This window comes from Pseudomonas sp. P20 (genome assembly GCF_016463925.1).
Taxonomy (GTDB): domain Bacteria; phylum Pseudomonadota; class Gammaproteobacteria; order Pseudomonadales; family Pseudomonadaceae; genus Pseudomonas; species Pseudomonas aeruginosa.
Genome location: NZ_JAEMVM010000002.1, coordinates 614,148 through 670,031 on the forward strand (window position 1 = coordinate 614,148; position 55,884 = coordinate 670,031).

Annotated in this window: 55 protein-coding genes and 2 pseudogenes (2 of these 57 running past the window's edge); 21 read left to right on the forward strand and 36 right to left on the reverse strand. The window is 66.0% G+C overall.

Features of this window, described 5'->3' with window-relative positions; all coding sequences use genetic code 11:
• The 10 genes from JHD77_RS03790 to JHD77_RS03835 all read left to right on the forward strand — a co-directional run.
• A protein-coding gene (locus JHD77_RS03790; protein ID WP_003097731.1) for a GspE/PulE family protein crosses the window boundary here: on the forward strand, positions 1-321 show its end. Its footprint begins 1,407 nt before the window's first position; 321 of the gene's 1,728 nt are visible here — the last part of the coding sequence; its start codon lies off the left edge, out of view; the stop codon is at positions 319-321.
• 4 nt (positions 322-325) lie between these two features.
• Positions 326-1,513, forward strand: a complete 1,188-nt coding sequence (locus JHD77_RS03795) for a type II secretion system F family protein (protein WP_003097729.1) — start codon at positions 326-328, stop codon at positions 1,511-1,513.
• Between the two features lie 53 nt (positions 1,514-1,566).
• Positions 1,567-2,001 (forward strand): type II secretion system major pseudopilin GspG, encoded by a 435-nt coding sequence (gene gspG, locus JHD77_RS03800; protein WP_003110089.1) that lies wholly within the window; start codon positions 1,567-1,569, stop codon positions 1,999-2,001.
• A complete protein-coding gene (locus tag JHD77_RS03805) occupies positions 1,970-2,380 on the forward strand; it encodes a prepilin-type N-terminal cleavage/methylation domain-containing protein (protein ID WP_003097723.1) in 411 nt (136 codons plus the stop codon). The genes gspG and JHD77_RS03805 overlap by 32 nt, the downstream gene beginning before the upstream one ends.
• A complete protein-coding gene (locus JHD77_RS03810; protein ID WP_003097721.1) occupies positions 2,380-2,805 on the forward strand; it encodes a PulJ/GspJ family protein in 426 nt (141 codons plus the stop codon). The genes JHD77_RS03805 and JHD77_RS03810 overlap by 1 nt, the downstream gene beginning before the upstream one ends.
• Positions 2,802-3,392 (forward strand): PulJ/GspJ family protein, encoded by a 591-nt coding sequence (locus JHD77_RS03815; RefSeq protein WP_003097720.1) that lies wholly within the window; start codon positions 2,802-2,804, stop codon positions 3,390-3,392. Before JHD77_RS03810 ends, JHD77_RS03815 begins: the two co-directional genes overlap by 4 nt.
• Entirely contained in the window at positions 3,382-4,461 is a 1,080-nt protein-coding gene (locus JHD77_RS03820; RefSeq protein ID WP_003097718.1) for a general secretion pathway protein GspK, read from the forward strand. The genes JHD77_RS03815 and JHD77_RS03820 overlap by 11 nt, the downstream gene beginning before the upstream one ends.
• 646 nt (positions 4,462-5,107) lie before the next feature.
• Complete coding sequence (locus JHD77_RS03825; protein WP_003162130.1) at positions 5,108-5,491, forward strand: hypothetical protein; 384 nt, start codon at positions 5,108-5,110, stop codon at positions 5,489-5,491.
• The gene (locus tag JHD77_RS03830; RefSeq protein ID WP_003097715.1) at positions 5,491-6,075 is read left to right on the forward strand and encodes a GspMb/PilO family protein; all 585 of its coding nucleotides are present in this window, start codon (positions 5,491-5,493) and stop codon (positions 6,073-6,075) included. The genes JHD77_RS03825 and JHD77_RS03830 overlap by 1 nt, the downstream gene beginning before the upstream one ends.
• Positions 6,076-6,338: 263 nt before the next feature.
• A complete protein-coding gene (locus JHD77_RS03835; RefSeq protein ID WP_003097713.1) occupies positions 6,339-6,635 on the forward strand; it encodes a VF_A0006 family four-cysteine protein in 297 nt (98 codons plus the stop codon).
• Positions 6,636-6,710: 75 nt separating this feature from the next.
• On the opposite strand, the gene mvaU is transcribed toward JHD77_RS03835, so the two are convergent.
• From mvaU to norR, 3 genes are all read right to left on the reverse strand, one after another.
• Entirely contained in the window at positions 6,711-7,064 is a 354-nt protein-coding gene (gene mvaU, locus JHD77_RS03840) for a histone-like nucleoid-structuring protein MvaU (RefSeq protein ID WP_003090506.1), read from the reverse strand.
• 307 nt (positions 7,065-7,371) lie between these two features.
• Positions 7,372-7,728, reverse strand: coding sequence for a 6-carboxytetrahydropterin synthase QueD (gene queD / locus JHD77_RS03845; RefSeq protein WP_003090505.1), 357 nt, complete (start codon positions 7,726-7,728; stop codon positions 7,372-7,374).
• A 100-nt stretch (positions 7,729-7,828) separates the two neighbouring features.
• Complete coding sequence (gene norR / locus JHD77_RS03850; protein ID WP_003090504.1) at positions 7,829-9,382, reverse strand: nitric oxide reductase transcriptional regulator NorR; 1,554 nt, start codon at positions 9,380-9,382, stop codon at positions 7,829-7,831.
• A 154-nt stretch (positions 9,383-9,536) separates the two neighbouring features.
• On the opposite strand from norR, the gene hmpA reads away from it, so the two are divergent.
• Genes hmpA through JHD77_RS03865 form a run of 3 tightly spaced genes read left to right on the forward strand, consistent with a single transcriptional unit; the run spans position 9,537 to position 12,210 of the window.
• Complete coding sequence (gene hmpA / locus JHD77_RS03855) at positions 9,537-10,718, forward strand: NO-inducible flavohemoprotein (RefSeq protein ID WP_003097711.1); 1,182 nt, start codon at positions 9,537-9,539, stop codon at positions 10,716-10,718.
• A 54-nt stretch (positions 10,719-10,772) separates the two neighbouring features.
• Positions 10,773-11,030, forward strand: a complete 258-nt coding sequence (ppyR, locus tag JHD77_RS03860) for a psl/pyoverdine operon transcriptional regulator PpyR (RefSeq protein WP_003090502.1) — start codon at positions 10,773-10,775, stop codon at positions 11,028-11,030.
• On the forward strand, positions 11,017-12,210 hold the full coding sequence (locus JHD77_RS03865; protein WP_003122598.1) for an NnrS family protein: 1,194 nt from the start codon (positions 11,017-11,019) through the stop codon (positions 12,208-12,210). Before ppyR ends, JHD77_RS03865 begins: the two co-directional genes overlap by 14 nt.
• Here the strand turns inward: JHD77_RS03865 and JHD77_RS03870 are convergent, their stop codons facing one another.
• Genes JHD77_RS03870 through JHD77_RS03880 form a run of 3 tightly spaced genes read right to left on the reverse strand, consistent with a single transcriptional unit; the run spans position 12,211 to position 14,463 of the window.
• Positions 12,211-12,477, reverse strand: a complete 267-nt coding sequence (locus JHD77_RS03870) for a DUF5329 domain-containing protein (protein ID WP_003115326.1) — start codon at positions 12,475-12,477, stop codon at positions 12,211-12,213.
• Positions 12,461-13,354, reverse strand: a complete 894-nt coding sequence (locus JHD77_RS03875; RefSeq protein ID WP_003115327.1) for a hypothetical protein — start codon at positions 13,352-13,354, stop codon at positions 12,461-12,463. Before JHD77_RS03875 ends, JHD77_RS03870 begins: the two co-directional genes overlap by 17 nt.
• Before the next feature lie 26 nt (positions 13,355-13,380).
• Positions 13,381-14,463 (reverse strand): hypothetical protein, encoded by a 1,083-nt coding sequence (locus JHD77_RS03880; RefSeq protein WP_003113385.1) that lies wholly within the window; start codon positions 14,461-14,463, stop codon positions 13,381-13,383.
• Between the two features lie 214 nt (positions 14,464-14,677).
• Here JHD77_RS03880 and JHD77_RS03885 point away from each other — a divergent pair, with 214 nt between their 5' ends.
• From JHD77_RS03885 to JHD77_RS03905, 5 genes are all read left to right on the forward strand, one after another.
• Positions 14,678-14,986, forward strand: coding sequence for a PepSY domain-containing protein (locus JHD77_RS03885; RefSeq protein ID WP_003090497.1), 309 nt, complete (start codon positions 14,678-14,680; stop codon positions 14,984-14,986).
• A complete protein-coding gene (locus tag JHD77_RS03890; RefSeq protein ID WP_003097704.1) occupies positions 14,986-15,300 on the forward strand; it encodes a PepSY domain-containing protein in 315 nt (104 codons plus the stop codon). The genes JHD77_RS03885 and JHD77_RS03890 overlap by 1 nt, the downstream gene beginning before the upstream one ends.
• Positions 15,300-15,971 carry a two-component system response regulator CarR gene (gene carR, locus JHD77_RS03895; RefSeq protein WP_003090494.1) on the forward strand — a complete coding sequence of 224 codons (672 nt, stop codon included), beginning with the start codon at positions 15,300-15,302 and terminating at the stop codon, positions 15,969-15,971. Before JHD77_RS03890 ends, carR begins: the two co-directional genes overlap by 1 nt.
• Entirely contained in the window at positions 15,968-17,305 is a 1,338-nt protein-coding gene (gene carS / locus JHD77_RS03900) for a two-component system sensor histidine kinase CarS (protein ID WP_191519433.1), read from the forward strand. Before carR ends, carS begins: the two co-directional genes overlap by 4 nt.
• 90 nt (positions 17,306-17,395) lie before the next feature.
• A complete protein-coding gene (locus JHD77_RS03905; RefSeq protein ID WP_003116713.1) occupies positions 17,396-17,704 on the forward strand; it encodes a hypothetical protein in 309 nt (102 codons plus the stop codon).
• Positions 17,705-17,708: 4 nt separating this feature from the next.
• Here JHD77_RS03905 and JHD77_RS33065 read toward each other — a convergent pair.
• Positions 17,709-18,245 (reverse strand): annotated as a pseudogene (locus tag JHD77_RS33065) (methyl-accepting chemotaxis protein); the annotation flags it as partial.
• Between the two features lie 321 nt (positions 18,246-18,566).
• Positions 18,567-19,853, reverse strand: a pseudogene (locus JHD77_RS33070) (PDC sensor domain-containing protein); the annotation flags it as partial.
• Positions 19,854-20,111: 258 nt separating this feature from the next.
• Between JHD77_RS33070 and JHD77_RS03915 the strand changes: the two are divergent.
• The 3 genes from JHD77_RS03915 (at position 20,112) to JHD77_RS03925 (ending at position 24,454) form a co-directional block, all read left to right on the forward strand.
• Positions 20,112-21,437 carry a Na+/H+ antiporter family protein gene (locus tag JHD77_RS03915; RefSeq protein WP_023084177.1) on the forward strand — a complete coding sequence of 442 codons (1,326 nt, stop codon included), beginning with the start codon at positions 20,112-20,114 and terminating at the stop codon, positions 21,435-21,437.
• Positions 21,438-21,550: 113 nt separating this feature from the next.
• Positions 21,551-23,236: a methyl-accepting chemotaxis protein gene (locus JHD77_RS03920; RefSeq protein ID WP_010895628.1), complete on the forward strand. Its 1,686-nt coding sequence runs from the start codon at positions 21,551-21,553 to the stop codon at positions 23,234-23,236.
• 159 nt (positions 23,237-23,395) lie between these two features.
• A complete protein-coding gene (locus JHD77_RS03925; RefSeq protein WP_003113380.1) occupies positions 23,396-24,454 on the forward strand; it encodes an AI-2E family transporter in 1,059 nt (352 codons plus the stop codon).
• 47 nt (positions 24,455-24,501) lie between these two features.
• On the opposite strand, the gene JHD77_RS03930 is transcribed toward JHD77_RS03925, so the two are convergent.
• The 28 genes from JHD77_RS03930 to JHD77_RS04065 all read right to left on the reverse strand — a co-directional run.
• Positions 24,502-25,905 (reverse strand): RtcB family protein, encoded by a 1,404-nt coding sequence (locus tag JHD77_RS03930; RefSeq protein WP_003116715.1) that lies wholly within the window; start codon positions 25,903-25,905, stop codon positions 24,502-24,504.
• Positions 25,906-26,024: 119 nt separating this feature from the next.
• Positions 26,025-26,834 (reverse strand): class I SAM-dependent methyltransferase, encoded by an 810-nt coding sequence (locus JHD77_RS03935; protein WP_024928924.1) that lies wholly within the window; start codon positions 26,832-26,834, stop codon positions 26,025-26,027.
• 114 nt (positions 26,835-26,948) lie between these two features.
• Positions 26,949-28,409, reverse strand: a complete 1,461-nt coding sequence (gene nuoN, locus JHD77_RS03940; protein ID WP_003090482.1) for an NADH-quinone oxidoreductase subunit NuoN — start codon at positions 28,407-28,409, stop codon at positions 26,949-26,951.
• Between the two features lie 7 nt (positions 28,410-28,416).
• Positions 28,417-29,946 (reverse strand): NADH-quinone oxidoreductase subunit M, encoded by a 1,530-nt coding sequence (gene nuoM, locus JHD77_RS03945; protein WP_003097684.1) that lies wholly within the window; start codon positions 29,944-29,946, stop codon positions 28,417-28,419.
• 27 nt (positions 29,947-29,973) lie between these two features.
• Positions 29,974-31,821, reverse strand: coding sequence for an NADH-quinone oxidoreductase subunit L (nuoL, locus tag JHD77_RS03950; protein ID WP_003097681.1), 1,848 nt, complete (start codon positions 31,819-31,821; stop codon positions 29,974-29,976).
• Positions 31,818-32,126, reverse strand: coding sequence for an NADH-quinone oxidoreductase subunit NuoK (gene nuoK / locus JHD77_RS03955; protein ID WP_003090475.1), 309 nt, complete (start codon positions 32,124-32,126; stop codon positions 31,818-31,820). Before nuoK ends, nuoL begins: the two co-directional genes overlap by 4 nt.
• 45 nt (positions 32,127-32,171) lie before the next feature.
• Positions 32,172-32,672, reverse strand: coding sequence for an NADH-quinone oxidoreductase subunit J (gene nuoJ / locus JHD77_RS03960; protein WP_003090473.1), 501 nt, complete (start codon positions 32,670-32,672; stop codon positions 32,172-32,174).
• Positions 32,673-32,683: 11 nt separating this feature from the next.
• On the reverse strand, positions 32,684-33,232 hold the full coding sequence (nuoI, locus tag JHD77_RS03965) for an NADH-quinone oxidoreductase subunit NuoI (RefSeq protein WP_003090467.1): 549 nt from the start codon (positions 33,230-33,232) through the stop codon (positions 32,684-32,686).
• An 11-nt stretch (positions 33,233-33,243) separates the two neighbouring features.
• Positions 33,244-34,239 carry an NADH-quinone oxidoreductase subunit NuoH gene (gene nuoH, locus JHD77_RS03970; RefSeq protein ID WP_003090465.1) on the reverse strand — a complete coding sequence of 332 codons (996 nt, stop codon included), beginning with the start codon at positions 34,237-34,239 and terminating at the stop codon, positions 33,244-33,246.
• Complete coding sequence (nuoG, locus tag JHD77_RS03975; RefSeq protein ID WP_003122603.1) at positions 34,236-36,953, reverse strand: NADH-quinone oxidoreductase subunit NuoG; 2,718 nt, start codon at positions 36,951-36,953, stop codon at positions 34,236-34,238. Before nuoG ends, nuoH begins: the two co-directional genes overlap by 4 nt.
• Positions 36,954-37,084: 131 nt before the next feature.
• Entirely contained in the window at positions 37,085-38,431 is a 1,347-nt protein-coding gene (gene nuoF / locus JHD77_RS03980) for an NADH-quinone oxidoreductase subunit NuoF (protein ID WP_003097674.1), read from the reverse strand.
• Entirely contained in the window at positions 38,428-38,928 is a 501-nt protein-coding gene (nuoE, locus tag JHD77_RS03985) for an NADH-quinone oxidoreductase subunit NuoE (protein ID WP_003090460.1), read from the reverse strand. Before nuoE ends, nuoF begins: the two co-directional genes overlap by 4 nt.
• 1 nt (position 38,929) lies before the next feature.
• Positions 38,930-40,711 carry an NADH-quinone oxidoreductase subunit C/D gene (gene nuoC / locus JHD77_RS03990; RefSeq protein ID WP_003090458.1) on the reverse strand — a complete coding sequence of 594 codons (1,782 nt, stop codon included), beginning with the start codon at positions 40,709-40,711 and terminating at the stop codon, positions 38,930-38,932.
• A gap of 80 nt (positions 40,712-40,791) precedes the next feature.
• Entirely contained in the window at positions 40,792-41,469 is a 678-nt protein-coding gene (locus JHD77_RS03995) for a NuoB/complex I 20 kDa subunit family protein (protein WP_003090455.1), read from the reverse strand.
• 10 nt (positions 41,470-41,479) lie between these two features.
• A complete protein-coding gene (locus JHD77_RS04000) occupies positions 41,480-41,893 on the reverse strand; it encodes an NADH-quinone oxidoreductase subunit A (RefSeq protein WP_003090452.1) in 414 nt (137 codons plus the stop codon).
• Positions 41,894-42,492: 599 nt separating this feature from the next.
• Positions 42,493-43,047, reverse strand: coding sequence for a DUF4442 domain-containing protein (locus tag JHD77_RS04005; RefSeq protein ID WP_003143818.1), 555 nt, complete (start codon positions 43,045-43,047; stop codon positions 42,493-42,495).
• A gap of 78 nt (positions 43,048-43,125) precedes the next feature.
• Positions 43,126-45,144 (reverse strand): PhoX family protein, encoded by a 2,019-nt coding sequence (locus JHD77_RS04010; protein ID WP_031755628.1) that lies wholly within the window; start codon positions 45,142-45,144, stop codon positions 43,126-43,128.
• A gap of 178 nt (positions 45,145-45,322) precedes the next feature.
• Entirely contained in the window at positions 45,323-46,918 is a 1,596-nt protein-coding gene (locus JHD77_RS04015) for an isocitrate lyase (RefSeq protein ID WP_003090447.1), read from the reverse strand.
• A gap of 594 nt (positions 46,919-47,512) precedes the next feature.
• Complete coding sequence (locus tag JHD77_RS04020) at positions 47,513-48,334, reverse strand: secretin N-terminal domain-containing protein (RefSeq protein ID WP_003097665.1); 822 nt, start codon at positions 48,332-48,334, stop codon at positions 47,513-47,515.
• Positions 48,331-48,951, reverse strand: a complete 621-nt coding sequence (locus JHD77_RS04025) for a DUF7931 domain-containing protein (RefSeq protein WP_003097664.1) — start codon at positions 48,949-48,951, stop codon at positions 48,331-48,333. The genes JHD77_RS04020 and JHD77_RS04025 overlap by 4 nt, the downstream gene beginning before the upstream one ends.
• 6 nt (positions 48,952-48,957) lie before the next feature.
• Positions 48,958-49,383, reverse strand: a complete 426-nt coding sequence (locus JHD77_RS04030) for a GNAT family N-acetyltransferase (RefSeq protein WP_003090444.1) — start codon at positions 49,381-49,383, stop codon at positions 48,958-48,960.
• Positions 49,376-50,545, reverse strand: a complete 1,170-nt coding sequence (locus tag JHD77_RS04035) for a ribosomal protein uL16 3-hydroxylase (RefSeq protein WP_003090443.1) — start codon at positions 50,543-50,545, stop codon at positions 49,376-49,378. The genes JHD77_RS04030 and JHD77_RS04035 overlap by 8 nt, the downstream gene beginning before the upstream one ends.
• Before the next feature lie 59 nt (positions 50,546-50,604).
• A complete protein-coding gene (gene purB / locus JHD77_RS04040) occupies positions 50,605-51,975 on the reverse strand; it encodes an adenylosuccinate lyase (protein ID WP_003097660.1) in 1,371 nt (456 codons plus the stop codon).
• A gap of 75 nt (positions 51,976-52,050) precedes the next feature.
• A complete protein-coding gene (locus tag JHD77_RS04045; protein ID WP_003097658.1) occupies positions 52,051-52,941 on the reverse strand; it encodes a DMT family transporter in 891 nt (296 codons plus the stop codon).
• A 2-nt stretch (positions 52,942-52,943) separates the two neighbouring features.
• A complete protein-coding gene (gene hflD / locus JHD77_RS04050; RefSeq protein WP_003090440.1) occupies positions 52,944-53,564 on the reverse strand; it encodes a high frequency lysogenization protein HflD in 621 nt (206 codons plus the stop codon).
• Complete coding sequence (gene mnmA, locus JHD77_RS04055) at positions 53,561-54,688, reverse strand: tRNA 2-thiouridine(34) synthase MnmA (RefSeq protein WP_034077757.1); 1,128 nt, start codon at positions 54,686-54,688, stop codon at positions 53,561-53,563. Before mnmA ends, hflD begins: the two co-directional genes overlap by 4 nt.
• Before the next feature lie 43 nt (positions 54,689-54,731).
• The gene (locus JHD77_RS04060; RefSeq protein ID WP_003090438.1) at positions 54,732-55,202 is read right to left on the reverse strand and encodes an NUDIX hydrolase; all 471 of its coding nucleotides are present in this window, start codon (positions 55,200-55,202) and stop codon (positions 54,732-54,734) included.
• A gap of 86 nt (positions 55,203-55,288) precedes the next feature.
• Positions 55,289-55,884 carry the end of an NADP-dependent isocitrate dehydrogenase gene (locus JHD77_RS04065; protein ID WP_003116719.1) on the reverse strand. The gene runs 1,630 nt beyond the window's last position, so 596 of the gene's 2,226 nt are visible here — the last part of the coding sequence; its start codon lies beyond the right edge, outside the window; its stop codon occupies positions 55,289-55,291.

A 55,884-nucleotide genomic window follows, 5' to 3' on the forward strand; every position in this document is an offset into this window, starting at 1 on the left:
GAGCCAACCCTTGCTGCGGCCGATCTGGCAGCGACCGAGGCGGCCACCGCGCGGCTGTTCCCGGGGCAGGCAGCGCAATGGCGCGTGGCGCGAGGCTGCGGCCGCTGCGAAGGTACCGGCTACAGCGGCCGTGTGGGCATCTACGAACTCGTCGATCTGTCTTCCGAGATGCGCGACCTGATCGTGCAGAGAGCTTCCCTCGAACAGATGCATCGGCTTGCCGCCAGCCAGGGACAGCGCAATCTGCGTGAAGATGGCTTGATCAAGGCCTGGTTGGGTATGACCAGTCTTGACGAGGTGCATCGCGTGACCAGCGGCTAAGCCCATGAATTTCATCTACCAGGCCGTCGATCGCAAGGGCAGGCGCGTTCGTGGCGAACTCTGCCTCCCCACGCGCCAGGATGCGCTGCGGCAGTTGCAGCGCCAGGGGCTCACCCCGCTCAGCCTGGAGGTGAAACGCCGCAACCTGGGCTCGCGACGTCGGCTCAAGGCCGAGGAATTGAACATGGCCATCCACGAGCTGGCCACCATGCTCGCGGCGGGAGTGAGCATGGCCGACGCGGTGGAGGCTCAGGAGCGAGGCGCGCGCCACCCGAAGTTGATTACCGCCCTGCAGGCGATGGCCAATGGCCTGCGCCAGGGGCAATCCTTTCCCGTGGTGCTGGAGAGCGCCGGCCTCGACTTGCCGCGCTATGTATATCAACTGGTGGCGGCCGGCGAGATGACCGGAAACCTCGCAGGAGCCTTGAGGGACTGTGCCACGCAGATGGAATACGAACGGCGAACCCGCGCCGAGTTGCAAGGGGCGCTGATCTACCCTGCGATTCTGGTGCTCAGCGGGGTGCTCGCCGTGGCGACCCTGTTCGTCTTCGTCGTTCCGAAATTCGCCAATCTCCTGAACGAGACTGCCCAGCTCCCGTGGCTTGCCTGGGCAGTGCTGAGCATCGGGGTATGGAGCAACGAGAGTTCCGGCTTGCTGGCGTTCGCCGTCCTGCTGCTTGCTGGCGGCATCGCCGTGGCGCTGCGCAATCCGGCGCTCCGCGCCCATGCGCTCGACCAGTTGGTGCGCCTGCCCGTAGTCGGGGAATGGTTGATGCAGGCGGAAATAGCGCAATGGTCGAAGGTGCTTGGAACCCTGCTGGGAAATCGTGTGCCGCTGGTGGAGGCCCTGCTGCTTTCCGCCGCTGGCGTCCGCATTGCCCGGCAGCGCCGGACCCTGGAGCGAGTCACCCAGGATGTGCGGGCCGGCATCGCCTTGTCGGCAGCGTTGGAGGAGCGCCAGGCGGTCACGTCCATCGGTTCGAGCCTGGTGCGGGTTGGAGAGGCCTCCGGGCAGCTCGCGGAGATGCTGCAGAGCCTGGCGACGCTCTATGGAGAGGCCGGGCAGGCGCGAATGAAAAAGGCCCTGGTACTGATCGAGCCTTTGGCGATCCTGCTGATCGGCTCTGTGTTCGGCCTGATCATTACCGGCGTGGTACTGGCGATTACCAGCGCCAACGACATGGTGCTTTGAATGCCGGGTATCGATGCCGCGGCTGGTTGGATGAGACGTGAAGTGGAAACCGTATGAACAGAGCTGCACAACAGGGCTTCACCCTGCTCGAGATGATTGTGGTGTTGGTGATTATCGGCATGCTGATGGGGCTCGTCGGGCCGCGACTGTTCAATCAGGCCGACAAGGCGAAGGCGCAGACGGCGGATACCCAGGTGAAGATGCTCAAGGGCGCGTTGCTCACCATGCGCCTGGACATCGGCCGGCTGCCGACCGAAGAAGAAGGCCTGGCGCTACTCAACACGCCGCCTTCCGATGAACGTCTCGGGGCCTTCTGGCACGGGCCCTACCTCGAGGGCGGCGTACCGCTGGACCCCTGGAACCGGCCTTACCTGTACAGCGACAGGCCGAGTGCCGAACAACCCTTCACTCTCTACAGCCAGGGCGCGGATGGGCAGCCCGGTGGGAAAGGCCTGGATGCCGATGTCGGTTACGCGCCCAAACGTTGACCAGGCCGCGTTCACCTTGCTCGAACTGCTGGTGGTGCTGGTGATCGTCGGGGCCATTGCTGCGGTGGCGTTGCCCGGCCTGGTGAGGATGCAGGAGACCTGGGCGCGCAGGACCGCGCTGGACGATCTGTTCAATCAATTGCAGACCTTGGGCTATCGCGTGCGCAGCGATGGGCGGGAGCTGCTCATTGGTGAGAGCGGGGCGGTTCCCGAGCAGTTGCTGCGACTGCCCGATGGCTGGACGGTTACTGCTCGGCCGCCGATACGTTACATGGCAAACGGAGTTTGCCTGGGCGGAAAGTTGCAGGTCCATCATGGGCGCGCGACACATACGCTGCTGCTTCAGCCCCCCCTCTGCGCGCCCGGGACGATCCGCTGATGCCGGCGCGGCAGGAAGGCTTCACGCTCCTGGAGGCGGTGGTTGCGCTGACGCTCCTGGCAGTGGTCGGCGGTGCGCTTTTCGCCTGGCTCAACAGTGCCTTTCGGAGCATGCAGCGGGTCGAGGCGGCCGAGCTGCGCATCGAGACGGCTTGGGTGGCGATGGCCTATCTGGAGCGCATGAACCCTGCGCTCGAACCCGCAGGCAGGGTCCGGCTGGGGCATTACCGGCTGGAGTGGCGAAGTTCGCCGCTGTCCGCGTCGAAAGCGGCGGTGGGCCGCCATAGCGGCAGTCCGGGCATCTACGACGTGACCTTGTTCAGGGTCGTCGCCAGCATCCGGGCCGGCGATGGAACGCCGCAGACGCTGCAACTGGAGCTTCCCGGATACGTGGTCATCCCAGCGCGACTGGGTGATGGACCATGATCCGCTCGCGACGAAAACAGGGTGCATTCACCCTGCTCGAGATGATCGTGGTGCTGCTGGTCGTTTCCTTCATCGGCACGTTGCTCATGCAAGGGTTGAGCTATGCCAGCAAGGCCAACCAGTCCTTGCACCAGAGCCTGGGGCGCGGACAGGTCCGGGCGCTGACCTTCGATTGGTTCCGTGATGCGGTGGAGAACCTGGTCGCTCCCGAGGCTGGCGAGGTCCGCTGGCGTCTGCGAGGGGACGAGCTCAGTTTCGAGGCCATGTCTGCCGCGGCCCTGGATCGCCGTGCGGGCATCCCGACGCCCTTGGCCTTCCGGCTTGAGCGGCGGGCAGGAGAGGACCGGACCGAGTTGATCTATGTGCGAAGGCTGGAGGACAGTCGCTGGCCCCTCCTGCATCTGCGCGGCGAAGCTCGCTTCCGCTATCTGGACGGTCACGGCCAGTGGCACCGGGACTGGCCGCCGAGCGCGCAACTGGCCGATACCCTTCCCGAGGCGATGGCACTGGCGGCTCCCGAGGAGCGTCTGTTTGTCCTTGTCGCGGTCGCACTGCCCAGAGCGAGGCCCGCCGAACATGATTTCTGATGGCGCACGCCGACATGCGGCGTCTGCCCGCTCGTCTGGCTTCGTTCTGGTCGGAGTGGTCTGGTTCCTGGCCATCATGACCCTGCTGGCCAGTGCCGCTGTACTCTGGGTCGGGCGCTCGCTGGATGCCACGGAAAACCGGCGCAAGGTGCTGCTTCGTGAGCTGGAGGAGCATGCCTTGCTGGCGCGGGTCCAATGGCTGGTGGCTACCCAGCGCTATACCGTCGCGGGCCTGAGCGTACCGGGAAATGCTGGCGCCGCGCCGAGCAAGGTGGACATGGACACTTCGATCCTGCCCATTGGCGGGGAGCTGCCTCTGGATGGCCGGGAGTTCTGCATGGCCAATGGCTGGTGCGTTGCGCTGCTCGATCGCTCTGCGCGCCTCAGTCTTTCCGGCATCGATCCGCGGGTACTGTCCAGGCTGCTGGCGGGGTTGGGGGTTCCCGCCGAGCAGGTGCAGGTCATGGTCGCCCAATGGTTCAGCTATCTCTATCCCGGCGCCGCTCCACGACTGGGTAGTGCCGCGCAAGCCAGCGACAGGTCCTCTCCGGGCCAGGCCCGGCGCCGTCCGTTGCGCTCGGTGATGGAAGTCTTCCGGCTGGAGGCCTGGCGCCCCTGGGAAGCGCATTTGCTCGACGCCGGTTGGCGCGATCTGGTTGCGGCGGACGAGGCGGCGCTGAACATCAACACTGCGGATGCCCGAATCCTGTCTCTTGCCTGGGGACTACCGGAGGACGCTGTCGGCCGACTGCTGCAAGCCCGCTGGCAGCGTCCGTTCACCCGGATGTCGGACCTGCATGACATCCTCGGGGGTCATGCGAGGCTGGTTCCCGAGGATGGATGGGCGCGCCTGGCCAGTCCGGTCCTGTCGATTCGGCTCTACCCGCCAGGAGCCGAGCAGGGGACGGAATACGAGGTCCGCTTCAACTCAGAGCACCGCCTGCTGCCACCCTGGCAGCTTCTCTCGAAGAGGTCCGTGAAGATAAATGATCGCTACTCGAATCCTCCGCTGCATCCCGATATCGCCCCCGGGGTTCTTGCCGCCCCGCTTGTGGCAAGGCCGTGGTAAGGATGGCCGGGCGCAGCTTGAGTGGGTACGTAGAGGTACAGGGTTGGCGCGGCGCGCCCCAGCGCAGTGGATCGTGGATCGGGCGTGGTGTGTCTATCGCTGTCTCGATCTCAATCATGTGCCGCGCTCTGACCGGTATCAGGCACTGGCGTTGAAGCTTGCCGCCCTGGCGCCTTTTCGCCGCGCGGGCCATTACGTAGCCTGGCGGGGTGGCCATGCTCTGGTCTGGTTCTGGGATGAGGAGGTCCGGGAGGCCGTTGCCGAAGACTGCGTCGACCAACCTCGGCGTTATCGCTGTATCCCCGAATCCCTGCTGCAGGCTCCCCCTCGGTCGATCGCGGAAGGCGAGACGGTTCGGCTGCTTCGGGTTCGCTCCGGGCTGGATCTCCAGGTCTGGAGAGATGACTGCCTTGTCCTGAGCCATTTCTTTCCCAGCCCACCCCAGCCAGAACAATGGGTTCGGTTGCTCCGGGGGCTGGCGGGAATACGCATCCCGGAGAGCCTGGTTGCCGAGCCTGGAGAGTCACTGGGCCGTCCCTGGGCCGTTCCGGCGGCGGAAGCAACGCTGCTGCGATGGGAGCGTTGGTTGCCGCATGGGCTCATAGCCACCCTGTTGCTGGGATGCGGATTCAATCTGGGGGAAGGTTTGTCCTGGTGGTGGGCCGAGCGTGCGCTGCGAACGCAGTACGACCAGCTGAGCGGCCAGGTCTCGCCGATCCTCAGCGCACGCAACCAGGCCTTGCAGACCAATCGGATGGCCACGGAGCTGGGGCGCGCTTTGCAGCATCGCTCGCAGGTGGCGCTGCTGGGACAGGTAGCGGAACTGTTGCCGAAGGACAGTCGGTTGCTCGCCTGGCGCTATCGAGGCTCCGAGCTGGAGTTGCGGATTGGCACCGACAGTGTCGACCCGCGTCTCTATGTGCGGCGTTTCATGGAGTCTGGGAGTTTCGAAGATGTCAGGGTGGAACCTTCGCAGAGCGAGGGGCTATCGCTGAGCCTGGTCCTGCGTACGCCGGGGGAGGGTGCCTGATGTCGGACTTCCAGCGATCACTGCAGTTCCAGGGGCGGAACCTGCAACGACAATGGCAGGAAAAACCACTCTTGCGCATGGCCATCTGGAGCCTGTGCCTGCTGCTGGTTGTGCATCTGGTCATGCTCAGCATGGATTGGAGGGAGGAACGAGGGGAGGAATATCGTCGTCTGGCCGGGGAATGGCTCAAGCTCCAGGACGTTTCCCGGCAGACCGCCTGGCCGGAGCGGGCGATGCAGGCGGAGCAGGTCCTGAACCTTCAGCGAGAGCGCTTCTGGCAGGCGCCGAATGCGTCGCAGGCGAGGGCCGATGTGCAGGCCTGGCTGACCGAGCGGGTTCGCCTGGCGGGCGTCCCTGACGCGGAAGTGAGCGTACTGCTTCCTCGCGGCTTCGAGAAGCAAGGGACGATCGCGCGTATCGAGGCCCAGGTTCGCGGGCAGTTGCAGCCAGCCTCGTTCAGTCGGTTGTTGCAGGATATAGAAGCGGAGCAGCGACAAGTATCGGTGGAGTTTCTGGAACTGAACAATATGTTGTCGCCCATGCTCAATCTACAATTGTCGTTCCTGTTCGTAGCGGCCTATTGAAGCGGATGCGGATCGGGCAGCACCCGTTTGCCGGAAGAGTTCGGCGGAGGGCGGTGCCCTTCGATGGAGCGAGTTGCCGCCAGGCGGCCGGGAAACCGAATCCGCTCGGGACGCCTGCGATTCGGCTCCCCGGCCCGCCATTGTCGCATTCGCGCAGCGAAGAACGGCCAGTCTGGTCCGGCCTGTAAACAAGTGCAAAATTTTACTTCATGGTCGGCTTGGCACTCCGAGCCGGCTCGTCCATGCTGGAGCACAACTTTCCCATGGATACCATTGCCATGAAGTTCCTGCTGCCCCTGCTGCTGTTATTCCCGCTTTCCGCTCTCGCCGACGACAAGGACTACGACCAATGCATACTCGACTACCAACGCACGGCGAAGAGCGGGGTGGCGGTTCACTTCATCACCCAGGCCTGCGACAAGTTGTATAACGACGGCTCCTTCCTGCTGTCGCGGGAAAAGGCTTATTACGAGTGTCTGCTGGAGAACCTGCCGGGGGTGGAGAACAACCTGGCGGCGCAGAAGATCAGGAGCGCTTGCGAATCGAAGTCGCAGAATTGATCTGGCGAGGAGGGGAGCGAAAGTAGCCAGTGGGGTTTCCGACGGCATCGGCAGGATGCCGTCGGGAAAACCGGCTTAGCGTTGCAGCCAGGATTCGACGGTTTCGGAACCGTACTGTTCTTTCCAGGCTTTCAGAACCTTATGGTTGCCGCCCTTGGTTTCGACGACTTCACCGTTGTTCGGGTTCTTGTAGACCTTCAGGGCGCGGGCACGGCGCTGCGGAGCGGCGCTGACGGTGACCGGAGCCTTGGGGTCGAGGATGGCGATGATGTTGTGCAGGGTCATGCCGTACTTGTCCATCAACGCCTGCAACTTGTCCTTGAATTCCAGTTCCTGCTTCAGGCTGCTGTCGCTTTTCAGCTTTTCCAGCAGGGCCAGTTGCTCCTGAAGTTTGCGCTCTGCCTCGCGGAACTCGGCAAGTTTGGACATTCGTTTCACTCCCGTTCTAAAAATATGGTGCTGGGTTTTGGTGCATTTATAGTGGCTTTACGGACTTTCCTTGTCCGCGGCAAAGGATAAGTCTTTATCTACGGGAAGAACAATATAGTTGCACGGTTTTATTGACTAACGGACTGTAGGGACAGCTTGCCGGATGTTTCCCGGAAGAATATGAAACCTTTATGTCCGTGGGGATAATGCTTCGTACAACCCATGGGAGAGAGACGGCAGAACGGGCCCGTTGTGTGGAAGCCCGTTTTAGAGCAGATGGCGAAGCGCCAGGGGAGAGTCGGGCGAATCAATCGCCCCGATATTCGCAACCGCTGGTGCAAGTTTCGTGGACGCGGACCTTGGAGAGTTCCGGCAACAGCGGCTTGAGTTGTTGCCAGATCCAGCGGCAGAGGTTTTCGCTGGTGGGGTTTTCCAGGCCTGGAATATCGTTCAGATAATTGTGGTCGAGTTGCTCGTAGATCGGCTTGAAGATCGCCTTGATTTCCGCGAAGTCGCGGATCCAGCCGGTATGCGGATCGACCTCGCCTTCGATGTGGATGGCGACACGGAACGAGTGGCCGTGCAGGCGCCCGCATTTGTGGCCTTCGGGGACGTGGGGCAGGCGATGGGCGGATTCGAAGGTGAATTCTTTGAAGAGTTCCACTGTAGTGCGCTCTGGATCGGGGTTATCGGACAACCGGAATGGGGGCGCCATGGTAGCAGGTTTGCGCGCCGGACCCGGTCTGCTCCGACCGGGCGGTCGTTTACCTGAGTTGCAGGCGGCGCGCCAGGCGCGCCAGGTTGGCGCGATCCAGGCCCAGCTCGCGTGCAGCCGAGGCCCAGCTTCCCTGGTGGCGGGCCAGGCAGTCCTGGATCAGGTGGCGTTGGTAGGCGTCGGTGGCCGCGCGCAACGAGTGACCGGTCGTTGGCGCGGCGGGCGCGGGCTCGACCACGCTGCGAGGTGGCGCGGGGGTTTCCGCGGGCAGGTCGAGATCCTGCCGATGCAGGGTGACGATCCGCGACCGCTCCGGATTGTGGCCGAGGGCCTTGAGCGAGGCGCGGCCGACCAGGTGCTCGAGTTCGCGCACGTTGCCCGGCCAGCGATAGTCGAGGAGCGCGGCCTGGGCCTCGTGGTCCAGGCGCAGGCTGCGCAGTCCCAGGCGCGGTCGGTTTTCCTCGAGGAAGTAGCCGGCCAGCAGGAGGATATCGCGGCCGCGCTCGCGCAGCGGCGGCACGCGCAAGGGATAGACGCTGAGGCGATGGTAGAGATCGGCGCGGAAGCGCCCGGCACGCACTTCCTCGGCCAGGTCGCGGTTGGTGGCTGCGATCAGGCGTACGTCGACGCGGTGCTCGCGATCGGAGCCGACCCGCTGCAACTGCCCGCTCTGCAGCACGCGGAGCAGCTTGGCCTGCACCGCCAGCGGCAACTCGCCGACCTCGTCGAGGAACAGGCTGCCGCCGTCGGCCAGTTCGAACTTGCCGCGCCGTTCGTTGACCGCGCCGGAGAAGGCGCCGCGCACATGGCCGAACAATTCGCTTTCCACCAGGGTCTCGGGCAGCGCGGCGCAGTTGAGACTGATCATCGGCTTGCCGCTGCGCATGGAATGCCGGTGGATGGATTGCGCCACCAGTTCCTTGCCGACCCCGGTCTCGCCGGTGATCAGTACGCTCAGGTCGCTGTTGGCGACCAGGCGGATTTCTTCCAGCAGCGCCTTGTGCGCGGCGCTCTGGCCGATCATTTCCCGTGGCCGCTCGCCAGCGGCTTCGAGATAGGCCTCGGCGCGCTGGTGCTCGTCCTCGGCGCGGCGGGTCAGGTCGCGCATCCGCTCGCTGGCCTTGACCGTGGCGGCGGCGAGGCTGGCGAAGGCCTCCAGGGTATCCAGGTCGGCGCTGGCGAAGCGCGACGGATCGAGGGTATCCAGGGTCAGCAAGCCCCAGGGCTGGTCGTCGAGGTACAGCGGACAGCCCAGGCAATCATGGATTTCCAGGTGGCCGTGGAGGCCTTCCACCAGACCGTCGTAGGGATCGGGCAGGCCGCAGTCGGCGGGGAAGCGGGTCGGCCCGCGGCGCTCCAGGAGGGCCTCGAGGCGCGGATGTTCGCCGACCCGGAAGCGCCGGCCGAGGGTGTCCGGGCTGAGGCCGTCCACCGCCAGCGGGATCAGGTATTCGCCGTCCAGGCGCAGCAGCGCGGTGGCGTCGCAGGGCAGCAGGTCGCGCAGGGCCTGGAGCAGGCGGCGGTAGCGTTCGTCTTCCGGCAGGTCGCGGGACAGGTCGGCAACCAGCGGGATCAGGGTGGCAAGCAAGGGATTGGTGGTCATTTCGACCTCTTTGCAGTCCTAATGACTCTGAATGGTTGCAGTCATTATGACCTATGCCGGTCTGCAAGGCCCGTGAATTCTGGTAGTTTGCCTTGGCACGCTTCCTGAAATGCTTCGAGGTGAAACAAAACCTTGCATGCGTCAGGAGTCATCTATGTTGTCCAATGCCCAACGTGCCCTCATCAAAGCCACCGTACCGCTGCTGGAGACCGGCGGTGAAGCGCTGATCACCCATTTCTACCGCACCATGCTCGGCGAGTACCCCGAGGTTCGCCCGCTGTTCAACCAGGCCCACCAGGCCAGCGGCGACCAGCCGCGGGCGCTGGCCAATGGCGTGCTGATGTACGCCAGGCACATCGACCAGTTGCAGGAACTCGGCCCGCTGGTGGCCAAGGTGGTGAACAAGCATGTCTCCCTGCAGGTGCTGCCCGAACACTATCCGATCGTCGGCACTTGCCTGTTGCGGGCGATCCGCGAGGTCCTCGGCGAACAGATCGCCACCGACGAAGTCCTCGAAGCCTGGGGCGCGGCCTACCAGCAACTGGCCGACCTGCTGATCGAGGCCGAGGAGTCAGTGTATGCCGCCAGCGCCCAGGCCGAGGGCGGCTGGCGCGGCGTGCGGCGCTTCCGCGTGGCACGCAAGCAGGCGGAGAGCGAGGAAATCACCTCGTTCTACCTGGAGCCGGTGGACGGCCAGCCGCTGCTGGCGTTCCAGCCGGGACAGTACATCGGCCTGCGGCTGGACATCGACGGCGAGGAAGTGCGCCGCAACTATTCGCTTTCCGCTGCCAGCAACGGCCGCGAATACCGCATCAGCGTCAAGCGCGAGGCGGGTGGACGGGTCTCCAATTACCTGCATGACCGGGTCGCCGAGGGCGACGAGCTGGATCTGTTTCCGCCGGCTGGCGATTTCGTCCTGCGTGACAGCGACAAGCCGCTGGTGCTGATCACCGCCGGCGTCGGCATCACCCCGGCCCTGGCCATGTTGCAGGAAGCGCTGCCGCAGGCGCGGCCGATCCGCTTCATCCATTGCGCCCGGCATGGCGGCGTGCATGCCTTCCGCGACTGGATCGAAGACGTGTCGGCGCAGCACGAGCAGGTCGAGCACTTCTTCTGCTACAGCGAACCGCGCGCCGGCGACAGTGCCGACGCCGAGGGATTGCTGAGCCGCGAGAAACTGGCCGACTGGTTGCCGCAGGAGCGCGACCTGGACGCCTACTTCCTCGGACCCCGGCCTTTCATGGCGCAGGTCAAGCGCCACCTGGCCGACCTCGGCGTACCCTCGCAGCAATGCCACTACGAGTTCTTCGGTCCGGCCGCCGCGCTGGACGCCTGAAGCGACGGGCCGGCGCGAGGTGCGTCGGCCCTTTTTCGGAAAAAGGAGATCGAGATGAACGCTCTGTTCGATTGTCCACGGCGGGTGCTGCGGATCGGTCACGGGCTGCTGGCGGCCGGCCTGGCGCTGCTCGTCGCCGGCGTGATCGCCGCCTATTTCCTCGACCGCTACCTGAACATGCCGGCGCTGGTGTTTTCCCATGCGCTGGTGATCCTCGGCCCGACCCTGTTGAAGATCGGCTACGTGATGCGCCTGAGCGCGCTGTTCCGCATGCGTCGACCCGGTTGGGAGGTCTGCTGTGCAAGTGCTTGATCGTTCCAGGCTGATGGCCATACCGCCGATCTGGCGCCTGGGCTTCCGCCCGTTCTTCCTCGGCGGCGCGCTGTTCGCGGTCCTCGCCATCGCGCTCTGGCTGGCGGCGCTGGCCGGGCTCTGGAGCGGCTGGCAACCGGTCGGTGGCTGGCTGGCCTGGCATCGTCACGAAATGCTCTTCGGTTTCGGCGTGGCGATCATCGCCGGCTTCCTGTTGACCGCCGTGCAGACCTGGACCGGCGTACCCGGCCTGCAGGGCAAACCCCTGGCCCTGCTCGCCGGGCTCTGGCTGGCGGCGCGCCTGGCCTGGCTATTCGATGCGCCGCTGGCGCTGCTGCTGGTGCTGCAACTGAGCTTCCTGCCGCTATTGGCCTGGGCTATCGGTCGCAGCCTGTGGCGGGTGCGGCAGAAGCGCAATTACCCGGTGGTGGGCCTGTTGCTGCTGTTGACCCTGGCCGACGCCCTGGTCCTGCTCGGCCTGTTCGAGGGCAACGACGACTGGCAACGGCGTGCCTCCATCGCCGCGCTATGGCTGATCGCCGGGATGATGAACCTGATCGGCGGGCGGGTGATCCCGTTCTTCACCCAGCGCGGTCTCGGCCGTCAGCAGCAGGTGCCGGCGATCGCCTGGCTGGACAATGGCATCCTGCTGGGCTGCGTGCTGGTGGCGCTGCTCACCGCCGCGGGCGTCACGACGCAGCCGACGCCCTGGCTTGCAGGACTGTTCGCCGCCCTCGGTGGTGCGCAACTGTGGCGCCTGTGGCGTTGGCGCGATCGCGGCATCTGGCAGGTGCCGCTGCTCTGGTCTCTGCACCTGGCATATTTCTGGATCGCCGTGGCGCCGCTTGGCATGGCGCTCTGGAGCCTGGGCCTGGCGCTGGCGCCGAGCCAGGCGCTGCACGCGCTGGCGGTGGGCGGCATGGGCGGGTTGATCCTGGCGATGCTGGCACGGGTCACTCTCGGCCATACCGGTCGCGCGCTGCAACCGCCGGCAGCGATGCCCTGGGCTTTCGCTCTGCTCAATCTCGGCTGCGCGGCGCGGGTGTTCCTGCCCAGCCTGTTGCCGGCGAACTGGGCGCTGCCCCTGGCAGGCGGACTGTGGGCTTTGGCGTTCCTGCTGTTCGCCTGGTTCTATGCGCCGATGCTGTGTCGTCCGCGGGTCGACGGCCATCCCGGTTGATCAGGGGGCTTGCCGCAGACGCCGCAGCTCCTGGTTCAGCCAGTCGGCGGAGTTGCGCGTCTGCGTGGCGCAGCGCACCTGGTAGGGCTTGCCGCTGAGGCTGCTCTGGGTCGCGGCGCGCTCGATGAAGTCCTCGCTGCTGGCGACCAGGTCCTTGCGCTCCAGGTAGTCGAGCTTCTTCTGCAGGTGGGCGCGGGCTTCCGCGGCCGGGTATTCGCTGCCGTTGCGGATGAAGGTGCAGCCGCTGTCTTCAACAAAGCTCAGCAAGCGGCCGATCTCCTGGCTCGCCTGCGGGGAGGGCGCGGCCAGCGCCGGCAGGCTCGAGGCCAGCAGCCAACAGGCGGCGCAGGTAGTCCGCCAGGTAATCGTGAAAACGCGCATCGTTCCAGTACTCCATGTGGCTCAACGGGGTGTGCCGCTTGTACCAGGGTCCGACCGGCAGGGCGAGGTCCTCGTGGACGACCGCGGCGTAGTTCTGCAACGGCCGCAGCGGATAGCCGAGCGGATCGGCCGGCGCGTAGACGTTCAGCCAGCGTGCCTGCTGGCGGATGGCCGGGGGCAGGCAGTGGCCGGGAAAGCGGATCGGGCAGACCTTCTCGTAGGCGAAGGTGAACAGCGGGATGTTGCAACCGAAGGTGACCAGCCCGGCCAGGGTTTCCAGGCCGAGGAAGGGGTCGATCGAGCAACTCGGCGTGCGGTTGAGTTTCTGCTGGTCCCAGATGAAATTGGACACGATGTGCCCGCCCAGGGAGTGGGCGAGGATCACCAGCGGCGTCTGCGGCCCGACTTTCGCGCGCAGGGCCATGATCCCGCTGCGCACGTGCTGGTGGACCTGCTGGTAGGTGGTGTCGTAGGCGGCGCTGACCTTGCGGTAGCCGCTGGCGTCGCCGAGGAATAGCGTCACCGCCCGGCGCAGCCAGCGCCAGCCCAGCGGCTCGCGCTCGATGCGCTTGAGGTAGGCCAGCTCGCGGGCGTCCAGTACGCTGGCCCAGTACAGGCTCTGGAAGGCCACCTCGCCGGCTTCCGCGCCGAGACGTCGGCGCAGCGCCGCCACCAGTTCGCGGGCGTAGCTGTGCAGACCGTCCTCGTCGCGGCTATCGGGCTGGTCGCCGATGCCGTGGATCAGCGCTACGGCCAGTTTCATGCAGGATCCTTCTCGTCGTTGGCGGCTCAGTCCAGCGCTTGCAGGCGTTCGCCGAGCCGGCCGCCGTCGACCAGTTCGAGGAATTCGTCGCCGAGCCTGCGGCTTTCCGCCATCGCCTGGCGCCAGTAGCGCTCGCGGCCGTCGTCGTCGCCGAGGTAGCGGGTGAAGTCCTTGCGGTCCGGCAGCTTGGCGTGCGGCAGGCGCGCCAGGTACTCGCGCGACGGCGCCAGCAGCAGCACGTCCTGCAGGCGCCCGGCGTCGCCACGGCGCCAGGGCAAGCCCTTGTCGAACCAGCCGGGGATCACCTTGTCGGTGAAGTGCGGGTAGAGCACCACGCCGCGGTCCTCGTAGGGCAGGTCGAGATGGTAGTCGAGCAGGCCGCCGTCGCGGTAGGTGCCGGGGCCGGCGCCAGGCAGGTCGCGGACGCCTTCCATGACCATCGGGATCGAGCCGGAGGCGAGCAGCGCCTGGCGCAGGTTGCCGCCGTCCAGGTGCAGGTAGCGCGACGGGAAGTCGGTCAGCGCGGCCAGCGGCGGCGCCTGGCGGGCGTCATGCAGGATCACCCGTTCGAAGTGGCGGTGCAGATGGCGGCGGCCGATCAGGTTGTCGCGGATCACCGAGGACAGCCCCAGGCCGAGGCTGGCCTTGTGGTCGTGGGCGAGGCGCCCGTGGCTCTTCACCACCACCACGTTGAGGCGGTACAGCGGGTTGTCGAGGATCCGCGCGTCCTGGCCGGCGAGCAGGTCGTCGAGCATCGCCGCGCACTTGCGCGAGACTTCGGCGATGCTCACGCCCTTGGGAAAACGCTGCCGGGTGTACAGCTCGCCGAGGCGGGTGAGGCCGGCCACGGCGTCGGGCAGGCAGGCACTGGCGAAGCGCCAGGAACCGATGGAGGCGCCGATCAGCGAGCGTTCACGCGGGGCGCGCGGCAGCCACTCGCCGAAGATCGCCAGGTCCAGTCCCTGGATGCCCAGCGCCTTTGGCCCGCCGGCGGCACCGGGGACGATGCCGACGTCGGCCGGCTGCAGGCCGCGCTCGCGGATGCGGGCGAGGGCGCGGCGACCGGCCTTGAGGGTCAGTGCGGGGGACTTGATCTGGATGGCTGGCATGCTGGTCTTCTCCCTTGCGGACCGGCGATTATAGGACGAGTTGTCGCAGGACCAAGCGCTTTCGAACGCCGGCGAGCCCCATCGCAGAGGCTTTCCGTTACCCTATGGCGCGCCCCGGCCATGTCCTTGCGGCAAATTCAGCTTCAATTAAGAGCGCCCGGTTAATCTGCAAACCGTCGAAAGCAACACGATTGATTCCCACGGAGAGATTCCCATGAAGAAACTGACTGCCCTGTTCGCCGCCACCGCCATCGCCCTGACTGCCGGCCTGGCCCAGGCCCGCGACCTCGGCCCGGACGAGGCGCTGAAGCTGCGTGACGCCGGGACCATCAAGTCCTTCGAAGAGCTGAACAAGAACGCCATCGCCAAGCATCCCGGCTCGAGCGTCCACGATACCGAGCTGGAAGAGGAATACGGCCGCTACATCTACCAGGTCGAGTTGCGCGACCCGCAGGGCGTGAAATGGGACCTGGAGCTGGATGCCGCTACCGGCGCCGTGCTCAAGGACCACCAGGACGACTGATGAAGTGGCTCATGCGCTACGCCGGGATCGTCGCACTGGTCCTGGCGGTCATCAGCCTCGAAGCGATGGCGCGCGACCTGGACCAGGACGAGGTCCTGCGCCTGCGCCAGGACGGTGTGATACAGCCGCTCGAATCCCTCATGCAGGAAGCCCTGGGGCGTTACCCCGGGGCGCGCCTGCTGGAGGTCGAGCTGGAAGAGGAAGACGACGTGTATGTCTACGAGGTGGAGCTGCTCACCCGCGACGGCGTCGTGCGTGAACTGGAACTGGATGCCCGCAACGGCCGCATCCTGAAGGACGAGGAAGACGACTGATGCGGTTGCTGCTGGTTGAGGATCACGTTCCCCTGGCCGATGAACTGATGGCCAGCCTGACCCGCCAGGGCTACGCGGTGGACTGGCTGGCCGACGGCCGCGACGCGGCGGTGCAGGGCGCCAGCGAGCCCTACGATCTGATCATCCTCGACCTCGGCCTGCCCGGGCGTCCCGGCCTGGAGATACTCCAGGAGTGGCGTGGGCTGGGACTCGCGACTCCGGTGCTGATCCTCACCGCGCGCGGTTCCTGGGCCGAACGCATCGATGGGCTCAAGGCCGGTGCCGACGACTACCTGACCAAGCCGTTCCATCCGGAAGAGCTGGCCTTGCGCATCCAGGCCCTGTTGCGCCGCGCCCATGGGCTGGCCAACCAGAGCCAGCTGGAGGCCGCCGGGCTGCGCCTGGACGAGCAGCGCCAGTGCGTGTGCCTGAACGGCGCCGACGTCGACCTGACCGCCGCCGAATTCCGCCTGCTGCGCTATTTCATGCTGCACCCCGGCCAGGTCCTGTCCAAGGGGCACCTGGCCGAGCATCTGTACGACGGCGAGACCGAACGCGATTCCAACGTCATCGAGGTCCACGTCAACCACCTGCGGCGCAAGCTCGGCCGCGAGGTGATCGAGACCCGCCGTGGCCAGGGCTACCGCTACGCCGGGGTGGCCGCCGGATGAGGTCGATCCAGCGGCGCCTGAGCGTCGGCCTGTTCGCGGTGCTGCTGGTGGTCGGGCTGGTCCTCGCGCAGACCGGCCTGTGGCTGTTCGACCAGGGCCTGCGGCGCTATTTCGCCGGCAATCTGCGCGAGGAGGCGGAGAACCTGCTGGTGGCCATGGTGCGCGGGCCGAACGGCATGCAACTGGACGAGCAACGCCTCAACCCGGCGTTCCAGCGCCCGTATTCCGGGCGCTATTTCGTCATCGAGCTGGAAAAGGACACCTGGCGCTCACGCTCCCTGTGGGACAGCGAGCTGGAAGTGCCGCACAAGAAAGGGCTGGTGCAGGGCCTGGTCGATGGGCCCGAGGAGCAGCGACTGCTGGTGTTCCGCGGCCACTACAAGCGCATGGGCCAGAAGCTGCGGATCGTGGTGGCGCAGGACTATACGCCGATCCTGGAAAGCTTCGCCCGTGTGCAGTGGATGGGTCTGGGCGCCGGCGCCCTGGCGCTGCTCCTGGTATTGCTGTTGCAGCGCCTGACCGTGCGTCGTTCGCTGCGTCCGCTGGAGGAGGTGCGCCTGCAGATCGCCCAGCTGCAGCAGGGCCAGCGTAGCCAACTGGACAACCAGGCTCCCGAGGAACTGGAGCCGCTGGTGGAGCAGATCAACCACCTGCTGGCGCACACCGAGGAGACCCTGAAGCGTTCGCGCAACGCCCTGGGCAACCTCGGTCACGCCCTGAAGACGCCGCTGGCGGTGCTGGTCAGCCTCGCCGAGCGCGAGGAGATGGCGCGCCAGCCGGAGTTGCAACAGGTCCTGCGCGAACAGCTGGAACAGATCCAGCAGCGCCTCGGTCGCGAGTTGGGCAAGGCGCGCCTGGTCGGCGAAGCGCTGCCTGGCGCACATTTCGATTGCGCCGAGGAGTTGCCGTCGCTGTGCGACACCCTGCGCCTGATCCACGGCCCGCACCTGCAGGTGAGCTGGAGCGCGCCACCGGGGCTGCGCCTGCCATGGGACCGCGAGGACCTGCTGGAGATGCTCGGCAATCTGCTGGACAACGCCTGCAAGTGGGCCGATAGCGAAGTCCGCCTGACTGTCGCGCAGGGCGAGGGCATGGTCCGCCTGAAGGTCGACGATGACGGCCCCGGCATCCTCCCCGACCAGCGCCAGGCGGTGCTCGAGCGGGGTACCCGGCTCGACGAGCAGGTCAGCGGCCATGGCCTGGGCCTGGGCATCGCGCGCGACATCGCCGAGGCCTGCGGTGGCCGCCTGAGTCTCGAGGACAGCCCGCTGGGCGGCCTGCGGGTGAGCGTCGAGTTGCCGTTGCACAAGAGCGGCCGCGCCGCCAGGGCTTAACAGTTCTTCACCATTTGCCGACAGTCCCGGCAAGATTTCCTCCTGCGCTTTCCCTAGCATCCCGGGCTTCTTGCAAGGAGGTCTTGGACGATGAAACGGCGGACGAGTACGGGCCGCTGGCGCTGGGCGCTGATGCTGCCGGTGCTGGTGTTCCTGTTGGGCGAGTCCAGTGGACAGCGAGAGGAGGGGCGGTCGCCGCGGTTACTCGCGCAGGCTCGCTACGAGCAGGCCGTGGAAAACGCGTTGCGCAGCGAGCGCGGCGAGCCGCGACAGGCCGGGACAGCGGCAGCGAAGGTGGCCGAGGCGGGAGCCCCGGCGCGTCTGCGTGGCTGGCTGCGCTCGCTGGCCCGCCTGGCGATCTGGGGGACCTACGGCCCCCCGGCGCTATTCAGGCCGTGAACGGTCAGGCCTTGAACTGTTCCATCAGGCCCTGCTGGTGGTTGGCCAGGCGGTTCAGCGACTGACTGACCTGGGCCGATTCCTCGGCCTGGCTCGACAGCGACTCGGTGACGTCACGGATCGCCGCGACATTGCGGTTGATCTCCTCGGCTACCGAGCTCTGTTCCTCGGCGGCGCTGGCAATCTGTAGATTCATGTCGTTGATCACCGTCACCGCCTCGCCGATCCGTTGCAGCGCGGCCACCGCTTCATCCACCTGCTCGACGCTGCCCTGGGCCTGGCGATGGCTGCCATGCATGGCGTCGACCACGTCGCGGGTGCCCTGTTGCAGGCCTTCGATCACCCCGCGGATCTGTTCCACCGAGTCCTGGGTGCGCCGGGCGAGGTTGCGCACTTCGTCGGCGACCACCGCGAAGCCGCGGCCGGCGTCGCCGGCGCGGGCCGCCTCGATGGCCGCGTTGAGCGCCAGCAGGTTGGTCTGCTCGGCGATGGCGCGGATCACTTCCAGCACCGAACCGATTTCCTCGCTGCTGCTGGCCAGTTGCTCGACCTGGCCCATGGCGCTGGTCAGGTTGGCGGCCAGGCTGTCGATGCTCTGTGTGGTGCGGTCGATCAGCGCCAGGCCGTCGCGGGTCGCCTGGTCGGCACCGCGCGCGGCGTCGGCGGCCTGGGCGGCGCTACGGGCGACGTCCTGGGCAGTGGCGGTCATCTCGTGGGATGCGGTGGCGACCTGGTCGATCTCGCGGAACTGCTGCTGCATGCCGGCGCTGGTCTGGCTGGAAATCGCCGCCGACTGGTCGGCGGTACTGCGCGCATCGCGCACCGAGACCTTCACGTCGCGGATGATCGGCTGCAGCTTGTCGAGAAAACGGTTGAACCAACCGGCCAGTTCGCCCAGCTCGTCGCGCCCGGTGTGCGGCAGACGCTGGGTCAGGTCGCCTTCGCCGCTGGCGATGTCGCGCAGCATGTGGGCGACGCCGAGGATCGGCCGGGTCACGCCGCGGGCGCTCAGCCACAGCACCAGCAGGCCGAGCACCGCGGCGCCGAGGCCGAGGCCCAGTTCGACCCAGGTGCCTTCGCGACGCATGTCGTCCAGTTGCCGCTCCAGCGCCAGGGCCGGGCCGAGCAGGGCGCTCTTCGGCACTTCGAGGAGCACGCCCCAGGGCTTGGCGCCGGGAATCGGCTGCAACGGTTGCAGCACCTTGAGGTCGTCGTTCTCGTTGAACAACCGGCTCTTGCCGGCGGCCAGCAGTTGCAGGAGTTCGCCGGCGTGCTGCGGATCCGCCTTGACCAGGTTCTTGCCGAGCAGGCCGGCGTCGCGGCTGTTGCCGGCGAACAGCCCGGCCGGGCTGAGGATGCCGACCTGGCCGACGCCGTCGTAGAGTTCGCGGTTGCCCTGTTCGCTGAGCGCCTGCAGGTTGCTCAGGTTGATGTCCAGGCCCATCACGCCGATCACCTTGCCATCCAGTTCGAGGGGAAAGGCGATGCTGGTCATCAGCAGTTGGCGTTCGCCGACCTTGTCGAAGTAAGGATCGAGCACGCAGGGTTGCCCGCTTTCCTTCGGGCAGGTGTACCAGGCGTTGTAGGCCGCGCCGCTGGGCCCGCTGCTGGTGTCGGCGAGTTCGGACTCGATCATCGACTCGGATTCCAGCTGTCCCGGCGTGGCCTGCGCCCAGTACAGGGAGAAGCGTCCCTTGTCGTTGCTGCCCAGGGCGGGCTGGTCGACGAACAGTTCGTCCTTGCCGTCCAGCGCATTGGGTTCGAAGACCACGTACAGGCCGAGCACCTCGGGATTGGCGGCGAGCGCGGTGCGCACCTGGCGGGTCAGGTCTTCGCGCAGGTCGTAGGCATCGAGGAAGCGCTTCTGCGCCTGGTCGCGGAGGAACAGGATCTGCCGGGAGAAGCCCTTGCCGTACTGGAAGGCATCCATGAAATAGCGCTGGATGCGTAACGCCTGCAATTCCCCGCGGGCTTCCAGGCGCAGGCGCGCCGATTCGTCGAGCATCTGCGTACTGGCGCTTTTCACCAGCACGCTGCTGTGCTGCATGCGGTAGACCGAAAGGCCGACCAGCAAGGCGACCACGCCGAGCAGGCAGAGGCCTGCCAGCAGGGTGATCTTCCATTGGATGGACAGGCGGCGAAGGAACATGGGAGGGGTCCTTGTACGAAGAAACTGCGGGGGCCCAAGGCTTATCGGCAGGGCTCGCCCATTCTTGACGACGGTCCGTTCGCTGGCGCCGGATTGCCGTCGTTCGGCGAATCGCACGCAAGAACCGTGCACAACGGTTTATAACCAGGCGACATTCGCCCATGCGCGGCTTTGACAGGCGGGGATGGCTGTAGCAGAGTACGCCCCTTTTTTCGGTCGCAGGCGGCCGGGTTCGTTTCATTTGCAAGGAGTTCAACGATGAACGCAGTGGTGCTGGCGGTCGCACTGATGCTCGTCCTCAGCCTTTGCCGTGTGCATGTCGTGCTGGCGCTGATCATCGGCGCGGTGGTCGGCGGACTGTTCGGTGGCCTAGGCCTGGAGGGGACTCTCAAGGCCTTCAACGGCGGCCTCGGCGGCGGCGCCACGGTGGCCCTGTCGTACGCCATGCTCGGCGCCTTCGCCGTGGCCATCGCTCGCTCCGGCGTGGCCCATGCGCTGGCCGACAAGGTCCTGGCGCTGCTCGGCCGGCACGACGAGCAGGGCAAGGGCGCCGGTGCGTTCAAGTGGATCCTGGTCGGCCTGCTGCTCTGCGTGGCGGTATCCTCGCAGAATATCCTGCCGATCCATATCGCCTTCATCCCGCTGCTGGTGCCGCCGCTGCTCTATGTGCTGAGCAAGCTGCAGATCGACCGGCGATTGATCGCCTGCGTCATCACCTTCGGCCTGATCACCCCGTACATGTTCCTGCCGGTGGGCTTCGGCAACATCTTCCTCAATGAAATCCTGCTGGCCAACGTGGCGCGCAACGGCGTCGACGTCAGCGGGATCAACGTCACCCACGCCATGTTCATCCCAGCCCTGGGCATGCTCGCCGGGTTGCTCATCGCGGTGCTGTTCAGCTACCGCCGCAAGCGCGTCTACGACTTGCAGCGGATCGAGCAGGCCGAACGCGTCGATGTCAGCTACAACCCGAAGAGCCTGGCGGTGGCCGGGGTATCCATCGTCGCCGCGTTCGTCGCACAGCTGTGGCTGGACTCGATGATCATCGGCGCGCTGGTCGGTTTCGTGGTCTTCTCGCTGTCCGGCGTGGTGCGCTGGAAGGAGACCGACGACCTGTTCACCGAAGGCATGAAGATGATGGCCACCATCGGTTTCATCATGATCGCCGCGGCCGGTTTCGCCGAGGTGATGAAGGCCACCGGCGAGGTGCAGAGCCTGGTCGACGCCTCGGTGGCCTGGATCGGCAACAGCAAGGCGGTCGGCGCCATGCTGATGCTGCTGGTCGGCCTGCTGGTCACCATGGGCATCGGCTCGTCGTTCTCCACCGTGCCGATCATCGCCGCGATCTTCGTCCCGCTGGCGGTGCAACTGGGCTTCAGCCCGCTGGCCATCGTCAGCATCGTCGGCACCGCCGGCGCGCTGGGGGATGCAGGTTCTCCGGCGTCGGACTCGACCCTTGGGCCGACCTCCGGGCTCAACGTCGACGGCCAGCACAATCACATCTGGGACACCGTGGTGCCGACCTTCCTGCACTACAACCTGCCGTTGCTGGTGTTCGGCTGGGCCGCCGCGATGTTGCTCTGAGTTCCATCTCGGGCGGTCGCCTGACGGAATGTCGGGCCGGCCGCTTAAGCTTCCGACGGGATTGCCGATGAAACGGGAATCCCGTTTTTTATTGGGCGTCATGCTAGGAGTTGATGATGCGTCTGACCCTGAAATCCAAAGTCCTCCTGCTGGCCATGGTGCCGGTGCTGCTCTTCGCCCTGGTGCTCAGCGGCGGAGCGGTGCTGATCCTGAAAAAACAGGCTGATGCCGAAGTCAAGGATACCCGCGAGCGCCTGCTCGGCGACCGTCGTGCCGAACTCGAGCACTACGTGCAGATCGCCATGGGCAGTATCCAGGCCGAGTACGACCGCTCGGCCAACGGCGACCTGAATGCCCGCGCCGAGGCCATCGCGCGCCTGTCGAAGATCAAGTACGGCAAGGACGGCTATATCTTCGGCTACGACTCCCAGGTGGTGCGCCTGTTTCGCGGCGACAGCCCGGTGGACGTCGGCAAGAGCTTCCGCGACCGCCGCGATCCCAGCGGCGTCTACCTCAACCGCGAACTGGTGGAGGCCGGCCGCAACGGCAGCCACTACGTGACCTATACCTCGCCGCTGCCGGGCAACGAGAGCGTCATGGTGCCCAAGCTGTCCTACACCCTGTACCTGCCGAAGTGGGACATGGTTATCGGCTCGGCGATCAACCTCGACGGCGTCGAGGCCCAGTTGGTGGAAATCAAGCAGGACATCGACGAGCGTATCGGCACCCTGATCGCCAGTATCGTGGGGATCGCCGGCGTCCTTCTGGTGGTCCTGCTGGTGATCGGCCTGGCGGTGGCCAACGCGATGCTGCGGCCGTTGCACCAGATCCGCCAGAACCTCGATGACATCGCCGCCGGCGAAGGCGACCTGACCCGTCGCCTACCGGTGACCAGCTACGACGAGCTGGGCGAGCTGGCCGGTTCCTTCAACCGCTTCGTCGAGAAGATCCACGGTCTGGTGCGGCAGATCGCCGGGATGACCGGCGACCTCAAGCAACTGGTGGAGCAGATGTCGGCCCAGGCCGAGCGTTCCGAGCAGGCCATGGAGCGCCAGCGCCACGAGACCGACCAGGTCGCCACCGCGATCAACGAGATGTCCGCCGCCGCCCATGAAGTGGCGCAGAGCGCCCAGCGCGCCGCCGAGGCCGCGCAGCAGACCGACCACGAAGGCCAGGCGGCCAAGCGAGTGGTGGACGGCAGCATCGAGCGCATCCACGCGCTGGTGGACGAGATCCGCGACAGCGGGACTTCTCTGGATAGCCTGCAGCAGGACGTGCAATCCATCGTCAGTGTGCTCGGGGTGATCCGCTCCATTGCCGAACAGACCAACCTGCTGGCGCTCAACGCGGCCATCGAGGCGGCCCGTGCCGGCGAGGCCGGACGTGGCTTTGCGGTGGTCGCCGACGAAGTGCGGGCGCTGGCCAGCCGCACCCAGCAGAGTACCCAGGAAATCCAGGGCATGATCGATCGCCTGCAGCAGGGCACCAACGCCGCGGTCGACGCCATGCGCCGTTCCGGCGAGGCCGGCGAGGGCACCAGCAACCAGGCCAACCAGGCCGGCGATTCGCTGGATGCCATCGCCCAGCTGATCGCCACCATCAACGCGATGAACGCGCAGATCGCCAGCGCCGCCGAGGAACAGACCGCGGTGGCCGAGGAGATCAACCGCAGCGTGCACCAGATCGCCGGCGCGGTGGACAGCGTCGCCGACGAGGCCCAGCAGGGCGCGCAGACCGCCCGCAGCCTGGCGCAACTGGGCCAGGGCCTGGGCCGACTGGTCGGTCAGTTCCGCATCTGACCCTTCCCCCGCGCGACCGCTGCCGGCAAAAGAGCCAGCCGGCAGTGGTGCGCCACAGAGCCTTCCTGTCATTATTCGGCGGAGTCGGCCGGCAGTCGTGAACGATCCACGTCCGCCGGCTGACTAATGCTTTGCTTCCCACTGCCAGATGGATTGGACATGCTCGACACGAAACTGGAATCCCGGACTTTTCTCCTGTTGCTGGCGGTGGTCACGCTCGCCTTCGGCTGGCTCTTGCTGCCGTTCTACGGCGCGGTGTTCTGGGGCACCATCCTGGCGATCATCTTCGCCCCGGTGCAACGCCGCCTGCAGGTGCGCCTGAGGGATCGGAAGAACCTCGCCGCGCTGATCACCCTGCTGATCTGCGTGCTGATCGTGATCATCCCGGTGATCTTCATCGCCGGTTCGCTGGTGCAGGAAGGCGCGAGCGTCTACCAGCGGGTCAAGTCCGGCGAACTGAACTTCGCCGCCTACCTGCAGCAGGCGGTGGCTGCCTTGCCGCCATCGGTGCACCAGTGGCTGGAGCGCTTCGACCTGGCCAATCTCTCGAGCCTGCAGGAGAAGCTCTCCTCGGTGGCGATGCAGGCCAGCCAGGTGGTGGCGACCAAGGCGTTCAGCATCGGCCAGAACACCCTCGACTTCGTCATCAGCTTCGGCATCATGCTCTACCTGCTGTTCTTCCTCCTCCGCGACGGTCGCGTGCTCGGCCGGCGGATCAAGCAGGCGGTGCCGCTGAGCCAGGAACACAAGCACCACCTGTTCGCCAAGTTCACCACGGTGATCCGCGCCACGGTGAAGGGCAACATCGCCGTGGCTGCCACCCAGGGCGCTCTCGGCGGCCTGATCTTCTGGCTGCTGGGCATCGAGGGCGCCTTGCTCTGGGGCACCCTGATGGCCTTCCTGTCGCTGCTGCCGGCCATCGGCGCGGCGCTGATCTGGGCGCCGGTGGCGGCCTATTTCCTGCTCACCGGGGCGATCTGGCAGGGCGTAGTGCTGATCCTGTTCTGCGTGGTGGTGATCGGCCTGGTGGACAACATCCTGCGCCCGATCCTGGTCGGCAAGGACACCAAGATGCCGGACTACGTGGTGCTGATCTCCACCCTCGGTGGCATGGCCCTGTTCGGCCTCAACGGCTTCGTCATCGGCCCGCTGATCGCTGCGCTGTTCATGGCCAGCTGGGACCTGTTCACTGGCCGCGAGGAAGAACCGCAGGCCTGAGTCGCGCCCGTGGCAGACAAGCCCCGCGAATGCGGGGCTTGTTCGTTTCAGGCCTTGAAGGTCAGCCACGGACGCAAGCGTGCCAGCGGCCGGATCAGCCCGGCACGCTCCTGGGCATCGATCACCGGCCCCACCGGCTTGTAGGCGCCCGGGGCCTCTTCGATGCGGCGCTCCTCACGGAGGGTCACGCAGTGCCAGGGCAGCGCGCTGTCGCCCGGGCCTTTCAGCGCTCGTAGCGCCTGCCGGCGGATGCTGCGGCCGGCCCCATGGCTGCAGGACCATAGCCAGTCCGGGTGTCCCAGGCCGCTGGCGATGTACGAGTAATCGCCCATCGAGCCGGGAATCAGCAGCAGATCGCCCTGGCGGGCCGGCGTGGCGCCCTTGCGGTGGAGATTCAGGCCCTGTTCCTGGAGCACCACGTTGTGCGGGACGTCCACCAGCAGGGCGCTGTCGTCGCGCTGGAAGGTCTCGCGCAAGACCTTGCGCACCAGCTCCGCCAGCACCACCCGGTTCAGCCAGGCATAGCGCGCAGCGCCACCCATGGCCTGGAGGTATTCTCCGGCCAGCTCGCCGCCCAGCGCGTAGAGGCCGGACGCGGGGTGGCGCCGGCCGCGCGGCCAGGCGGTGCGGGCACGGTCCATCCAGCGCTGGCCGACGTGGAAGCCGACATCGCGCGAGCCGCTGTGGATCATCACCACCAGTTCGTCGGCCCTGAGGCCCAGGGCGAAGGCCTGGTGGCGGTCGAGCAGGCGGTCCACCACCTGCAACTCGACGAAGTGATTGCCGGAACCGGTGGTACCCAGGCCGGGATCGCGGATCAGGCTGCGGCGGCGATCGCGCAAGGCCTCGGGGGCATACTCGAGACGCCCGCCGAATTCATCCAGGCCGATGCAGCCCTGTAACTCGCGGAACAGCCGCGCCTGGTCGACCTCGGCCCACAGGCCGTCTTCGCTGAGACGCTCCAGGCAGTGCCCGGGGCTTTCGGCGAACAGCGCTTCGAACGCCTGGACCCGCAATGGTACGTCGCGACCGTTACGCAGCAGGACGTGGGTCAGGCCGGCGACCAGGGCTTGCCTGTGCTCCTCGGCGCTGGACAGGGTCAGGCCGGTACGCAGCAGGCGCATGCCGCAATTGATGTCGGTGCCGATGGCAGCGGGAATGACGAAGTCCGCCGTACTGGCGACGATGGAGCCGACCGGGGCGATGCTGCCGGGATGGAAGTCCGGCGTGGCGCAGGCCTTGCAGACGTGCCCGGTGTCGCCGGGTGCCTGGACCGAGGCGAAGTCGAGCAACTGGCGCACGGCCTTTTCCTCCAGCGCGAAGCTGGCGGGCAGCAGGACCTGGGCCGAAGTACCGTCGTGACGACGGGTGAGGGTGACGATGTCCTGCTGGCGGTCGACGAGGATGCCGCTGCGCAGGAAGGCTTTTTCAAGCCGGGAATGTTTGGACATGACAGTGCCGCTCTACAGACAATGCGAAGCCGTCCGGTGGAAACCGGAGGCTGGCGTCTTTCCGCTCAGCAGCACAGGCGGGAAGGGAGCGCGGACTCTAAGGTCCGCGCGCGCCGCTGTCAACCGGCGGCGGACCTCGGCTTGAGCGCGCAGGTGGCGAGGAAGGTCGGCATGAAGCGGTCGATGACGAAGCGCGGGTGCGGTTGCCAGTCTTCGTAGAAATCCTGCAGCAGCAGGCCGGCGGTGAGCTGGCCGGCGATCTGCTGGGTCAGGCTATGGCCGAACACCAGGGCTTCGCCTTTCTCGCGCTTTGCCGCGAGGGCTTCGGCGGAGAGGCTTTCCAGGTCGGAGTAGGGCAGGCGATGTCGCGGCCGGATCAGGCCCTGCTCTGCCAGTTCCGGCGAGCGGTCCTCGATGAACAGCGCCGGGTTGTAGAAGCTCGCCAGCAGCTTGCCGCCCGGCCGCAGCACCCGCGCGCATTCGCGCCAGACCGGCAGGACATCGTCGACGTAGAGATTGGAGATGGGATTGAAGACCAGGTCGAAGGAGGCATCGGCGAAGGTCGAGAGGTCGCGCATGTCGCCCTGCACGCAGGCCAGTTCGAGGCGGTCGCGGGCGGCGACCTGGCGGTCCTTGTCCAGCTGTCCCGCCGAGGCGTCGAACAGCGTGACCCGTGCGCCGGCGGCGGCAAGGATCGGCGCCTGCTGGCCGCCGGCCGAGGCCAGGCAGAGGATCTCGCGGCCGCGTACGTCGCCCAGCCAGTGAGCGGGTAACGCGCCCGGGGTCAGCTTCACCGCCCAGTCGCCGCGGCGTGCGGCGGCGACCTCTTCGGCGCTGACCGGTCGCGACCATTCGCAGTCCCGGGCGGCCTGGGCGTCCCAACTGGCGCTGTTGTGTCGCAGGACGTCGATATCGTGGAAGGTGGGCATGAGGCCTCCGGGTTCATCCATGGAGCGCGGAGCATGCCACGGCAGCGGGGCAGGGTGCGTGGGGCGGGCCAAAGAAAAACCCCGCCGAGGCGGGGTTTTCGTGGAGCGGGCGACTCAGCCGGCGAGGGCCAGGCCGGAATGCTGGAGGATTTCCAGCAGCGGCTGCGGGTAGACGCCGAGGAAGAACGCCAGCAGGGCGATGGCCACCAGCATGATGCCGCCGGCGCGCTGGCCCCAGTTGAACGGTGCGTCGTGCTGGCGGATGCCGGGCTCGACCAGGAACAGGGTGACCATGACCCGCAGGTAGTAGTACAGGCCGATGGCGCTGCCCAGCACCAGGGCGCCGATCAGCCACCACAGGTGCGACTCGACGCCGACCGCGATCACGTAGAACTTGCCGATGAAGCCGGCGGTCAGCGGGATGCCTGCCAGCGACAGCATCATCACGGTCATCACCGCGGTCAGTACCGGCCGGCGCCAGAACAGGCCGCGGTACTCGAACAGCGCATCGGCGTCGCGGCCGCTGTACGGGGTGGACATCAGGGTGATCACGCCGAACGCGCCGAGGGAGGTCAGTACGTAGGTGGCCAGGTAGACGCCGACCGCTTCCACGGCCATGCCCTTGCTGGCGATCAGGGCGACCAGCAGGTAGCCCAGGTGGGCGATGGACGAGTAGCCGAGCAGGCGCTTGATGTTGCTCTGGGTCAGTGCCAGCAGGTTGCCGAAGAGGATCGAGGCGACCGCGATGACGCTCAGGGAGATGTTCAGCAGTTGGTTGTCCAGGGCCGCAGGGGCGATCTGGAACAGCCGCAGCAGCACGGCGAACACCGCGACCTTGCTGGCGGTGGCGAGGAACGCCGAGACCGGCGCCGGGGCGCCTTCGTAGACATCCGGGGTCCACAGGTGGAAGGGCACCAGCGACAGCTTGAAGCCCAGGCCGACCAGCATCATGCCTACGCCAACGCTGACCAGCGGACCGCTCAGCACGTGCTCGGCGACCTTGGCGCCAAGGCCGGCGAAGCCCAGGGTACCGGACTCGGCGTAGAGCAGGGCCATGCCGAACAGCAGGAAGGCGGAGCCGGCGGCCGAGAGCACGGTGTACTTGATGCCGGCTTCCAGCGAGCGCTTGTTGAAGAAGGCGTAGGCGACCATCCCGTAGACCGGGACCGAGAGCAGCTCCAGGCCGATGAACAGGCTGGCCAGGTGCTGCGCGCTGACCAGCACCAGGCCGCCGGCGGTGGCCAGCAGCAGGAGCAGGTACAGCTCTTCGCGGTTACCCGGATAGCTTTCCATGTAGGCGTGGGCGAGGGTCACGCAGGCCAGGGCGGAGACCAGCACCAGGGCCATGTAGAAGCAGGCGTAGTTGTCCACCAGCACCAGCGGTGTCACCTCGATCGGGGTGACGCCGAGGACCGGCAGCAGCGACAGCAGGGCCAGGTTGAGGCCGATCACCGAGAGGGTGGCGGTGAACGAGTGATTGCGTTTCCAGGCTACCGCCAGCATCACCACCACCAGGGTGGCGCTGGTGATCAGCAGTGGCAGGAGCGCGATGAAGTGTTGGATCGTAAAGGTCATTTCGCGACTACCGTCCTGCAAGGGTGGAAAGGGCTGCGCCCAGCCATTGCTGCACGCCGTGCATGCTGGCCGCGGAGATGTCCAGCACTGGCTGCGGGTAGACCCCGAGCAGGACCAGCAGGACCGCCAGGCCGAGCACCATGCTCAGTTCGCGGGCATCGAGGCCGAGGATCGGCTCGTCGGACTGGCTGGGGCCGAAGTAGGCGCGGTGGATCATGATCAGCGAGTAGACCGAGGCGAAGACCAGGCCGAAGGTGGCGATCACGATGATCACCGGGACCACCTTGAAGGCGCCGATCAGGATCAGGAACTCCCCGACGAAGTTGCCGGTGCCGGGCAGGCCCAGCGACGCCGAGGCGAAGAACAGGCTGATCGCCGGCAGGTAGGGCATGCGCGACCACAGGCCGCCCATCTTGCGCATGTCGCGGGTATGCAGGCGCTCGTAGAGCTGGCCGCAGAGGATGAACAGCGCCGCGGCGGAGAGGCCGTGGGCGATCATCTGCACCACCACGCCCTGCAGCGCGACCTGGCTGCCGGAGTAGATGCCGATCATCACGAAGCCCATGTGCGAAACGCTGGAGTAGGCGACCAGGCGCTTGATGTCGGTCTGCGCGAAGGACAGCAGGGCACCGTAGAAGATGCCGATGATGCCGAGCCACATGGCGATCGGCGCGAATTCCGCCGAGGCGTTGGGGAACAGCGGCAGGGCGAAGCGGATCAGGCCGTAGGCGGCGGTCTTCAGGAGGATGCCAGCGAGGTCCACGGAGCCGGCGGTGGGCGCCTGGGCGTGGGCGTCCGGCAGCCAGGAATGCACCGGCACCACCGGCATCTTCACCGCGAAGGCGACGAAGAAGCCGAGCATCAGCAGCCATTCCACGTGGGGGCTCAGCTGGGTCTTCAGCAGGGTGGCGTAGTCGAAGGTGATCACGCCGGTGGCGTTGAAGTTGACGAACACCAGGCCGAGGATCGCCACCAGCATCACCAGGCCGCTGGCCTGGGTGAAGATGAAGAACTTGGTGGCGGCGTAGATGCGGGTCTTCTTGCCGTCATCGGAACTGTGTCCCCACAGCGCGATGAGGAAGTACATCGGCACCAGCATCATTTCCCAGAAGAAGAAGAACAGGAACAGGTCGATGGCGAGGAACACGCCGATCACACCGCCCAGGATCCACAGCAGGTTCAGATGGAAGAAGCCGATGCGGCGCTGGATCTCGTTCCAGGAGCAGAGGACCGAGAGCACGCCGAGCAGGCCGGTGAGGGCGACCATCAGCAGCGACAGGCCATCCATCGCCAGGTGGATGCTGATGCCGAGACGCTCGATCCACAGCACCTTGAATTGCAGGGTCCATTCCGGCTCGCCGCCGGGCGCGGGCGCCAGCTGGAAGTCGCCGGTGGCCCAGATCCACAGGCTCAGGATCAGGACCAGGGTCATCGAAAGCAGCGCGATCCAGCGGGGCAGGGTCTTGCTGCTGTGTTCGGCGATCCAGCAGAGGAAACCGCCGATGAAGGGGATCAGGATTAGCCAGGGCAGAATCATGACAGGCTCAGTCTCTCCGTGAATTCGTTAGGCCAGCAGCAGCGCGCCGAGCAGGATGGCGGCGCCACCCACCAGGGAAGCGGCGTACCAGCGCAGGCGGCCGTTCTCGGTGAGGCTGAGGAGGTTGTGTCCGCCGCGCACGCTGAACGGAACGACGCCCAGGGTACGGTCGATGGGGTCGCGCCCCAGCAGTTGGCAGAGCAGCAGGTAGGGTTTCACGAACAGCTTGTCGTACAGCCAGTCGAAGCCCCAGGCGTGGTACCACCAGGTACCGAAGAAGCGACCCGGGGCGCTCTTCGCCAGGGCGCTGACGAAGCGGCGCTGGCCGAGGAAGAGCAGGGCGGCCAGCAGGATACCGGCGATGGCGATGGCACCCGAGGCCAGTTCCAGGCTGTGCTTGGCTTCGCCACCGGCGTGGCCGACGCTTTCCGGCAGGACGCCAGCCAGCGGCGGGGTGATCAGGGCGCCGACGAAGGTCGACAGGACGATCAGCACGCTGAGCGGCAACCAGTGGGAAATCCCGTGGCCGGCGTGGGCTTCGGTCTTCGGCTCGCCGTGGAAGGCGACGAAGATCAGGCGGAAGGTGTAGATCGAGGTCAGGAACGCACCCACCAGGCCGGCGATCAGCAGTTCGCGATGGCCGCTGGCGAAGGCCTCCCAGAGGATCTCGTCCTTGGAGTAGAAGCCCGCGGTGAGGAAGGGCAGGGCGGCCAGCGCCGCACCGCCGACCACGAAGCTGGCGTAGGCCAGCGGCAGCTTCTTCCACAAGCCGCCCATCTTGAAGATGTTCTGCTCGTGGTGGCAGGCGACGATCACCGCGCCCGAGGCAAGGAACAGCAGGGCCTTGAAGAAGGCGTGGGTCATCAGGTGGAAGATCGCCGCGTCCCAGGCGCCGACGCCGAGGGCGAGGAACATGTAGCCGATCTGGCTCATGGTCGAGTAGGCGAGGATGCGCTTGATATCGGTCTGTACCAGGGCGGCGAAGCCGGCCAGGACCAAGGTCACCGCGCCGACGATGCCGACCAGTTCGAGGATGTCCGGGGCCAGGGTGAACAGGCCGTGGCAACGGGCGATCAGGTAGACGCCGGCGGTCACCATGGTGGCGGCGTGGATCAGCGCGGAGACCGGGGTCGGGCCGGCCATGGCGTCGGCCAGCCAGGTCTGCAGCGGCAGCTGGGCGGACTTGCCGACCGCGCCGCCGAGCAGGGCCAGGGTCGCCAGGGTCAGCCAGAGGTTGCCTTCCGGGAACTTCTGCGGCGCCAGCACCAGCAGCTCCTGGATGTTCAGGGTGCCGAACTGCTGGAACAGGATGAACAGGCCGAAAGCCATGAACACGTCGCCGACGCGGGTGACGATGAATGCCTTGAGCGCCGCGTTACCGTTGTTGCGATTGCTGTAGTAGAAGCCGATCAGCAGGTAGCTGCACAGGCCCACGCCTTCCCAGCCGAAGTAGAGGAACAGCAGGTTGTCGCCCAGCACCAGGAACAGCATGCTGGCGATGAACAGGTTGGTGTAGGCGAAGAAGCGCGAATAGCCGGTTTCGCCACGCATGTACCAGGAGGCGAACAGGTGGATCAGGAAGCCGACGCCGGTAACCACGCCGAGCATGGTTACCGAGAGGCCGTCCAGGTACAGGGTGAAGTTGGTGCTGAAGTCGCCGGCCGCCATCCACTGCCACAGCACCAGGCTGTAGGCACCGCCTTCCGGCGGACTGCTGTGGAAGCTGAAGATGGCCCAGGCCGCGCTCAGGGCGGAGAGGCCGACCGAGCCGACGCCGACCAGCGCCGAAAGGTTTTCCGACCACCTGCCGCGGGAGAACGACAGCAGCAGGAAGCCGACCAGGGGGAACAGGAAGGTAAGAGGTAGAAGGTTCATCCGCGCATCTCGCTGGCAGCGTCGATATCGAGGGTGTGGAAGCGGCGATACAGTTGCAGCAGGATCGCCAGGCCGATGCTCGCTTCGGCGGCCGCGAGGCTCAGCACCAGGATGAACATCACCTGGCCGTCGGGTTGGCCCCAGCGGCTGCCGGCGACCACGAAGGCGAGGGCGGCGGCGTTCATCATCACTTCCAGGCTCATCAGTACGAACAGGATGTTGCGTCGCACCATCAAGCCGACCAGTCCGAGGGCGAACAGGACGCTGGCGAGGGCCAGGCCGTGTTCCAGTGGTATTGCGTTCATAGCGTTACGTTCCCTTGGGGCGGGCGCAGGGCGCCCGCCGAACCTTTATTGTTTGGCGTCTTGACGACCCAGGTGATAGGCAGCGACCAGGGCCGCGAGCAACAGCATGGAGGCCAGTTCGACCACCAGCAGGTACGGGCCGTAGAGGCTGATGCCGACCGCCTTGGCGTCTACCGTGGTATGGCCGATGCCGGCACCGCTCGGGGTGCGGGCGAGGACCACCAGCAGTTCCACCAGCAGGACCAGGGCCAGGGCCGAAGGCCCGACCCAGATGCCGGGCGTGAGCCACTTGCGCTCCTGCTCGACCACGGCCGGGCCGAGGTTGAGCATCATCACCACGAAGACGAACAGAACCATGATGGCGCCAGCGTAGACGATGATCTCCAGGGCACCGGCGAAGGGTGCGCCGAGGCTGAAGAAGGTCATCGAGATGGCCAGCAGGGAAATGATCAGGTAGAGCAGGGCATGCACCGGGTTGCTGTTGGTGATGACCCGCAGCGTGGCCAGTACGGCGACGCCGGCAGCGAAATAGAAAGCGAATTCCACGCGACGTCTCCTTATGGCAGCAGGCTTTTCACGTTGATCGGTTCGGCTTCGTTCTGCGCGGCGCCTTTCGGCTTGCCGGCGATCGCCATCCCCGCAACGCGGTAGTAGTTGTAGTCCGGGTTCTTGCCCGGCCCGGAGATCAGCAGGTCGTGCTTCTCGTAGACCAGGTCCTGGCGCTTGAACTCGCCCATCTCGAAGTCCGGGGTGAGCTGGATCGCGGTGGTCGGGCAGGCTTCCTCGCACAGGCCGCAGAAGATGCAGCGCGAGAAGTTGATGCGGAAGAACTCCGGATACCAGCGACCGTCCTCGGTCTCGGCCTTCTGCAGGGAGATGCAGCCAACCGGACAGGCCACGGCGCACAGGTTGCAGGCTACGCAGCGTTCCTCGCCGTCGGGGTCGCGGGTCAGGACGATCCGGCCACGATAGCGCGGCGGCAGGTAGACCGGCTCTTCGGGGTATTGCAGGGTGTCGCGCTTGCGGAAGGCATGGCCGAAGATCATCACCAGGCTGCGAAGCTGGGTGAAGGTGCCATGCACGACGTTGATGATTTCTTTGATCACGGTGGTTCTCCTTACTGGGCCGCGGCCAGCACGAGCGCGCCGGTCACCAGCAGGTTGATCAGGGTCAGCGGCAGGCACACCTTCCAGCTGAACGCCATCACCTGGTCATAGCGCGGACGCGGCAGCGAGGCGCGGATCAGGATGAAGAGCATGATGAAGAAGCCGGTCTTGGCGGCGAAGTAGAAGAACGACAGCCAGGGCAGGGTGTCCAGGAACGGACCGTGCCAGCCGCCGAAGAACAGGGTCGCCAGCAGCGCCGAGACCAGTACGATGCCGATGTACTCGCCGACGAAGAACATGCCCCATTTCATCCCGGCGTACTCGATGTGGTAGCCGTCCGCCAGTTCCTGCTCCGCTTCCGGCTGGTCGAACGGGTGACGGTGGGTCACGGCGACGCCGGCGATGATGAAGGTGCAGAAGCCGAAGAACTGCGGAATGATGAACCAGACGTTGTCGATCTGGTACTGGACGATGTCGCGCATGTTGAACGAGCCGACCTGGGCGACGATGCCCATCAGCGACAGGGCCAGGAACACCTCGTAGGAGATGGTCTGGGCCGAGGCGCGCAGGCTGCCGAGCAGGGCGAACTTGTTGTTGCTCGACCAGCCGGCGAACAGCACGGCGTACACCGTCAGGCCGGCCATGGCGAAGAAGAACAGGATGCCGATGTTCAGGTCCGCCACGCCCCAGGTGGGGGTGATCGGCACGATGGCGAAGGCGACGAGCAGGGCGCCCATCGCGATTACCGGGGCCAGGGTGAAGATCATCTTGTCGGCGAACGGCGGGGTCCAGTCCTCCTTGAAGAACATCTTGACCATGTCCGCGCCGAGCTGGAACGCACCGAACGGGCCGACCCGGTTGGGGCCGTAGCGGTCCTGCCAGAGGCCGAGCAGGCGACGCTCGACCCAGCTTAGCAGGGCGCCGCAGATGACCACGGCGAGCAGCACCACGATGGCCTTGACCACGGTGAGGATGATGGTGACCAGAGCGGGAGTCAGCCAACTCATTGTGCAGCCTCCTGCAGACCTTCCACGGAGCAGCCGGCGATCGCCGCCGGGATGCCGGCGAAGCCGACCGGCAGGCCGATCAGGCCGGCGCCGAGTTGTTCATCGATGCGCAGCGGCAGGCGCAGGGCCTGGCCCTTGAGCTGGAAGCCGAGGGTCGCGCCGTCGTTGACGCCGAGGCGGTCCGCGTCTTCCTTGGACAGGGCGACGTAGGTCTCCGGGATGCGCTGCTGGATCGGCGCGGCCCGCGAGCTGTTTTCCTCGCTGCCGAACAGGTGGTACAGCGGCACTACCTTCCAGCTGTCGGCCTTGGCGCTGAACGGCACCGGCACGGCCTGGAACCAGTCGAGGCCTTCGCCCTTCGGTTCGATCAGGCGCACGCCGGGGTCGCCGGCGCGCAGGTGGCCGCCGACCTCGTCCTGGAACTTGTTCCAGGCCTGCGGCGAGTTCCAGCCCGGCGACCAGGCGAACGGGATCTGCTGACGGTCTTCCTGGCTTCCGGAGTAGCCTTCCATGGAGAAGGCGAACGCCGAGTCGATGTCCTGCGGGGTGCGCGGTTCGTGCACGCTGATATTGGCGCGCATGGCGGTACGCCCGCTGTAGCGGTGCGGTTCGCGGGCCAGCTTGAGGCCCTTGATGCGGAACGAGGCGGCCGGTGCGGCGTCGCGGATGCCGGCCAGGATCGGCTTGGCCTCGGCCACGGCTTCGGTGACGTGGTCCAACTGGGTCCAGTCGACGCGCTTGCCTTGCAGGGTGCTGTGGATCGCATGCAGCCAGCGCCAGCCCTCGCGGACCATGTTCCTGGCGTCGTAGTAGGTCGGGTCGAACACCTGGAAGAAGCGCTGGGCGCGGCCTTCCTGGCTGACCAGGGTGCCGTCGCCTTCGGCGAAGCTGGCCGCCGGCAGCACCAGGTGCGCCTTGGCGGTGGTGGCGGTCTGCTGGTGATCGGCGACGATCACCACCTTGGCCGCCGCCAGGGCCGCGTCGACACGGGCGGCGTCGGTGCGGCGATAGAGATCGTTCTCCAGCACCACCACGGCGTCGGCCTGTCCGGAGGTCAGTCGCTCGAGCGCGGCTTCCACGGAGTCGCCGCCGAAGAGCGCCAGGCCGAGGCTGTTGGCTTCGCCGACCACCAGGCTGATGGAACCGTTCTTCTCGCGCTGCTTGAGGGCCTTGGCGATGTTCGCCGCGGCTTCGATCAATGCCTTGTTGCCCAGCGAGTTGCCGGACACTACCAGCGGACGCTTGGCCGCCAGCAGGGCATCGGCGATGCGCTGGGCGAAGGCCTGGGCCTGCGGGTCGAGGTCGGCCACGGACGGGGCGCTTGGGTCGATCGCGTGGGCCACGGCGAAGCCGAGGCGAGCGAGATCGTCCGGCGCGGCGTGAACGGTTTCCTCGGCCACGTCGTCGAGGCGGGTCGCGCTGACGCTGGCGATGAACAGCGGGTTCTGCGCATGCTGGGCGATGTTCTTCACCGCGGCGTCGAGCCACGGCTGGACCTTCATGTCGGCAGCCATCTCGACGGCCTTGCCCTTCACCGACTGGCGCAGGGCCAGGGCGATGCGGGCGGCGGTCTGGGTCAGGTCCTCGCCGAGGACGAAGACCGCGTCGTGGTCCTCGATGTCGCGGATGCTCGGCACCGGCAGCGGGCCTTCCTGCATGACCTGCAGGATCAGGCGCAGGCGGTCGAGCTCGCCTTCGTTGATGCCGCTGTAGAAGTTGCCTTCGCCAACCAGCTCGCGCAGGGCGAAGTTGCTTTCCAGGCTGGCGCGCGGCGAACCGATGCCGACCACCTTGCGCTCCTTCAGCAGGGCGGCGGCCTGGTCGAGGGCGCCGTCCAGGCTCAGCTTCTGCTTGCTCAGCACCAGCAGCGGCTGGCGCGGACGGTCTTCGCGGTTGACGTAGCCGTAGCCGAAGCGACCGCGGTCGCAGAGGAAGTAGTGGTTGACCGAGCCGTTGTAGCGGTTCTCGATGCGGCGGATCTCGCCGTAGCGCTCGCCGGGGCTGATGTTGCAGCCGCTGGAGCAGCCGTGGCAGATGCTCGGGGCGAACTGCATGTCCCACTTGCGGTTGTAGCGCTCGGAGTGGGTCTTGTCGGTGAACACGCCGGTGGGGCAGACCTCGGTGAGGTTGCCGGAGAACTCGCTTTCCAGCACGCCGTCCTCGACCCGTCCGAAGTAGACGTTGTCGTGGGCGCCGTAGACGCCGAGGTCGGTGCCGCCGGCGTAGTCCTTGTAGTAGCGCACGCAGCGGTAGCAGGCGATGCAGCGGTTCATCTCATGGGCGATGAACGGGCCGAGTTCCTGGTTCTGGTGGGTGCGCTTGGTGAAGCGGTACCGGCGCTCGTTGTGGCCGGTCATCACCGTCATGTCCTGCAGGTGGCAGTGACCGCCTTCCTCGCACACCGGGCAGTCGTGCGGGTGGTTGGTCATCAGCCATTCGACGACGCTGGCGCGGAACTGCTTGGCCTCTTCGTCTTCGATGGAGATCCAGGTGTTGTCGGTGGCGGGGGTCATGCAGGACATGACGAGGCGACCACGCTTGTCGTTCTCGTCGGTGTACTGCTTCACCGCGCACTGGCGGCAGGCGCCGACGCTACCGAGCGCCGGGTGCCAGCAGAAGTAGGGAATGTCGAGACCGAGGGACAGACAGGCCTGCAGGAGGTTGTCTGCACCATCGACTTCGAGCGTCTTGCCGTCTACGTGGATAGTGGCCATGGTTCAAGTCTTCGTTGGCCCGTTGTCAGCGGGCGTGGCTAATAGAAACTCACGGTTCCGTCGGGCCTGCGGCCGGGCCGCGGCACGACGACGAAACATCGCCGGACGGCTGGCCGTCCGGCTGCAAAGCATCAGGCGCCGACCGTTGCCGGGCGCGGCGCGGCCGAAGGCTGGCGGGAGATGCCCGCCTCGAATTCGGCACGGAAATACTTGAGGGCGCTGCCCAGCGGCTCGACGGCTCCCGGCGCGTGGGCGCAGAAGGTCTTGCCTGGGCCGAGGAAGTTGACCAGCTGCTCGAGGGTCTCGAGGTCGCCGGGCTGGCCTTCGCCCCGCTCCAGGGCGCGCAGCAGCTTCACGCTCCACGGCAGGCCATCGCGGCAGGGGGTGCACCAGCCGCAGGACTCGCGGGCGAAGAACTCTTCCATGTTGCGCAGCAGGGAAACCATGTTGATGCTGTCGTCCACCGCCATGGCCAGGCCGGTGCCCATCCGGGTGCCGACCTTGGCGATGCCGCCGGCGAACATCTGCGCATCCAGGTGCTCCGGGAGCAGGAAGCCGGTACCGGCGCCGCCGGGCTGCCAGGCCTTGAGCTGGAAGCCGTCGCGCATGCCGCCGGCGTAGTCCTCGAACAGCTCGCGGGCGCTGACGCCGAACGGCAGTTCCCACAGGCCGGGGTTCTTCACCTTGCCGGAGAAGCCCATCAGCTTGGTGCCCATGTCTTCGCTGCCGGGGCGGGCCAGGGTCTTGTACCAGTCCACGCCGTTGCCGACGATGGCCGGCACGTTGCACAGCGTCTCCACGTTGTTCACGCAGGTCGGCTTGCCCCAGACGCCGACGGCGGCAGGGAAGGGCGGTTTGGAACGTGGGTTGGCGCGGCGGCCTTCCAGCGAGTTGATCAGCGCGGTCTCTTCGCCGCAGATGTAGCGGCCGGCACCGGTGTGGACGAACAGCTCGAAATCGAAGCCGCTGCCGAGGATGTTCTTGCCGAGCAGGCCGGCGGCCTTGGCTTCGTCGATGGCGCGGTTGAGGTTGCGCGCCGCGTCGACGTATTCGCCGCGCAGGAAGATGTAGCCGCGGTAGGCCTTCAGCGCGCGCGCGGAAATCAGCATGCCTTCCACCAGCAGGTGCGGCAGCTGCTCCATGAGCATGCGGTCCTTCCAGGTGTTCGGCTCCATCTCGTCCGCGTTGCACAGCAGGTAGCGGATGTTCAGCGACTCGTCCTTCGGCATCAGGCCCCACTTCACGCCGGTGGGGAAGCCCGCGCCGCCGCGGCCCTTGAGGCCGGAGTCCTTGACGGTCTGGACGATGTCGTCCTGGGCCATCTGGGTCAGCGCCTTGCGCGCCGCGGCATAGCCGTCCTTGCTCTGGTATTCCTCGAGCCAGACGGGCTGGGCGTCTTCGCGCAGGCGCCAGGTCAGCGGATGGGTTTCCGCCGAACGCGCCATGCGGTTGGCCGGACCAATGGAGGTAAGGGTCATACGTAGGCCTCCAGCAGTTTGGCGACACCGTCGGGACGCACGTCGCCATGGGTGTCGTCGTCGATCATCAGCGCCGGGGCCTTGTCGCAGTTGCCCAGGCAGCAGACCGGGAGCAGGGTGAAGCGACCGTCGGCGGTAGTCTGGCCGAGACCGATGCCGAGTTGCTTCTGGATCTCGCCGACCACCGACTCGTGGCCGCCGATGTAGCAGACCATGCTGTCGCAGACGCGGATGATGTGGCGGCCCACCGGCTGGCGGAATATCTGACTATAGAAGGTGGCGACGCCTTCGACGTCGCTGGCCGGGATCCCCAGCACCTCGCCGATCGCCGGGATGGCGCCGTCCGGCACCCAGCCGCGCTGTTTCTGGACGATCTTCAGGGCTTCGATGGACGCCGCGCGCGGGTCCTCGTAGTGATGCATTTCATGCTCGATGGACGAGCGCTCGGTTTCGCTGAGGACGAAACGGTCGGTCTGAATCAGGTTGCTCTGGCTCATGTCAGCGGTCCACGTCAGCCATAACGAAATCGATGCTACCCAGGTAGGCGATCAGGTCCGCGATCATGCTGCCGTTGATCACCGAGGGGATCTGTTGCAGGTGCGCGAAGCTGGGCGTCCGGATACGCGTGCGGTAGCTCATGGTGCTGCCGTCGCTGGTCAGGTAGTAGCTGTTGATACCCTTGGTCGCCTCGATCATCTGGAAGGCTTCGTTGGCCGGCATGACCGGGCCCCAGGAAACCTGCAGGAAGTGGGTGATCAGGGTTTCGATGTGTTGCAGCGTGCGTTCTTTCGGCGGCGGCGTGGTCAGCGGATGGTCGGCCTTGTAAGGGCCTTCCGGCATGTTCTTCAGGCACTGTTCGATGATCCGCAGGCTCTGGCGCATCTCGCCCATCTTGACCATGCAGCGGTCGTAGGCGTCGCCGTTGTGGGCCAGCGGTACCTCGAACTCGAAGTTCTCGTAGCCGGAGTAGGGGCGGGCCTTGCGCAGGTCGAAGTCGCAACCGGTGGCGCGCAGGCCGGCGCCGGTGGTGCCCCACTCGAGGGCTTCCTTGGTGTTGTACTGGGCGACGCCGATGGTCCGGCCGCGCAAGATGCTGTTCTTCAGGGCCGCGGTCTCGTACTCGTCGAGGCGCTTGGGCATCCAGTCGAGGAACTCGCGGACCAGCTTGTCCCAGCCGCGCGGCAGGTCGTGGGCGACGCCGCCGATGCGGTACCAGGCCGGGTGCAGGCGGAAGCCGGTGATGGCCTCGACCACCTTGTAGGCGCGCTGGCGGTCGGTGAAGGTGAAGAACACCGGGGTCATGGCGCCGACGTCCTGGATATAGGTGCCCAGGTACAGCAGGTGGTTCAGGATACGGAAGAACTCCGCCATCATGATCCGGATCACGTCGACCCGCTGCGGCACCTTGATCCCGGCGAGCTTCTCCACCGAGAGTACGTAGGGCAGGTTGTTCATCACCCCGCCGAGGTAGTCGATGCGGTCGGTGTAGGGGATGAAACTGTGCCAGGACTGGCGCTCGGCCATCTTCTCGGCGCCGCGGTGGTGGTAGCCGATCTCCGGGACGCAGTCGATGATCTCCTCGCCGTCCAGTTGCAGGATGATGCGGAACGCGCCGTGGGCGGACGGGTGGTTCGGGCCGAGGTTGAGGAACATGTAGTCCTCGTTCTCGCCGTGGCGCTTCATGCCCCAGTCTTCCGGCTTGAAGCGCAGGGCCTCCTGCTCCAGGTCCTGCTTTGCGGCGGACAGGGAGTAGGGATCGAACTCGGTGGCGCGCGCCGGGTAGTCCTTGCGCAGCGGATGGCCCTGCCAGGTCGGCGGCATCAGCATGCGGGTCAGGTGCGGGTGGCCGGTGAAGGTGATGCCGTACATGTCCCACACTTCGCGCTCGTACCAGTTGGCGTTGGGCCAGATACGGGTGGCGGTGGGCAGGTTGAGGTCGCGCTCGGACAAGGCGACCTTGATCATCACGTCACTATTACGCTCCAGCGACATCAGGTGGTAGAACACGCTGAAGTCGGCGCTCGGCAGGCCGCGGCGATGGGTGCGCAGCCGCTCGTCGACGCCGTGCAGGTCGTAGAGCATCACGTAGGGCTTGGGTACCTGACGGAGGAAGGTCAGGACTTCGATCAGTCTTTCGCGCGGGACCCAGAGCACCGGCATGCCGGTACGGGTGGGCTGGACGGTGAAGGTCTCGGCGCCAAAGCGGGAATTCAGTTCGACGACGATATCCTGGTCGTCTGCCTTGTAAGGCGGGATGTACAGAGCGGAGTCTGCAGTCATGGTCTCGGTCGCTTTCGGTCAACGGTGGGGTGAACGCGGCTGGTCTCGGCCGGCCAGCGGGGCTGGCCGGGAGTTCCGGATCACACTTCGTCGGGGCTGCGCAGGTTGGTCACCTGGATGCGCTGCTCGCGTTTCAGGTCTTTCTGGGCCGGCATTTCGGCGCGGTAGACCCCCTGGTCGCCAACGACCCAGGACAGCGGGCGGCGCTCCTGGCCGATGGATTCCTGCAACAGCATCAGGCCTTGCAGGAACGCCTCCGGACGGGGCGGGCAGCCGGGGATGTAGACGTCCACGGGGAGGAACTTGTCGACCCCCTGGACCACCGAATAGATGTCGTACATGCCGCCGGAATTGGCGCACGAGCCCATGGAGATGACCCACTTGGGTTCGAGCATCTGCTCGTAGAGGCGCTGGATGACCGGGGCCATCTTGATGAAGCAGGTGCCGGCGATGACCATGAAGTCGGCCTGGCGCGGCGACGCCCGGATCACTTCGGCGCCGAAGCGGGCGATATCGTGCGGCGCGGTGAAGGCGGTGGTCATCTCCACGTAGCAGCACGACAGCCCGAAGTTATAGGGCCAGAGCGAGTTCTTGCGACCCCAGTTGACGGTGGAGTTCAGCACATCCTCGAGCTTGCCCATGAAGATGTTCTTGTGAACCTGGCCCTCGACCAGCGGGTCGGCTACGGTTTCCCGTTCGCCTATCGGGTATTGGTCGTTGGCCGCATCGGGATCGATCCGGGTAAGTTTGTATTGCATCGCCAAAGCCTCATTGTTTTAGCTTCGCCTGCCGCTTGCGACGGCTTTCGGGAGCCCAATCGAGCGCACCGATCCGCCAAAGATAGACAAGACCCGCCAACAGAATTGCTATGAAAATGGTTGCCTCGATCAGGCCGGCCCAGCCGCTTTCGCGAACCGACACCGACCAGGCGAAGAGGAAGAGGGCTTCGACGTCGAAGATCACGAAGAGCATCGCGACCAGATAGAATTTTGCCGAGAGACGCAGGCGTGCGCCTCCGGTGGGGACGATCCCGGATTCGAAGGGTTCGTTCTTGCTGCGACCAAATGCCTTGCTGCCAAGCAGGGACGAAACCCCTAGCATGAAGGCGAGAAGGCCAACGACCCCTAGAAGGAAGGCAGCGAATCCCCAGTGATGAGCTGCAAGTTCAGCTGGGTTTGGCATGCTGATACTCCTTCTGTACCGGATATATAAGATCGTGGGTTCTGGGCGCAATGCCCGACTTCTTGTGCAACCCGCTGCGTAGTGAGCTAAGGGTTGTATGTATCTTTCCGATTTTATGCCCAAAGCGCCGGACAAGTAAATTTTTCTAACACAAACAGACGCTTCTCTGCTTTTTCCAGCGCTTTGGTTAATCCCCGAAACCCTCGTGAATGCTGTCTTTGCGAGAAATGGCGCGGCCTGGCTGGCTTTTGGTCGTATTGCCGCGAAGCGTGGTGGAGGGCTCTTTGCAAGGCTTCAAACGATAATGAATATCGTTTGCAATGTCGCATCCGTATAACTTCGCTACATATATTCTTCGCCGCGTTACTATTGTTTACCCTTTTATTGGTAATTACTCTCGCCCAATCCGTTATTGCATTAAACCGGGAATATTCTCCGGGCCGGGCGCATGGCGGTTTTTCTTCTTTCCGCACCATGGCAACCCGGCTGCGGCGCCGCCTGGGGCTGCGCCCGCGGTTCTTCGTGACGGATGCGAAGGCGCTGGGCAAGGTTTGCGGCGGTTCGCTTCGCAGCGTAGATGTAGTCGCTCCGGAGGTGCGCTACCTGGGGGCTGCGGTAGCGACCCGGGGTTTCTTGCCGACCCAGGCCCAGACCATTTCGCAGGCGATCGGCTGGTTGCCGTTCTCGTCGCTGACCAACACCGCCACGCGGACCTCGCCCTTGTCCTGTTGCCGTATCTGCTCGATCTGTCCGGCCTCCAGCGTCGCGATGGCGGTCAGGTCGCCCTGGGCGCGCTTGAGATAGTCGATCTTCATGGTCTTGATCAGCGGCAGCTTGTCGTCCGGTACGTTCATTCCGACCAGGAAGCCGCTGGCCGACTCGGCGAGCAAGGCCATCGCCGCGGCATGGATACCTTTTATGTGGTTCTGCACCGGTCGACGGTTCTTCAGGCTGAGGATGGCGCGCTCCTGCCCCAGTTCATGGATGCGCACCCTCGCCGTGCCGGCGAAGCGCACTTGGGAGCCCAGCAGCAGCGTCAGGCTGCGGCTGCGCAGGCGGCGGGGGAGGAGGTTGATGGCGCCGACGGCGCGGCTGAGACGATTGCGCTTGGGCATGCTGGCGTCCTTCCATAGAGAGGGGAGCCTGCATTCCACCCGCTTTGCCCGGGCTTGCCCACGGCTGTAGCGGCGACCTGCGCCGGCATTCCGGCCAACGCAGGTCGTCGTGGCGCGTCAGAGCAGGCGTCGGCCGTCTTCGCGGGTGATCACCACGGTGGCCGAGCGTGGCCGGCGGCCCGGCCCGCCCGGCCAGGTGCTGAGGAGGTTATCGGCGGTCGAGCCTTCCCCCGGGTGCTGGATGTTGATGAACAGCGTACGGAAGTCCGGCGTCGCGGCAATGCCGGTCACCTCGCAACCCAGCGGACCGGTGAGGAAGCGCTTCAGTTCGCCGGTGCGCGGGTCGGCCACCAGCATCTGGTTGTTGCCGAACGGGCCGCTGCTCAACTGGCTGCCGCTCATGTCGGTCTGGATCCACAGGCGGCCTTCCGGGTCGAACCAGAGGCCGTCGGGGCTGGCCAGGATATTGTCCTGGTTCAGCGGCTTGCCGTCCGGGCCGCGGCTGTCTTCGCCGGGACCGGCGAGCATGAACAGGTCCCAGGTGAAGCGTTGCCCGGCATAGTCGCGGCTGCGTTCGCGCCAGCGGATGATATGGCCGTAGGCGTTCTTCACCCGTGGGTTGGCCGCGTCGGCGACGGTGCGCGACGTGTTGTTGGTGAGGGTGAAGTAGACGTCGCCGTTGTCCGGGTTGACCGCGCCCCACTCCGGGCGATCCATCTTGGTCGCGCCGAGGACATCGGCGGCCAGGCGGGTGTTGATCAGCACTTCGCCCTGGTCGGCGAAGCTCACCCCGGCCTTGCGACAGGCCGCGCGGAAGTTGCCGTCGGCGATGTCCAGCGGCAGCCACTGGCCGCTGCCATCGGCGTTGAAGCGGGCGACGTAGAGGGTGCCTTCGTCGAGCAGGCGAGCGTTGCTGCGACCCGGACGGAACTTGTCGCGGCTGACGTACTTGTAGATGTACTCGTTCTGCGAGTCGTCGCCGGAGTAGCAGACTACCTGGCGGCCCGGCTTGACCGGGGCGAAGACCAGGCCTTCGTGGGCGAAGCGGCCGAGAGCGGTGCGCTTGACCGGCACCGATTGCGGGTCGAACGGGTCGATCTCGACGATCCAGCCGAAGTTGTTCGGTTCGTTGCGGTAGTCGTCCTGGGCCTGTTTGCCCTTGCGGGTGGCGTCGAAGCGTTCGAACTCGTCGCCCGCCAGGGTTTCCCAGCCGAAACGGCTGGTGTTGCGAATGCCGTAGCGGGTCAGTTCGCGCGGCAGTTCGCTGTCCTGGGTGGAGAAATAGCCGACCCAGTTCTCCTCGCAGGTGAGGTAGGTGCCCCAGGGGGTGAAACCGTTGGAACAGTTGTTATGGGTGCCGCGGGTGCGGGTGCCGTCCGGACTGTGGCGGGTGCGCAGCAGTTCGTGGCCGCGCGCCGGGCCGGCGATACGCATCGGCGTGGCGGCGGTGATCCGGCGATTTCGTTGCGACGGCACGACATTCCACTCGCCACGCACGTTGCGACGGATCTCCACGACGGAAACGCCATGGGCGTTGATTTCCTTGCGCACTTCATCGGCGACGGTGCGCTTGCCATCGACCACGGTCGGGCCATTGGTGTGCAGCAGCGGCGCGTCGATGTATTCATGGTTGAGCACCAGCAGGCCATGGTTGCTGATGTGTCCGCCGCCGAAGCCGAACTGCGCGTCGATCGGGAAGAAGTGCATGCCGTCGTGGTGCATGCCGATCTGTTCGGCCTGGTCCTGGGCGCTGTTGCTGGCGTCGTCGAGGAAGCCCGGATAACTGCCGCTGATCGGGGTGCCCCAGGGTATGAAGGGCGTCGCCTTGTAGCCGGCGGGCACCCGGATGGTATCGGCACGGCCGCTGGCGATGGCTTCGAAGGGCAAGCGGTTGCGGCGTTTGAAAGGCAAGCCGCGCAGGCCTTCCGCGGCGGGCACCTGCGCTTCGGCGGGAGCGGCGCTGGCGGGGAGCGCGACGCCGAGGAAGGCGAGGGCGCCGAGCGCCGCGCCGCCGGCCAGGACCTGGCGGCGGCCGAGGCCGGCGATCAGGTCGTTCATGTGCGGGTTGTTCGAATGGTTGCTGGGCAACTCGTCGCCATCACCGAACAGGATGGCATCTTTTTTCTCCAGGCTCACGGACGTGCTCCTTGTGGGCTGATCGACGGAGCATTGACGCTAACCGCTGAAAGCGACGGGACGATGACAGGCACTCGAGGCCTTTTGCCATGATCCGGAAATGAAAAACCCCGGCCGGAGCCGGGGTTTTCGCGAGGCGGGCCGGGCAGATCGTGGCTGCCCGGCTGGCCCCTGTTCCTTAGTGGAACTGGTTCATGGTGTTGTCTTTGCCGCTGGCCTTCAGAGCGGCTTCGCCAGCGAAGTACTCTTTATGGTTGTCGCCGATGTCGGAGCCCGCCATGTTCTGGTGCTTGACGCAGGCGATGCCCTGGCGCAGTTCCTGGCGCTGCACGCCCTTCACGTAGGCCAGCATGCCTTCGTCGGCGAAGTAGCCCTTGGCCAGGTTGTCGGTGGACAGCGCGGCGGTGTGGTAGGTCGGCAGGGTGATCAGGTGGTGGAAGATGCCGGCGTGGGCCGAGCCATCGCGCTGGAAGGTGCGGATCTTCTCGTCGGCGACCTTGGCCAGCTCGGTGTCGTCGTACTCGACGCTCATCAGCTTGTTGCGGTCGTAGGCGGAAACGTCCTTGCCTTCGGCGACGAACGCATCGAACACCTGCTGGCGGAAGTTCAGGGTCCAGTTGAAGGACGGGCTGTTGTTGTAGACCAGCTTGGCGTTCGGAATCACTTCGCGGATGCGATCGACCATTGCCTTGATCTGGCCGACGTGCGGCTTCTCGGTTTCGATCCAGAGCAGGTCGGCGCCGTTCTGCAGCGAGGTGATGCAGTCCAGGACGCAGCGATCTTCGCCGGTGCCCTTGCGGAACTGGAACAGGTTGGAAGCCAGGCGCTTCGGACGCAGCAGCTTGCCTTCGCGCTTGATCACGACGTCGCCGTTGCCCAGCTCGGCCTCGGAGATTTCTTCGCAATCCAGGAAGGAGTTGTACAGGTCGCCCAGGTCGCCCGGCTCGTTGGTCACGGCGATCTGCTTGGTCAGGCCGGCGCCCAGGGAGTCGGTACGGGCGACGATCACGCCATCGTCCACGCCCAGCTCGAGGAAGGCGTAGCGTACGGCATTGATCTTGGCGAGGAAGTCGATGTGCGGAACGGTGACCTTGCCGTCCTGGTGGCCGCACTGCTTCTCGTCGGACACCTGGTTCTCGATCTGGATGCAGCAGGCGCCGGCTTCGATCATCTTCTTGGCCAGCAGGTAGGTCGCCTCGGCGTTGCCGAAGCCGGCGTCGATGTCGGCGATGATCGGCACCACGTGGGTTTCGAAGTTGTCGATCTGGGCCAGCAGCTCGGCTTCCTTGGCCTTGTCGCCAGCGGCGCGGGCAGCGTCCAGGCCGGTGAACAGCAGGTCCAGCTCGCGGGCGTCAGCCTGGCGCAGGAAGGTGTACAGCTCTTCGATCAGGCCGGAAACCGCGGTTTTCTCGTGCATGGACTGGTCCGGCAGCGGGCCGAAGTCGGAGCGCAGCGCGGCGACCATCCAACCGGACAGGTAGAGGTAGCGCTTGTTGGTGGTCTTCAGGTGCTTCTTGATCGAGATCAGCTTCTGCTGCCCGATGAAGCCGTGCCAGCAACCCAGCGACTGGGTGTAGACGGAGGAGTCCGCATCGTATTCGGCCATGTCCTTGCGCATGATGGCCGCGGTGTACTTGGCGATATCCAGGCCGGTCTTGAAGCGGTTCTGGATACGCATGCGAGCTGCGTACTCGGGGTTGATCGCGCTCCAGCTGCTGCCGTTCTTCTCTTTCAGCGCGGCAACTGCCTTGATCTCGTTCTGATATGCGGACATGGTCAATCCTTCAAGAAATGTATTGGTTGAGCACCGACTGACCCACTCAAAACCTGCTGGTGAAGGTTGTCTTGCGGGTGGCTCACCGCTGCATGGCGAGAGAATGACCGTGGCGAAGAATGACGCCGAGGAGGGGGTGGAGACGAACAGTTCGCGGACCGTGCTTCTCGACTGTATCAAGTGCCGTTCGGCTCGTGGTTGCCGGTGGGCGACTCGCTGTCGAGTCTTTCGATCTGGCTGATACGTAAACGCTTCCCCGTCCCTCAGGACAACTTCGTTCCAGTCGCAATCTCGTCAAGCCGCCTTGTGGGCAGATCAACACGGTGGAGGCCGAGGGCGTATCGGCGCAGGCACCGGGAGCTCGTCGTTTCAGAGCCCCTGATTAGCGGGAGCGGGGCCATCATGCTCTGGAAAAAATCCGTCGTCAAACGTTTTGTAGTGTTTTTTCAAGACTACTACACGAAGGTCTAAGAGTGACCGGATGGTCTTGTCTGGTCGAGATGTTTCCGTTTGCATCGAAAATGCCCGCAAAAGCCCGCGCCCCGCGGCTTTGCCGGAGCGGGAGGCAATTCGCGCTGGAAAGAGCGCCGTCGGTCAGTCGAGGGTTTCGACTTTCAGGCGCAGGCTGGTGTCGTCGCGTCCCTGGGTCGAGTAGCGACGCACGAAGCCGTGCTGGTCGGCCTGGTTCTGTTCGCTGACGCCGCCCAGGGTGATCCACTCGCCGAGCTTGCCGCTGACCCGGGTGTCGGTGCTCTGGGTATCGATGACGCCGGGATGGCTCTGGCTGAGGCGGTCATTGCTGGAACTGATGGTGACGTGCACCAGGTTGCCGGTCAGCGTCGCGGTGACGTAGAAGCCGCGGTTGACGTTGCGGTATTCGGTCTGGCTGTAGATCTGCCCGTAGGGACCGGTGGCGGTGCTGGTGATGGGGACGCTCTGGCCGACCTGGATCAGCGCCGGGTAGCCCTCGGTGGCCTGGACCTGCTGGCTGCCGCCGGAACGGCTGTCGGTGGAGCGACGGATGATGCGGACTCGATCCTTGCCGTTGACCTCGCCGCGGCCGCTCTGGATCTCGATGTTGCCGGCGCTGGTCGAACCATCCACCGAATAGCCGCGGCTGTCCTGTTGCAGGTTCTCGCTGGTATCCACGGTGATCAGCAGGCGATGCGGGCGCGAGTCGATCTGCTGCAGGACCGATTGCAACTCGCGGATCTTCGCCGGCTCGGCATTGACGATCAACTGGTTGCCATAGGCGGTGACCTTGCCTTCGCTGCCGATGACCGACTGGGCCACCGCCATCACGTCGTCGGCGGTGCGGTAGTTGAGCGGGATCACTTCGGTGCGCGGGGCGGCCGAGGCGCCGAGAACGACTGTCGCCAACAGCGAGGAGAGCAGGGTGGTGCGCAACAGGGTCACAGGAGGAAGCTCCGCAGGTCCGGGTCGGAAAGACTGGTGTCCCAGGCCTGCTCGAAGCGGGCCTGGAGTTGACGCACCCGCCCGGCGGCACGGTAGCAGGCATAGCCCGCCGGTTGCGCCGGTTTCGGGCGCAGCAGCAGGCCCTGGTCGTCGGCCAGGAGGAAGGCGTCGTCCTCTTTAGGGTAGTCCGGGTTGAGCCGGCGGATCAGGCAGTTGCTCGACAGGCGGCGCGAAAGGTTGATCAGGCGGTGGCCGTTGCGCACGGCCTGGGCGCTGTCGCCAACGAGGATACGCAGGCGATTGCGTGGATTGGCCAGGAGAAAACGGGTGCAGGCTTCCTGGATGCTGCTGTGGTGATAGAGCCAGCTTTCCAGGTCGGGACTGTGCAGGCAGAGTGAGCGGCGGGCCTGCTGCAGGAGGGCCAGGGCATGGGCGCGGGCTTCCTGCGGATGCTCGAAGCGCTCCAGCGGCTCATGTTCGCCGAGGCGGAATGGCGCTGGTTCCCAGCGTTCCGCAGGCAGCGCGGCGCTGGCCGGGTTGCGTACCGCAAAGCACCCCGGAGAGCTGAATTCGATGGCCGGCAGGTCGGCCGGCGAGGTCTCCGGGGCGTCGCTCATCGGGCCTCAGTCGCTGTCGCGAACCATGTCGACATGGGGCAGGCCGGCGTCGAGGAACTCGCCGCTGTCGACCTTGAAGCCCAGTCGCTCGTAGAAGGGTATGGCATAGACCTGCGCGGTCAGCAGTTGGCGCTTCAGGCCGCGTCGCTCGGCTTCCTCGATGGCCGCGCGCATCAGCGCGTCGCCGACCTTCAGGCCGCGCCAGTCCTTGAGTACCGAGACCCTGCCGATGTGCCCGTCGCCCAGCAGGCGCGCGGTGCCGATCGCGTATTCGCCTTCATAGGCGAGAAAATGCACGGCTTCGTCGTCTTCGGCGTCCCACTCCAGTTCCGGCGGAACCGACTGTTCGGCAATGAAGACCGCTTCGCGGATGCGGCGCAGCTCGGCATTGTCCTTCTGCCAGTCGGCTACGCGTACGCGGATCTTATTCATCTGCAAACTCCAAACTGCCCTGTTTGACCAACTCCGCCAACAGCTTACGCGCATCGTCATCGGCCAGCCATTGGCCGAGGTTTTCCAGATGCAACGCATCGGCCGAGCAGACCAGCTTCAGCAGTTCCTTGAGCTGGCCGGGCAGGAGTACGCTCTGGCCGCTGGCGAACAGCACCAGGCCGATGTCGATCTCGCTCCAGGCCAGGCGGGCGCTGGGGTTGCGCACCAGCAGCGCGCCATCCTCGAGGGCGCCGAATAGCTCCTCTTCGGGGATATCCTCGCCGGCAACCAGTTCAGGATAGCGCGGCTCGGTCATGAACTGGCCGAACCAGGTCAGCAGCAGGCGCTCGTCGCTCATGTGCTCCTGGATCAGGCCCTGCAGGCGCTCCAGAGCGTCGCGCTGGATCTGGTGCGGATCGTCGCCTACCGGTTGCAGGCCGGCATCGGTGTAGCGCTCCTCGTCGGAGAGGAACTGGCCGAGGAAGTCGGTGAAATGGGTCAGCACTTCGGCGGCGCTGGGCGCGCGGAAGCCGATCGAGTAGGTCATGCACTCGTCTTCGGCAATGCCGTAGTGGGCGAGGCGCGGGGGCAGGTAGAGCATGTCGCCGGGCTCCAGGACCCACTCGTCGCTCTGTTCGAAGTCGGCGAGGATGCGCAGGTCGGCGTGCTCGCGCAGCGGGCTGTCGCTGCTGCACATCTGTCCGACTTTCCAGCGCCGGCGTCCGTGGCCCTGAAGCAGGAATACGTCGTAGTTGTCGAAGTGCGGACCGACGCCGCCGCCGGGAGCGGCGTAGCTGATCATTACGTCGTCGATCCGCCAGCTGGGCAGGAAGCGGAATTGCTCCAGCAGTTGGGCGACTTCCGGGACGAACTGGTCGACCGCCTGGACCAGCAGGGTCCAGTCCTGTTCCGGCAGGTGCTGGTAGTCCTCCTCCTGGAACGGGCCACGGCGCATTTCCCACGGGGTTTTCCCGTGTTCGAGGACGATGCGCGATTCCACCGACTCCTCCAGCGACAACCCGGCCAGCTCGTCGGCGGACAGCGGGCTTTCGAAGTCCGGGATCGCCTGGCGGACCAGCAGCGGTTTGCGCTGCCAGTAGTCGCGGAGGAATTCGGCAGCGGTCAGTCCGCCCAGAAGTTGCAGGGGAGTATCAGCATTCATGGTTAAGTCCTTGAAACAAAAACGCCCGGCGCAGCCGGGCGTGCAAAAGGGTTGCGTGCTCAGATGCGCTTGGCCTGGGCGGCGGCATTGCCGACGTAGCCGGCCGGGGTCAGCTTCTTCAGCTCGACCTTGGCCTCGGCGGGAATCGCCAGCTCTTCGATGAAAGTCTGCAAGGCTTCGGCGCTGATGCCTTTGCCGCGGGTCAGTTCCTTCAGCTTCTCGTAGGGGTTTTCCACGCCATAGCGACGCATCACGGTCTGCACCGGCTCGGCGAGGACTTCCCAGCAGGCGTCCAGGTCCTCGGCGATGCGCTGGGCGTTCAGCTCCAGCTTGCCGATGCCCTTCAGGCTGGCCTCGTAGGCGATGACGCTGTGGGCGATGCCGACGCCGAGGTTGCGCAGCACGGTGGAGTCGGTCAGGTCGCGCTGCCAGCGCGAGATCGGCAGCTTGCTGGCCAGGTGCTGGAACAGCGCGTTGGCGATGCCGAGGTTGCCCTCGGAGTTCTCGAAGTCGATCGGGTTGACCTTGTGCGGCATGGTCGAGGAGCCGATCTCGCCGGCCACGGTCTTCTGCTTGAAATAGCCGAGGGAGATGTAGCCCCAGACGTCGCGGTCGAAGTCGATGAGGATGGTGTTGAAGCGGGCGATCGCATCGAACAGCTCGGCGATGTAGTCGTGCGGCTCGATCTGAGTGGTGTAGGGGTTGAAGGTCAGGCCGAGGTCGCCTTCGATGAACTGGCGCGCGTTGGCTTCCCAGTCGACTTCGGGATAGGCGGACAGGTGGGCGTTGTAGTTGCCCACGGCACCGTTGATCTTGCCCAGCAATTCGATGCCGGCGACCTGCTTGATCTGCCGCTCCAGGCGGTAGACGACGTTGGCCAGTTCCTTGCCCAGGGTGGTCGGCGAGGCAGGCTGGCCGTGGGTGCGGGAGAGCATCGGCACGTCGGCGAGTTTCACCGCCAGTTCGCGGATGGCCTCGGCGATCTGGCGCATCAGCGGCAGCAGCACGCTGTCGCGACCCTCGCGGAGCATCAGGGCGTGGGACAGGTTGTTGATGTCCTCGGAGGTGCAGGCGAAGTGGATGAACTCGCTGACCGCGGCCAGCTCCGGAAGCTTGGCGGCCTGTTCCTTGAGCAGGTACTCCACGGCTTTCACGTCGTGGTTGGTGGTGCGCTCGATTTCCTTGATGCGTTCGGCGTGTTCCAGCTGGAAGTCGCTGGCCAGGCTGTCGAGCAGGGCGTTGGCTTCGGCGGAGAACGGCGCGACCTCGGGAATCCCGGCGTGGGCGGCGAGGCGCTGCAGCCAGCGGACTTCCACCATGACGCGGAAACGGATCAGGCCGTATTCGCTGAAGATCGGACGCAGGCTGCTGGTTTTGCCGGCATAGCGGCCATCGACGGGGGATACCGCGGTGAGCGAGGAAAGCTGCATGAGACGTTCTCGTGGCTGGAAGTCAACGAAAAAGGGGCGCATATCATACATGAAAGGTGCGCCCCGGTGGGGCATTCAGCGGGGCCTTTCGGCGGGGCGGTTGCCCAGCAGGGGGATCAGGCTGGCGGCGAAGATCAGGGCGGCGCCGAGCAGCGACGTGTGGCTGGGCAGTTCGTCCCAGCGCAGCCAGGCGATCACCCCGGCGAAAACGATGGCCATGTAGGCGATCGGTCCGATCACTCCCGGGGAGGCCAGGGCATAGGCCTGCGACATGGTCAGTTGGCCGAGGCTGGCGAACAGTCCGGCGCCGAGCAGCAGGAGCAGTTCCTGGCCGTTCAGCGGCTGCCAGGCCCAGGCCAGCGGCACGGCGGAGAACAGGGTGCCGAACAGGGCGAAGTAGAACACGATGCGATAGGCTGGCTCGCTGTCGCTCATTTCGCGGATCGAGACGAAGGCACAGGCGGCCATCAGGCTGGAAGCGATGCCGACCAGGGCGATCGGCGCCACTACCGCGCCGCTGGGCCTGGCCACCAGCAGCACGCCGAGGAAGCCGACCAGGGTGGCGACCATCATGCGGCGGGTCAGCGGCTCCTTGATCCACAGGTGTGCGATCAGCGGCGTGAACACCGGCGCGGCATAGCTGAACAGCATGGCGTCGGTCAGCGGCAGGTGGGCGAGGGCGTAGAAGTAGCAGTACATGCCGCCCAGGCCGTAGGTGGTGCGCAGCAGGTGCGATAGCGGGCGGCGGGTGCGCAGCGGGCCGATGCCGCGAGTCAGCGCCAGGGGCAGGAAGAACAGCACGCCGACGAGGTTGCGGAAGAACACCACGGTTTCGTTGTTGACGGTGCTGGAGGCCTCGCGGATCAGGCCGCCCATCAGGGCGAAGAACAGCGCCGAAAGAGCCAGCATGGCGGCGCCCTGGGTCGGGCTGTTGCGCCGTTGCGGCTGGCTCCCGGCCATGGCCATGGCTAGCCGCGCAGCAGGGGATAGAGTTCGTTGAGCAGCCGGCGCCGGCTGAATACCATCTGCCAGCGGCTGCCGCCCAGTTGCCGCCAGAGCCGCGCCGAGCGGATGCCGGCGAGCAGCAGGGCGCGGATCCGCGCGGCGTTGCTGCTGACCTGCAGGTGGCGCATGTCGCCGTGTACCTGGATGCGCTGGCGGAAGGTGCTGAGGGTGTCCTGGTAGATGCTGGCGAACGAGGCGATGACGTTCTCGTGGACCAGGCCGAAGTGCTGGACCTGCTGTTCGACCTGGTCGAGGCGCTGGCCGATCAGGTCGAGCATATCGCCGCGCTTGTCCAGTTGCCGTTCCAGGGTCAGCATCGCCAGGGCGTAGCGCAGCGGTTCGCGCTGCAGGCTGCCGGGCTTGCGCTCCAGGGCGCTGGCCAGGGCCTTGAAGCCGTCGCGCAGGTTGAGGCTGTCGCCACCGTAGACGTCCAGGGTGCTGGCCGGGTTGCGCGCCAGCAGGCTGCCGAGCATGCAGCCCAGCGGGGCTTCGCTGATCTGTCCGGTGCGTGCCAGCTTGTCGACCAGGGCTGCGGATTCGAAGACGGCGCCGAGGGCAATCAGTTGCTGTCGCGGATCGCTCACGGGCGTCCTCCGAAATCCCAGGCTTCCGCCGTTTCGATCACGCCGCCGCCGAGGCAGACGTCGCCGTCGTAGAACACCACCGATTGCCCCGGGGTCACTGCGCGCTGCGGTTCGTCGAACACCGCGCGGTAGCCTTCGGCGGTTTTCTCCAGGACGCAGTCCTGGTCGCTCTGCCGGTAGCGCACCTTGGCCCGCAGGCGGCGCGGCCGCTCCAGTTCGACCGAGTTGACCCAGTAGATTCGCGAGGCCAGCAGGGCGCGGGAGAACAGCAGCGGGTGGTCGTTGCCCTGGCCGACCAGCAGCACGTTGCGTTGCAGGTCCTTGCCGAGCACGTACCAGGGATCGTCGCCGGCTTCCTTGAGACCGCCGATGCCGAGGCCCTGGCGCTGGCCGATGGTGTGGTACATCAGGCCGCTGTGGCGACCGATGACCTTGCCTTCGGTGGTCTCGATGTCGCCCGGCTGGGCCGGCAGGTACTGCTTGAGGAAATCGGTGAAGCGTCGCTCGCCAATGAAGCAGATGCCCGTGGAGTCCTTCTTCTTCGCCGTGGCGAGGCCATGCTTCTCGGCGATGGCGCGGACTTCCGGCTTCTCCAGTTCGCCGACGGGGAACAGGCTGCGGGCGATCTGCTCGCCGCCCACCGCGTGCAGGAAGTAGCTCTGGTCCTTGTTCGGGTCCAGGCCCTTGAGCAGCTCGGTGCGCCCGTCGCGGTCGCGGCGCCGCACATAGTGGCCGGTGGCGATCAGGTCCGCGCCGAGCATCAGCGCGTAGTCGAGGAACGCCTTGAACTTGATTTCGCGGTTGCAGAGGATGTCCGGGTTCGGCGTACGGCCGGCCTTGTACTCGGCAAGGAAGTGCTCGAACACGTTATCCCAGTATTCCGCGGCGAAGTTCGCCGTGTGCAGCTTGATGCCGATCCGGTCGCAGACGGCCTGGGCGTCGGCTAGGTCCTCGCGGGCGGTACAGTATTCGGTGCCGTCGTCCTCGTCCCAGTTCTTCATGAACAGGCCTTCGACCTGATAGCCCTGCTGCAACAGGAGCAGGGCGGAGACGGACGAGTCGACGCCGCCGGACATGCCGACGATCACGCGCTCGCGGCGTGGGGTGGGGGCGGATTCAGACATAGCGATCAGGCGTCACGGGCGAATTCGTAAAACGCGGATTCTATCAGGCCTGGGGTAGGGAGGGCGACACGTGGGTGTCGCGGATCAGCGCCAGGGGATAGCGGCCGCCGGCCAGGTAGTCGTCGATGCAGCGCAGCACCAGGTGGCTGCGCCAGCGCTGCGGCTGGGCGGCCAGTTCGTCGCGGCTCAGCCAGCGCGGGCCGATGATGCCGTCGTCGAGGGCGCGCTCGGGGTGGTGGCGCACGGGGCGGGCGGCGAAGCATACGCGCTGATAGGTGACACCGTTGGACGGCGCGGTGTACAGGTAGATGCCGGTGACGGCGCTCAGCTCGACCTCCCAGCCGGTTTCCTCGAGGGTTTCGCGCAGGGCGGCCTCGAGCAGGCTTTCGGCGGGCTCCAGGTGCCCGGCGGGCTGGTTCAGCACCTCGCGGCCGTCGGCCTGTTCCTCGACCAGCAGGAAGCGGCCCTGGTCCTCGACGATGGTCGCTACGGTGACATGGGGATGCCAGCTCATGGATGTCTCCTCGGTACGGAAAAGGCCTCGATAAAAAGAAACCCCGAGCGTAGGCTCGGGGTTTCTGCTTCGTCAGCGTGACGCCATCAGGCCAGGCTGTCGATCGCCGCGTTGAAGGTGGCGCTGGGGCGCATCACCTTGCTGGTCAGCTCCGGGTTGGAGCGATAGTAGCCGCCGATCTCGGCCGGCTTGCCCTGGACCGCATTGAGTTCGGCGACGATGGTCGCTTCCTGCTCGGTCAGGGCCTTGGCCAGCGGTGCGAAGTGCGCTTTCAGTTCGGCGTCTTCGTCCTGGGCGGCCAGGGCCTGGGCCCAGTACATCGCCAGGTAGAAGTGGCTGCCGCGGTTGTCGATGTCGCCGACCTTGCGCGACGGCGACTTGTTGTTGTCCAGCAGCTTGCCGGTGGCTTCGTCCAGCGCCTTGCCGAGCAGCTTGGCCTTGGCGTTGCCGGTCTTGATCCCGGTTTCCTCCAGGGACACGGCCAGGGCCAGGAACTCGCCCAGGGAGTCCCAGCGCAGGTAGTTCTCTTCCACCAGTTGCTGGACGTGCTTGGGTGCCGAGCCGCCGGCGCCGGTTTCGTACATGCCGCCGCCCGCCATCAGCGGAACGATGGAGAGCATCTTGGCCGAGGTGCCCAGTTCCATGATCGGGAACAGGTCGGTCAGGTAGTCGCGCAGGACGT

Bases quoted from the DNA above. Each gene is read 5' to 3' on its own strand.
- JHD77_RS03795 (WP_003097729.1), top strand. From the start codon at position 326: ATGAATTTCATCTACCAGGCCGTCGATCGCAAGGGCAGGCGCGTTCGT.
- gspG (WP_003110089.1), top strand. From the start codon at position 1,567: ATGAACAGAGCTGCACAACAGGGCTTCACCCTGCTCGAGATGATTGTG.
- JHD77_RS03805 (WP_003097723.1), top strand. From the start codon at position 1,970: ATGCCGATGTCGGTTACGCGCCCAAACGTTGACCAGGCCGCGTTCACC.
- JHD77_RS03810 (WP_003097721.1), top strand. From the start codon at position 2,380: ATGCCGGCGCGGCAGGAAGGCTTCACGCTCCTGGAGGCGGTGGTTGCG.
- JHD77_RS03815 (WP_003097720.1), top strand. From the start codon at position 2,802: ATGATCCGCTCGCGACGAAAACAGGGTGCATTCACCCTGCTCGAGATG.
- JHD77_RS03820 (WP_003097718.1), top strand. From the start codon at position 3,382: ATGATTTCTGATGGCGCACGCCGACATGCGGCGTCTGCCCGCTCGTCT.
- JHD77_RS03830 (WP_003097715.1), top strand. From the start codon at position 5,491: ATGTCGGACTTCCAGCGATCACTGCAGTTCCAGGGGCGGAACCTGCAA.
- JHD77_RS03835 (WP_003097713.1), top strand. From the start codon at position 6,339: ATGGATACCATTGCCATGAAGTTCCTGCTGCCCCTGCTGCTGTTATTC.
- mvaU (WP_003090506.1), bottom strand. From the start codon at position 7,064: ATGTCCAAACTTGCCGAGTTCCGCGAGGCAGAGCGCAAACTTCAGGAG.
- norR (WP_003090504.1), bottom strand. From the start codon at position 9,382: ATGACCACCAATCCCTTGCTTGCCACCCTGATCCCGCTGGTTGCCGAC.
- hmpA (WP_003097711.1), top strand. From the start codon at position 9,537: ATGTTGTCCAATGCCCAACGTGCCCTCATCAAAGCCACCGTACCGCTG.
- ppyR (WP_003090502.1), top strand. From the start codon at position 10,773: ATGAACGCTCTGTTCGATTGTCCACGGCGGGTGCTGCGGATCGGTCAC.
- JHD77_RS03875 (WP_003115327.1), bottom strand. From the start codon at position 13,354: ATGAAACTGGCCGTAGCGCTGATCCACGGCATCGGCGACCAGCCCGAT.
- JHD77_RS03880 (WP_003113385.1), bottom strand. From the start codon at position 14,463: ATGCCAGCCATCCAGATCAAGTCCCCCGCACTGACCCTCAAGGCCGGT.
- JHD77_RS03885 (WP_003090497.1), top strand. From the start codon at position 14,678: ATGAAGAAACTGACTGCCCTGTTCGCCGCCACCGCCATCGCCCTGACT.
- JHD77_RS03890 (WP_003097704.1), top strand. From the start codon at position 14,986: ATGAAGTGGCTCATGCGCTACGCCGGGATCGTCGCACTGGTCCTGGCG.
- carR (WP_003090494.1), top strand. From the start codon at position 15,300: ATGCGGTTGCTGCTGGTTGAGGATCACGTTCCCCTGGCCGATGAACTG.
- carS (WP_191519433.1), top strand. From the start codon at position 15,968: ATGAGGTCGATCCAGCGGCGCCTGAGCGTCGGCCTGTTCGCGGTGCTG.
- JHD77_RS03905 (WP_003116713.1), top strand. From the start codon at position 17,396: ATGAAACGGCGGACGAGTACGGGCCGCTGGCGCTGGGCGCTGATGCTG.
- JHD77_RS03915 (WP_023084177.1), top strand. From the start codon at position 20,112: ATGAACGCAGTGGTGCTGGCGGTCGCACTGATGCTCGTCCTCAGCCTT.
- JHD77_RS03920 (WP_010895628.1), top strand. From the start codon at position 21,551: ATGATGCGTCTGACCCTGAAATCCAAAGTCCTCCTGCTGGCCATGGTG.
- JHD77_RS03925 (WP_003113380.1), top strand. From the start codon at position 23,396: ATGCTCGACACGAAACTGGAATCCCGGACTTTTCTCCTGTTGCTGGCG.
- JHD77_RS03930 (WP_003116715.1), bottom strand. From the start codon at position 25,905: ATGTCCAAACATTCCCGGCTTGAAAAAGCCTTCCTGCGCAGCGGCATC.
- JHD77_RS03935 (WP_024928924.1), bottom strand. From the start codon at position 26,834: ATGCCCACCTTCCACGATATCGACGTCCTGCGACACAACAGCGCCAGT.
- nuoN (WP_003090482.1), bottom strand. From the start codon at position 28,409: ATGACCTTTACGATCCAACACTTCATCGCGCTCCTGCCACTGCTGATC.
- nuoM (WP_003097684.1), bottom strand. From the start codon at position 29,946: ATGATTCTGCCCTGGCTAATCCTGATCCCCTTCATCGGCGGTTTCCTC.
- nuoL (WP_003097681.1), bottom strand. From the start codon at position 31,821: ATGAACCTTCTACCTCTTACCTTCCTGTTCCCCCTGGTCGGCTTCCTG.
- nuoK (WP_003090475.1), bottom strand. From the start codon at position 32,126: ATGAACGCAATACCACTGGAACACGGCCTGGCCCTCGCCAGCGTCCTG.
- nuoH (WP_003090465.1), bottom strand. From the start codon at position 34,239: ATGAGTTGGCTGACTCCCGCTCTGGTCACCATCATCCTCACCGTGGTC.
- nuoG (WP_003122603.1), bottom strand. From the start codon at position 36,953: ATGGCCACTATCCACGTAGACGGCAAGACGCTCGAAGTCGATGGTGCA.
- nuoF (WP_003097674.1), bottom strand. From the start codon at position 38,431: ATGACCCTTACCTCCATTGGTCCGGCCAACCGCATGGCGCGTTCGGCG.
- nuoE (WP_003090460.1), bottom strand. From the start codon at position 38,928: ATGAGCCAGAGCAACCTGATTCAGACCGACCGTTTCGTCCTCAGCGAA.
- nuoC (WP_003090458.1), bottom strand. From the start codon at position 40,711: ATGACTGCAGACTCCGCTCTGTACATCCCGCCTTACAAGGCAGACGAC.
- JHD77_RS03995 (WP_003090455.1), bottom strand. From the start codon at position 41,469: ATGCAATACAAACTTACCCGGATCGATCCCGATGCGGCCAACGACCAA.
- JHD77_RS04000 (WP_003090452.1), bottom strand. From the start codon at position 41,893: ATGCCAAACCCAGCTGAACTTGCAGCTCATCACTGGGGATTCGCTGCC.
- JHD77_RS04015 (WP_003090447.1), bottom strand. From the start codon at position 46,918: ATGTCCGCATATCAGAACGAGATCAAGGCAGTTGCCGCGCTGAAAGAG.
- JHD77_RS04025 (WP_003097664.1), bottom strand. From the start codon at position 48,951: ATGAGCGACGCCCCGGAGACCTCGCCGGCCGACCTGCCGGCCATCGAA.
- JHD77_RS04030 (WP_003090444.1), bottom strand. From the start codon at position 49,383: ATGAATAAGATCCGCGTACGCGTAGCCGACTGGCAGAAGGACAATGCC.
- JHD77_RS04035 (WP_003090443.1), bottom strand. From the start codon at position 50,545: ATGAATGCTGATACTCCCCTGCAACTTCTGGGCGGACTGACCGCTGCC.
- purB (WP_003097660.1), bottom strand. From the start codon at position 51,975: ATGCAGCTTTCCTCGCTCACCGCGGTATCCCCCGTCGATGGCCGCTAT.
- JHD77_RS04045 (WP_003097658.1), bottom strand. From the start codon at position 52,941: ATGGCCATGGCCGGGAGCCAGCCGCAACGGCGCAACAGCCCGACCCAG.
- mnmA (WP_034077757.1), bottom strand. From the start codon at position 54,688: ATGTCTGAATCCGCCCCCACCCCACGCCGCGAGCGCGTGATCGTCGGC.
- JHD77_RS04060 (WP_003090438.1), bottom strand. From the start codon at position 55,202: ATGAGCTGGCATCCCCATGTCACCGTAGCGACCATCGTCGAGGACCAG.